52 protein-coding genes, 2 tRNA genes and 1 pseudogene (1 of these 55 only partly in view) are annotated in these 56,628 nt (G+C 53.0%); 28 read left to right on the top strand and 27 right to left on the bottom strand.

Annotation, left to right across the window (positions count from 1 at the left end; translation table 11 throughout):
• The 5 genes from BUA44_RS07875 to BUA44_RS07855 form a co-directional block, all read right to left on the bottom strand.
• A protein-coding gene (locus BUA44_RS07875; protein ID WP_072810575.1) for a CDP-alcohol phosphatidyltransferase family protein crosses the window boundary here: on the bottom strand, positions 1 to 732 show its 5' portion. Its footprint begins 423 nt before the window's first position; 732 of the gene's 1,155 nt are visible here — the first part of the coding sequence; the start codon lies at positions 730 to 732; its stop codon lies beyond the left edge, outside the window.
• On the bottom strand, positions 729 to 2,378 hold the full coding sequence (recN, locus tag BUA44_RS07870) for a DNA repair protein RecN (RefSeq protein ID WP_072810573.1): 1,650 nt from the start codon (positions 2,376 to 2,378) through the stop codon (positions 729 to 731). Before recN ends, BUA44_RS07875 begins: the two co-directional genes overlap by 4 nt.
• A 65-nt stretch (positions 2,379 to 2,443) precedes the next feature.
• Entirely contained in the window at positions 2,444 to 3,199 is a 756-nt protein-coding gene (locus BUA44_RS07865) for a tRNA (guanine(46)-N(7))-methyltransferase TrmB (protein WP_072810570.1), read from the bottom strand.
• 76 nt (positions 3,200 to 3,275) lie between these two features.
• The gene (locus BUA44_RS07860; RefSeq protein ID WP_072810568.1) at positions 3,276 to 4,166 is read right to left on the bottom strand and encodes an MBL fold metallo-hydrolase; all 891 of its coding nucleotides are present in this window, start codon (positions 4,164 to 4,166) and stop codon (positions 3,276 to 3,278) included.
• Between the two features lie 75 nt (positions 4,167 to 4,241).
• Positions 4,242 to 4,844, bottom strand: a complete 603-nt coding sequence (locus BUA44_RS07855; RefSeq protein WP_072810565.1) for a hypothetical protein — start codon at positions 4,842 to 4,844, stop codon at positions 4,242 to 4,244.
• Between the two features lie 223 nt (positions 4,845 to 5,067).
• On the opposite strand from BUA44_RS07855, the gene BUA44_RS07850 reads away from it, so the two are divergent.
• The gene (locus tag BUA44_RS07850; RefSeq protein ID WP_072810563.1) at positions 5,068 to 5,886 is read left to right on the top strand and encodes an exodeoxyribonuclease III; all 819 of its coding nucleotides are present in this window, start codon (positions 5,068 to 5,070) and stop codon (positions 5,884 to 5,886) included.
• A gap of 49 nt (positions 5,887 to 5,935) precedes the next feature.
• Here BUA44_RS07850 and BUA44_RS07845 read toward each other — a convergent pair whose 3' ends face one another.
• The 4 genes from BUA44_RS07845 to BUA44_RS07835 all read right to left on the bottom strand — a co-directional run bounded on the left by BUA44_RS07845 (position 5,936) and on the right by BUA44_RS07835 (position 9,985).
• The gene (locus BUA44_RS07845; RefSeq protein WP_072810561.1) at positions 5,936 to 7,237 is read right to left on the bottom strand and encodes a pyridoxal phosphate-dependent aminotransferase; all 1,302 of its coding nucleotides are present in this window, start codon (positions 7,235 to 7,237) and stop codon (positions 5,936 to 5,938) included.
• A 183-nt stretch (positions 7,238 to 7,420) separates the two neighbouring features.
• Entirely contained in the window at positions 7,421 to 7,558 is a 138-nt protein-coding gene (locus tag BUA44_RS15675) for a hypothetical protein (RefSeq protein ID WP_175547226.1), read from the bottom strand.
• A 53-nt stretch (positions 7,559 to 7,611) separates the two neighbouring features.
• A complete protein-coding gene (gene argH / locus BUA44_RS07840) occupies positions 7,612 to 9,045 on the bottom strand; it encodes an argininosuccinate lyase (protein ID WP_072810559.1) in 1,434 nt (477 codons plus the stop codon).
• Between the two features lie 55 nt (positions 9,046 to 9,100).
• Complete coding sequence (locus tag BUA44_RS07835) at positions 9,101 to 9,985, bottom strand: tRNA modification radical SAM protein MnmL/YtqA (RefSeq protein ID WP_072810557.1); 885 nt, start codon at positions 9,983 to 9,985, stop codon at positions 9,101 to 9,103.
• Between the two features lie 229 nt (positions 9,986 to 10,214).
• Here BUA44_RS07835 and BUA44_RS07830 point away from each other — a divergent pair, with 229 nt between their 5' ends.
• The 8 genes from BUA44_RS07830 (at position 10,215) to BUA44_RS07795 (ending at position 17,689) form a co-directional block, all read left to right on the top strand.
• Positions 10,215 to 11,864 carry an endo-1,4-beta-xylanase gene (locus tag BUA44_RS07830; protein WP_072810555.1) on the top strand — a complete coding sequence of 550 codons (1,650 nt, stop codon included), beginning with the start codon at positions 10,215 to 10,217 and terminating at the stop codon, positions 11,862 to 11,864.
• 16 nt (positions 11,865 to 11,880) lie between these two features.
• Positions 11,881 to 12,120 (top strand): hypothetical protein, encoded by a 240-nt coding sequence (locus BUA44_RS07825; RefSeq protein WP_083535353.1) that lies wholly within the window; start codon positions 11,881 to 11,883, stop codon positions 12,118 to 12,120.
• Positions 12,120 to 12,446, top strand: coding sequence for an SUI1 family translation initiation factor (locus BUA44_RS07820; RefSeq protein WP_072810550.1), 327 nt, complete (start codon positions 12,120 to 12,122; stop codon positions 12,444 to 12,446). Before BUA44_RS07825 ends, BUA44_RS07820 begins: the two co-directional genes overlap by 1 nt.
• A 74-nt stretch (positions 12,447 to 12,520) precedes the next feature.
• Positions 12,521 to 14,065, top strand: coding sequence for a hypothetical protein (locus tag BUA44_RS07815; RefSeq protein ID WP_073113935.1), 1,545 nt, complete (start codon positions 12,521 to 12,523; stop codon positions 14,063 to 14,065).
• An 85-nt stretch (positions 14,066 to 14,150) separates the two neighbouring features.
• Positions 14,151 to 14,223: transfer RNA gene (locus tag BUA44_RS07810), tRNA-Arg, on the top strand.
• Positions 14,224 to 14,317: 94 nt separating this feature from the next.
• On the top strand, positions 14,318 to 16,099 hold the full coding sequence (locus BUA44_RS07805; RefSeq protein WP_072810546.1) for an alginate O-acetyltransferase AlgX-related protein: 1,782 nt from the start codon (positions 14,318 to 14,320) through the stop codon (positions 16,097 to 16,099).
• On the top strand, positions 16,099 to 16,344 hold the full coding sequence (locus tag BUA44_RS07800) for a helix-turn-helix transcriptional regulator (protein ID WP_072810544.1): 246 nt from the start codon (positions 16,099 to 16,101) through the stop codon (positions 16,342 to 16,344). The genes BUA44_RS07805 and BUA44_RS07800 overlap by 1 nt, the downstream gene beginning before the upstream one ends.
• Positions 16,345 to 16,360: 16 nt before the next feature.
• Positions 16,361 to 17,689, top strand: a complete 1,329-nt coding sequence (locus BUA44_RS07795; RefSeq protein WP_072810541.1) for a TldD/PmbA family protein — start codon at positions 16,361 to 16,363, stop codon at positions 17,687 to 17,689.
• 30 nt (positions 17,690 to 17,719) lie between these two features.
• Here BUA44_RS07795 and lgt read toward each other — a convergent pair whose 3' ends face one another.
• The 3 genes from lgt to orn are packed head-to-tail and all read right to left on the bottom strand — an operon-like array spanning position 17,720 to position 20,613.
• The gene (gene lgt, locus BUA44_RS07790; RefSeq protein WP_072810539.1) at positions 17,720 to 18,595 is read right to left on the bottom strand and encodes a prolipoprotein diacylglyceryl transferase; all 876 of its coding nucleotides are present in this window, start codon (positions 18,593 to 18,595) and stop codon (positions 17,720 to 17,722) included.
• Between the two features lie 13 nt (positions 18,596 to 18,608).
• Entirely contained in the window at positions 18,609 to 20,063 is a 1,455-nt protein-coding gene (locus tag BUA44_RS07785; protein ID WP_072810537.1) for a penicillin-binding transpeptidase domain-containing protein, read from the bottom strand.
• Between the two features lie 4 nt (positions 20,064 to 20,067).
• Entirely contained in the window at positions 20,068 to 20,613 is a 546-nt protein-coding gene (orn, locus tag BUA44_RS07780) for an oligoribonuclease (RefSeq protein WP_072810534.1), read from the bottom strand.
• Positions 20,614 to 20,793: 180 nt separating this feature from the next.
• Here orn and fabF point away from each other — a divergent pair, with 180 nt between their 5' ends.
• From fabF to BUA44_RS07765, 3 genes are all read left to right on the top strand, one after another.
• Positions 20,794 to 22,023, top strand: a complete 1,230-nt coding sequence (fabF, locus tag BUA44_RS07775) for a beta-ketoacyl-ACP synthase II (protein ID WP_072810532.1) — start codon at positions 20,794 to 20,796, stop codon at positions 22,021 to 22,023.
• A gap of 136 nt (positions 22,024 to 22,159) precedes the next feature.
• Positions 22,160 to 23,110 carry a YfiM family protein gene (locus BUA44_RS07770; RefSeq protein ID WP_255370490.1) on the top strand — a complete coding sequence of 317 codons (951 nt, stop codon included), beginning with the start codon at positions 22,160 to 22,162 and terminating at the stop codon, positions 23,108 to 23,110.
• Between the two features lie 9 nt (positions 23,111 to 23,119).
• The gene (locus tag BUA44_RS07765) at positions 23,120 to 23,698 is read left to right on the top strand and encodes a fibrobacter succinogenes major paralogous domain-containing protein (RefSeq protein ID WP_083579537.1); all 579 of its coding nucleotides are present in this window, start codon (positions 23,120 to 23,122) and stop codon (positions 23,696 to 23,698) included.
• A 52-nt stretch (positions 23,699 to 23,750) separates the two neighbouring features.
• Here the strand turns inward: BUA44_RS07765 and BUA44_RS07760 are convergent, their stop codons facing one another.
• From BUA44_RS07760 to BUA44_RS07750, 3 genes are all read right to left on the bottom strand, one after another.
• On the bottom strand, positions 23,751 to 24,365 hold the full coding sequence (locus BUA44_RS07760; protein WP_072810526.1) for a phosphatidylglycerophosphatase A family protein: 615 nt from the start codon (positions 24,363 to 24,365) through the stop codon (positions 23,751 to 23,753).
• Positions 24,366 to 24,429: 64 nt separating this feature from the next.
• Positions 24,430 to 25,602 (bottom strand): GTPase HflX, encoded by a 1,173-nt coding sequence (gene hflX, locus BUA44_RS07755; RefSeq protein ID WP_072810523.1) that lies wholly within the window; start codon positions 25,600 to 25,602, stop codon positions 24,430 to 24,432.
• A gap of 8 nt (positions 25,603 to 25,610) precedes the next feature.
• A complete protein-coding gene (locus BUA44_RS07750; protein WP_143151909.1) occupies positions 25,611 to 25,802 on the bottom strand; it encodes a hypothetical protein in 192 nt (63 codons plus the stop codon).
• Between the two features lie 79 nt (positions 25,803 to 25,881).
• Here BUA44_RS07750 and BUA44_RS07745 point away from each other — a divergent pair, with 79 nt between their 5' ends.
• On the top strand, positions 25,882 to 26,583 hold the full coding sequence (locus tag BUA44_RS07745) for a beta/alpha barrel domain-containing protein (protein WP_072810518.1): 702 nt from the start codon (positions 25,882 to 25,884) through the stop codon (positions 26,581 to 26,583).
• Here BUA44_RS07745 and BUA44_RS07740 read toward each other — a convergent pair.
• On the bottom strand, positions 26,491 to 27,525 hold the full coding sequence (locus BUA44_RS07740) for a hypothetical protein (protein ID WP_072810516.1): 1,035 nt from the start codon (positions 27,523 to 27,525) through the stop codon (positions 26,491 to 26,493). The two genes, BUA44_RS07745 and BUA44_RS07740, sit on opposite strands and share 93 nt — an antisense overlap.
• Before the next feature lie 9 nt (positions 27,526 to 27,534).
• Entirely contained in the window at positions 27,535 to 29,418 is a 1,884-nt protein-coding gene (locus tag BUA44_RS07735) for a glycoside hydrolase family 43 protein (protein WP_255370489.1), read from the bottom strand.
• A 219-nt stretch (positions 29,419 to 29,637) separates the two neighbouring features.
• On the opposite strand from BUA44_RS07735, the gene BUA44_RS07730 reads away from it, so the two are divergent.
• Together BUA44_RS07730 and BUA44_RS07725 are read left to right on the top strand one after the other, a co-directional pair.
• Positions 29,638 to 30,708: an HD domain-containing phosphohydrolase gene (locus BUA44_RS07730; protein ID WP_072811029.1), complete on the top strand. Its 1,071-nt coding sequence runs from the start codon at positions 29,638 to 29,640 to the stop codon at positions 30,706 to 30,708.
• A complete protein-coding gene (locus tag BUA44_RS07725) occupies positions 30,705 to 34,688 on the top strand; it encodes a response regulator (RefSeq protein WP_072810514.1) in 3,984 nt (1,327 codons plus the stop codon). Before BUA44_RS07730 ends, BUA44_RS07725 begins: the two co-directional genes overlap by 4 nt.
• A 3-nt stretch (positions 34,689 to 34,691) precedes the next feature.
• On the opposite strand, the gene BUA44_RS07720 is transcribed toward BUA44_RS07725, so the two are convergent.
• The 3 genes from BUA44_RS07720 to BUA44_RS07710 form a co-directional block, all read right to left on the bottom strand.
• On the bottom strand, positions 34,692 to 34,949 hold the full coding sequence (locus BUA44_RS07720; RefSeq protein ID WP_255370488.1) for a zinc ribbon domain-containing protein: 258 nt from the start codon (positions 34,947 to 34,949) through the stop codon (positions 34,692 to 34,694).
• 89 nt (positions 34,950 to 35,038) lie between these two features.
• Positions 35,039 to 35,851, bottom strand: a complete 813-nt coding sequence (locus BUA44_RS07715) for a hypothetical protein (protein WP_072810510.1) — start codon at positions 35,849 to 35,851, stop codon at positions 35,039 to 35,041.
• 331 nt (positions 35,852 to 36,182) lie between these two features.
• Positions 36,183 to 37,184 (bottom strand): class II fructose-bisphosphate aldolase, encoded by a 1,002-nt coding sequence (locus BUA44_RS07710; RefSeq protein WP_072810508.1) that lies wholly within the window; start codon positions 37,182 to 37,184, stop codon positions 36,183 to 36,185.
• Between the two features lie 196 nt (positions 37,185 to 37,380).
• Between BUA44_RS07710 and BUA44_RS07705 the strand changes: the two genes are divergently transcribed.
• Positions 37,381 to 38,559: an RICIN domain-containing protein gene (locus tag BUA44_RS07705; protein WP_072810506.1), complete on the top strand. Its 1,179-nt coding sequence runs from the start codon at positions 37,381 to 37,383 to the stop codon at positions 38,557 to 38,559.
• Positions 38,560 to 38,717: 158 nt separating this feature from the next.
• Here the strand turns inward: BUA44_RS07705 and BUA44_RS07700 are convergent, their stop codons facing one another.
• The 4 genes from BUA44_RS07700 to BUA44_RS07685 form a co-directional block, all read right to left on the bottom strand.
• Entirely contained in the window at positions 38,718 to 39,044 is a 327-nt protein-coding gene (locus BUA44_RS07700; RefSeq protein ID WP_072810504.1) for a hypothetical protein, read from the bottom strand.
• Between the two features lie 24 nt (positions 39,045 to 39,068).
• Positions 39,069 to 39,153 (bottom strand) — tRNA-Ser (locus tag BUA44_RS07695).
• A gap of 138 nt (positions 39,154 to 39,291) precedes the next feature.
• A complete protein-coding gene (locus BUA44_RS07690; protein ID WP_072810502.1) occupies positions 39,292 to 40,977 on the bottom strand; it encodes a M3 family oligoendopeptidase in 1,686 nt (561 codons plus the stop codon).
• 11 nt (positions 40,978 to 40,988) lie between these two features.
• On the bottom strand, positions 40,989 to 41,642 hold the full coding sequence (locus BUA44_RS07685) for a hypothetical protein (RefSeq protein ID WP_072810499.1): 654 nt from the start codon (positions 41,640 to 41,642) through the stop codon (positions 40,989 to 40,991).
• A gap of 1,319 nt (positions 41,643 to 42,961) precedes the next feature.
• Here BUA44_RS07685 and grpE point away from each other — a divergent pair.
• The 3 genes from grpE to BUA44_RS07670 all read left to right on the top strand — a co-directional run bounded on the left by grpE (position 42,962) and on the right by BUA44_RS07670 (position 44,737).
• Complete coding sequence (gene grpE / locus BUA44_RS07680) at positions 42,962 to 43,660, top strand: nucleotide exchange factor GrpE (RefSeq protein WP_072810496.1); 699 nt, start codon at positions 42,962 to 42,964, stop codon at positions 43,658 to 43,660.
• Between the two features lie 231 nt (positions 43,661 to 43,891).
• Positions 43,892 to 44,281 (top strand): PD-(D/E)XK nuclease family transposase, encoded by a 390-nt coding sequence (locus tag BUA44_RS07675; protein ID WP_072810494.1) that lies wholly within the window; start codon positions 43,892 to 43,894, stop codon positions 44,279 to 44,281.
• 72 nt (positions 44,282 to 44,353) lie between these two features.
• A complete protein-coding gene (locus tag BUA44_RS07670; RefSeq protein ID WP_143151908.1) occupies positions 44,354 to 44,737 on the top strand; it encodes a hypothetical protein in 384 nt (127 codons plus the stop codon).
• A gap of 76 nt (positions 44,738 to 44,813) precedes the next feature.
• Here the strand turns inward: BUA44_RS07670 and BUA44_RS16135 are convergent.
• Positions 44,814 to 45,156: pseudogene (locus BUA44_RS16135) on the bottom strand (cell filamentation protein Fic); the annotation flags it as partial.
• 184 nt (positions 45,157 to 45,340) lie between these two features.
• On the opposite strand from BUA44_RS16135, the gene BUA44_RS15055 reads away from it, so the two are divergent.
• The 6 genes from BUA44_RS15055 (at position 45,341) to BUA44_RS15670 (ending at position 50,569) form a co-directional block, all read left to right on the top strand.
• The gene (locus BUA44_RS15055; RefSeq protein ID WP_178348770.1) at positions 45,341 to 46,516 is read left to right on the top strand and encodes an FISUMP domain-containing protein; all 1,176 of its coding nucleotides are present in this window, start codon (positions 45,341 to 45,343) and stop codon (positions 46,514 to 46,516) included.
• 114 nt (positions 46,517 to 46,630) lie between these two features.
• Positions 46,631 to 46,987, top strand: a complete 357-nt coding sequence (locus tag BUA44_RS07650) for an LEPR-XLL domain-containing protein (RefSeq protein ID WP_072810485.1) — start codon at positions 46,631 to 46,633, stop codon at positions 46,985 to 46,987.
• Between the two features lie 408 nt (positions 46,988 to 47,395).
• Positions 47,396 to 49,504, top strand: a complete 2,109-nt coding sequence (locus tag BUA44_RS07645) for a family 43 glycosylhydrolase (RefSeq protein ID WP_072810483.1) — start codon at positions 47,396 to 47,398, stop codon at positions 49,502 to 49,504.
• Between the two features lie 208 nt (positions 49,505 to 49,712).
• Positions 49,713 to 49,976 (top strand): type II toxin-antitoxin system RelB/DinJ family antitoxin, encoded by a 264-nt coding sequence (locus tag BUA44_RS07640; RefSeq protein WP_072810481.1) that lies wholly within the window; start codon positions 49,713 to 49,715, stop codon positions 49,974 to 49,976.
• Complete coding sequence (locus tag BUA44_RS07635) at positions 49,976 to 50,239, top strand: Txe/YoeB family addiction module toxin (protein WP_072810479.1); 264 nt, start codon at positions 49,976 to 49,978, stop codon at positions 50,237 to 50,239. The genes BUA44_RS07640 and BUA44_RS07635 overlap by 1 nt, the downstream gene beginning before the upstream one ends.
• Positions 50,240 to 50,416: 177 nt before the next feature.
• Positions 50,417 to 50,569, top strand: a complete 153-nt coding sequence (locus BUA44_RS15670; protein ID WP_178348769.1) for a hypothetical protein — start codon at positions 50,417 to 50,419, stop codon at positions 50,567 to 50,569.
• Positions 50,570 to 50,718: 149 nt separating this feature from the next.
• Here BUA44_RS15670 and BUA44_RS07625 read toward each other — a convergent pair whose 3' ends face one another.
• A complete protein-coding gene (locus BUA44_RS07625) occupies positions 50,719 to 51,027 on the bottom strand; it encodes an LEPR-XLL domain-containing protein (protein ID WP_072810475.1) in 309 nt (102 codons plus the stop codon).
• 115 nt (positions 51,028 to 51,142) lie between these two features.
• Positions 51,143 to 52,276, bottom strand: coding sequence for an FISUMP domain-containing protein (locus BUA44_RS15050; protein WP_178348768.1), 1,134 nt, complete (start codon positions 52,274 to 52,276; stop codon positions 51,143 to 51,145).
• A gap of 421 nt (positions 52,277 to 52,697) precedes the next feature.
• On the opposite strand from BUA44_RS15050, the gene dnaK reads away from it, so the two are divergent.
• The 3 genes from dnaK to BUA44_RS07600 all read left to right on the top strand — a co-directional run bounded on the left by dnaK (position 52,698) and on the right by BUA44_RS07600 (position 56,544).
• Positions 52,698 to 54,599, top strand: coding sequence for a molecular chaperone DnaK (dnaK, locus tag BUA44_RS07610; RefSeq protein WP_072810468.1), 1,902 nt, complete (start codon positions 52,698 to 52,700; stop codon positions 54,597 to 54,599).
• 110 nt (positions 54,600 to 54,709) lie between these two features.
• The gene (gene dnaJ / locus BUA44_RS07605) at positions 54,710 to 55,855 is read left to right on the top strand and encodes a molecular chaperone DnaJ (RefSeq protein WP_072810466.1); all 1,146 of its coding nucleotides are present in this window, start codon (positions 54,710 to 54,712) and stop codon (positions 55,853 to 55,855) included.
• 86 nt (positions 55,856 to 55,941) lie between these two features.
• Positions 55,942 to 56,544: a hypothetical protein gene (locus BUA44_RS07600; protein WP_072810463.1), complete on the top strand. Its 603-nt coding sequence runs from the start codon at positions 55,942 to 55,944 to the stop codon at positions 56,542 to 56,544.
• Positions 56,545 to 56,628: the final 84 nt, after the last annotated feature.

The raw sequence follows: 56,628 nt of genomic DNA, 5'->3' as shown, positions 1-56,628 counted from the left end.
CCCGTCCAAAAAGTCGGTAAGCATGAACCCTAGAACCATCGCGAGCGCAAGCACCTTGAATACGATGCTGTTGTTGCTGTAGTTCAGGTCGTTGTCGTAGAAGAATACCCAGAGGAAGAACGGCGTGAGCACGATACGGCTCATCGTAAGCTGGCTTGCGATGGAGAGCGGCTTGCGGTGTGCCGGGTCGCGATAGTACCAATAGGCGTAGGCGACTGTGGAGGCTACAATCAGCAGGATGGTCGCCACCATGCAAATTTGCTGATAGTCCTCGAGGTTCAACAGGTAGACGCCCATCGTGACCGTGGTCGCAAGGTTTGCAAGCTTGGACCAACGGCGTTTTTGCGGCAGTTTCTTGCCTTCGCGCAGCACACCGAGAGAAAACAGGGAATGCGCGATGAGTCGCCCGAGAATAAAGGCGCAACCGATGCCGAGGAGTTTTTCTGCGCTTTCGGAATAGTAGAGGTCGCGCACGAAAATGCTTGTCATGACGCTGAACTGCAACAGACCGTCGACAACGTTCAGCCAGAGCCTGTAGTAGGGCTTCTCGATTTCCTGGCTACGCAACTGGTAGAGGTTCACCCATCCCATGATGAGGGCTATAAGCACGAAGGCGCAGGCGGTCTTCGCCATGCCGAGCCAGATGAAGATGATGACGCAGACAAAAACGAGCGCCCGTAGTAGGCTCCAGATGCGGCTGCGTAACCGCACGTCTGTTGTGTTTTCGCTCATTCGCAATTCTCCAAAAGTTGTTTCGCGTGCTCGCGTACCGTGGCAGATTCACCGCCCAGCATCCGCACGAGTTCGTTGACACGTCCGTCCGCATCGAGGTTCGTTACGGAGGTGTACGTGCGCCCATCGACTTCCTGCTTGCTTACGGCCAGCTGGTTGTCGGCACGGCTTGCGACCTGGTGCAGGTGGGTGATGGTGAGTACCTGATGGTGCTTGCCCAGGTTTCTGAGCGCAATCCCGATGTTGTTGCCCACTTCACCGCTGATGCCGGAATCTACCTCGTCAAAAATTAGCAAAGGAACGGCGTCGAGTTCTGCCATCACGGTCTTGATGGCGAGCAAAACGCGGCTCAGTTCACCGCCCGATACCGCCTTCTGGAGCGATTTAGCCCCTTCGCCCGGGTTCGGTGCCAACATAAATTCAATCTTGTCGGCCCCGTTCGCGGCAAAGTCCTGCTTTTCGATGCTCGTATGGAAGGTCGCCTTGGGCATACCGAGCGTGTGGAGATTTCCCTCCACGTCGGCATCGAATTTCTGTGCGGCCGCCTTGCGGATTTCTGTCAGCCTTGTTGCGGCTTCTTGCATTTCGGCCTGGTGCTTTTGGGCCTTGCGGGCGAGTTCCTCGAGGTCTGCATCCAGGTTCTCGAGGCTTTCGAGTTCTTCCTTGCGCTGTGCGGTAAGCGCGATGAGGCCGGCGACATCGGTGCGGTACTTGCGCTTGAGTTTCTGGATGGCAGCAATGCGCGAATTTGCACGGTCGATTTCGGCGGGTGAAAGCGAACGCGCGGGGGAAAGCCGGAGCAGGTCCTTGCAGACGCTTTCGAACGGGTCGGCGACCTCTGCGAGCGAGTTCACGTATTCCTCGTAATGCGGGATTTTCGATGCCAGCGCGCGCATCTTGGATTGCAGAATCTGTACCTGGTCCAGGAGGCCGCTATCGCCGCCGAGAAGCGCCTGGATATCGTTGATGTAGTTGCGTTCCGCTTCGCCCTTGCTCGCGATATTTACCTTGTCTTCGAGTTCTTCCTCTTCGCCCTCGCGGAGGGCCGCCTTCGAGAGCTCGTCGTACTGGAACTTGAGGAAATCCTTCTGGGCGGCGAGGTTCTTCGCCTTGTTCTCGGTTTCCTCGATTTGCGCGAGTGTCTGGTTCCAGGCATTCCAGGCGGCAGTGTATTGCGAAAGCACCTGCGAGTCGTTCGCGAAGTCGTCGAGCATCTGGGCGTGCGTGCGCGTATCGCGGAGCAGGAGTTGCTCGCTCTGGCCATGCATCTGGATGAGGTGCTCTCCGATTTCCTGCAGGTCGGCGAGATTTACCATATTGCCGTTGACGCGCGTGCGGCCCTTGCCGTTCTCGAGAATCTCGCGCCGGATAACGAGCTCGTCGTCACAGTCTATTCCGAGATTTTCGACAATCTTCTTGACTTTCGGTTCGTTGCTGATGTCAAAAATGCCTTCGATGACGGCCTTGCTCTCGCCGGTACGTACCATCGATGCCTGCGCCTTGTCACCACAGACCATGCGGAGCGCCTTGAGAAGTACGGACTTGCCTGCGCCGGTTTCGCCGGTAATGGCCGTGAACCCTTCGCGGAAAGGGACTTCTGCCTTGGCAATCAGGGTAAAATCGTTTATCGAAAGAGTCTTTAACATAGTGACGATAAATTAGAAAATTCCAAATCGCGCGACCAGACAAATTTTGACATCCGAAAAAAAACTTATTTTTCGAACTCGATTACGCTCCGGTAGATGGGCCTGCCTTCTTTCCTGTACTTGCGTTCAAAACCGGTGGTGATGCCCTCGGTCGGTTCTGCGGTATTGCGCACGACGACCTTGCATCCGGGGAAGTTGTCGAACGTTTCAAGCGCAATCTCGTTGTATTCCTTGTGGTCTGTACCCCAGTAGAACAGGCGCTTGCCGGGCTTGAGCACGCGGGCGACCTCGGTCAGGAAGTCGGGGCGCAACAGGCGGTTCTTGTGGTGGCGCTCCTTGGGCCACGGGTCCGGGAAGTACATGTGGAATGCGTCTACGGTGTTGCTCTTTACTGCATCGCGCAAGAAGTAGAACACATCGCCGCGCAGCATGGACGCGTTGTCGAGCACCCCGCGCTTTTCCATGCGATCATGCGCGAATACGGCCCACGTGTAGTCCCACTCGCTACCCATGATAAAGTAGTCGGGGTGCTTCTGGGCGTAGTCCGCAATAAAGTTGCCCTTGCCGCTCCCGATTTCGACCTCGATGTGGCCGTTCTCGTTTTCGAACATGTCTTTCCAGTTGAAATCCAGCTTGTGGGGGAGGCCGTCGGTTGTCTTGATGGGCTTGCGGTCACCGTTCGTGCGGAACACGTAGTGCCAGAGGCTCCTGTGCTCGCTGTCCCGGTTCAAATCGCGGTAGAATTCCGGAATTACGACCTGCTTTTCGCCGGCATCTTCAGTAGCTTCTTCTACGTTCTTGTTGATTACATCTTCACTCATACTTTTCCTATTCCTCCCGCAATAAACATCTCGCAACCCAACAACTAATCATCCATTATACATCATCAATCATCAATTAAATAAACGCTACGACCTTCTCTCTAAATTTCTCCGGTATTTCCTTCGCGATAGTCTCGCGGATATACTTTTCCGAATACTTCATCGAGAAGTGCGTGAGGATAATCTGTTCGCACTTGACTTCGTCCCCAAGTTCGTTCAGCGCATGTACGATATGGTCGAGATGCGTGTGCCCCTTCTTGCGGCTCATGGGCTCGTCTTCGGGGGCGATAAACGTGCATTCGGTAACGAGGACTTTCGAGTCAAAAACGGAGCGGTTCTCGAGCAGGCTCTCGCCGAGGCAGTCTCCCATGAAACTCATCTGCGGTTCGAATACCTCGCGCGTAATCTCGACACCTGCCTGCCGAAGTGCGATGATTTCGCTTGCGTCCTTCCCGAGGAACTCGTCCTTGAGCTTTCTCTTGTGCAGGTAGAGCGTGCCGCCCATCGCGGGGACGGAGTGTTTCACCTCAAAGGGTTCCAGGACCATGTCCTTCCTGTAGCGTAGCGGAATGCGTTCTCCTGCCCTGACGGCAACGATTTCCGGGTAACGGAACTTGGCTTCGCTCACTCCTTCGAACATCGCTTCGGCGCGGATCCAGTCCTTTGCCCCTTCAAAGATGCTTTCGGGAATGTAGTACACGCTGTCGCGTTCTACGCCCATCATCTTGCGGAGGCTGTGGTGACGCATGAGGCAGCGTGCGTGGTCGCCGTGTGCGTGCGTGAGGAACACGTGGTCGATGGGGGTGGCCGAAAGCGGGCATTCTCCCATGTCGATGCAGAAGTTCATTTCGGGAAACTGCATATACGTTGCAAGTCCCGAAATGGAAAAACCGTAAACGCTCGAGCACGGGGCCTTGTGGTGGACCTGCTTGAGTGCGTTGTGGATGTACTTGCTTTCTGTTGTCACGTTTGTACCGTGGCCTAATTTAGAAAAAAAAGGAACCGCAGGTCATGCGGCTCCGTTTAAAAGGTGTAGCGGGGTCTAGAGTCCCTTTGCCGCTTTTTCCGCCTTCACGATGGTTTCGAAGTCTTCGCAATCTATGCGCTCGATGTTGTTACCCATGGCCTTGCTACGTGTTCTTGCGTTACCCTTTGCTTCGGGGATGCGGAAGCAGAATTCGCGCGTACTGCCGAAGTCGGTCGGGATGCCCATCTTGAATATGCGTGTACGTTCCTTGGAAACCTTGTTGTAGATTTCGTGGTAGTCGTAGGTGTTCTTGATTCTTTCGAGGCGCTTTTCCTGGTTGAAGAGGATCTCGTTCACGATAGGGCCTTCCAGGTAGAGCGGTAGGGAATTCTGGAAACGAAGTTCAAGCTTGTTGCCCGTCTTCACGATGGAAGTCTCGCTGGGCTTAATGAGGTAGCGCTGCTGCGGAATGTTTTTGTAAGCCTTGTTGTGAGCCTTGCGGACGCCGCACATCTCGCGCATGTCGGGGTTCGCGACGAAGTCGATGTCACGGCAGATGGGGGGGAGGTTCGTGGGAACTTCAAGGTCGTCCCCGTTGGACGAACCGGCACAGCCGGAAAAGAATGTCAGGGATGCGAGAAACGCGGTAAGCTTGATGGCGAGGATTTTAGAATTCATGATTCAAATATAAATTTTCTAAAGAAAAAAACATTTCTTTTCTCAAATCTAGTGAAAAAAATTAGCAACTTTGCTCAAAATTGAGATTTTATCCTAAATCTTATGTAAAAATATTATTACAAACGTTCGCGATGCGGGAGTTTTTTCTTTTTTCGCTTTGGTCTATACACTTTTGGATTTAAAAACCTATCTTTAACCTCGAGAGATTGGGTTACGGTATAAGATGAATATATACAGTTGGAACGTGAACGGTATACGTTCGGCACTCAAGAAAGGATTCGAGGAATGGTTCGCCAGTACGGCACCCGATATCCTCTGCCTTCAGGAGGTTCGAGCCGAAGAAGACCAGGTACCCGACACGCTTCGGAATCCGGAAGGCTACTTTACTTACTGGAATGCGTGCAAGCGCAAGAAGGGTTACAGCGGTGTTGCCGTGTATTCCCGCATCGAGCCCGACATGGTGAACTACGGGTTCGATATCGACGAGTTCGACGAGGAAGGCCGCGTGCTTCAGCTCGTGTTTCCGGACTGGGTCCTCAACTCCATCTATTTCCCGAACGGAGGCTCGGGCGACGACCGCCTGGACTACAAGTTGCGCTTCTACGATGCGTTCCTCGAGAATTCGCTCCGCTGGCTTGCGAACGGCAAGCACGTGCTTACGGTGGGGGACTACAATACCTGCCATAAGGAAATCGACATCGCGCGCCCCAAGGAAAACGAGAATGTCAGCGGGTTCCTGCCGATTGAACGCGCCTGGATGGACAAGTACGTAGAAAACGGTTTCGTGGATACGTTCCGTAACCTGCACCCCGATACGCGAGAAGCCTATACCTGGTGGAGCAACCGCTTTGGTGCGCGTGCCCGTAACGTGGGGTGGCGTCTGGACTATGCGTTTGTCGATGAAGCGCTCATGCCGAATGTACTGAATTCTGAGATTCATTCCTCCGTGCAGGGTTCGGACCATTGCCCCATCAGCATAGAACTGGAACCGCCGTTCGCGCCGATCCCAATCAAGCCCGCATCCGTAGACGCCGAAATCTAAAAGAAAAAGTCGCCCTTTTGAGCGACTTTTCTTAACTTGTCTGTACCGACTACGAGTGCAGGTATTCCACGATGGCATCGTGGATGGTCGTGAACACTTCGCGCAGTTCCTCTTCGTCTTCTTCCAGGAGCGTCACGCGGAAGCCCTTCAAGTCCGTGCAGAAGCTCGTGCTCGGCACCACGCAGATGCCCTTCGCACCCAGCAGATAGTACACGAAGCGGTAGTCGAGGTTCGTCGTCTTGCTGCACCATTCTTCCACCTTCTTCTTGATAATCGGGTTGTCGATCTTGAGCGTCTGGTGGCTGTTGAGCGTCCCTTCGCGGAAGATGATGGTGTTGTAGAACGCGCCGTAGGTCGGGTTGAAGTACAGTTCCGGAATGTCGGAAAGGATTTCGTTGATGATGGCACTGCGGCGGCCAATCTTCTCGTTCAGCGCGGTGCGGTGCTCGATAAAGCGCGGGTCGCCCAGCACACGCGGAATGGTCATCTGCGGGAGCGTGGTCGAGCAGACTTCCACCATCTTCGCGTTGTCGATGGCGCGGCAGAAGGCGTCGAACTGTTCGTCCTTGTCGCGGTTGTAGTATTCGGCCCAGCCGCAACGAGCGCCCGGCCACGGGTATTCCTTCGAGATTCCCTTGAGCGCGATGCCCGGAACGTCTCCGATGTATTCGGCGAGCGCGTAGGCGTGGGCTCCATTGTACGTAATCTTGTTGTAGATTTCGTCGCAGATGATGAACAGGTTGTAGCGCTTCGCGATGTCCACAATCTTCTTGAGGATGTCGAGCGGGTAGACCATGCCGGTCGGGTTGTCCGGGTTCAAAATGAGGATGCCCGCAATGCTCGGGTTGTACTTCACCTTGTTTTCAAGTTCTTCCAGGTCCGGATACCAGTGGTTCTCGGGCTGGAGGCTGTAGGTGATGGGGGCCGTGTGGGCGTGGGCCGCTTCGGCGGAACTGTGGGTGCTGTAAGCCGGCGCAGGTCCGATAATGCGGGTGTTCATCGAGAGCAGGCCGTAGATGGTGGCGATGGCGTCACCGAGGCCGTTGAAGAACAGAATGTCGTCGACGTTGATCTGTGCACCGCCGAGCTTGTTGTTCTCTTTGACCAGGAATTCGCGGGTCTCGAGCATGCCCTTGGAGGGGCAGTAGCCGTAGCTGCGGTTCGTCTTGACGAGGTCGACCACGATGTCCTTGATCCAGTCGGGCAACTGGCATTTCTTTTCAATCGGGTCGCCGATGTTTTCCCAGTGGATGGGGAGGCCGAGTGCCTTGAGCTGGTTTGCCTTCTTCACGATCTCGCGGATTTCGTAAGAGAGTTCCTTGGCACCTTCGCTCAAAAGTCTTCTGCGCATTTTATGCTCCTGTATAGGTATCGAAAATTCTTTTTGCGCTGTAATTATAGCATAAAATTGTTCAAGAATTTCCGTTGTTCCTTGTGGTTAGTGGTTAAAAAGGGGGTAAATAAGAACGAGCGGTCGCAAAAAGAGCAGCCTTTTGCGGGGCTGCCCTTGAAACTTGCTATCTGGATTTTGGCGTTATGCCTTGCAGACTTTGGTTTCTCTGGACAGCCCCACAATAGCTCGGGCTGCTGCCGGGCTTGCTGCTTTCGCCATTGCGGCGTTAGCTGCAATTCTTGCATCTGCTGCGATGTTCTGTCCAAAGATTTTGTTCATGGCCTTAAATATAGTTTCGATTTTCGCGAAAGTCAAGAAATTTTTTTGTGAGTTTATTTCTTGAACTTCTTCAGAATCGCGGCGGCCTTGCCGAACTGCTGCTTCACGGACTTGGGACCGGTGCCGCCTTCGATATTACGGCGGGAAACACTGTATTCGAAGGTGAGCGTCTTCTTCATCTGCTTCACGTTCGGGACGCCGGCGCTGGCCCAGGCCTCGTCGCTAAGGTCCGTGAATTCGAGGCCCTGGCGGGCGGCTTCGCCGACCAGGCTACCGACCACGTGGTGGGCATCGCGGAACGGTACGCCGGATTCGACCAGCAAGTCAGCGAGGTCGGTAGCCAGCAGCGCCGGCAGCATCTTCGCATGCATCTTGTCGAAATTGAAACGTGCGCTTTCCAGGGCTTCCTTCATCACGCGGAGAATCACCTTCACGTTATGGACGGAGTCGAATACCGGTTCCTTGTCTTCTTGCAGGTCGCGGCTGTAGCTGAGCGGTGCACCCTTCACCAGAGTGTAGAGGGCGCTGAAGTTACCGAGCATGCGGCCGGACTTTCCGCGGATGAGTTCCATGGAGTCGGGGTTCTTCTTCTGCGGCATCATCGAGGATCCGCTAGAGAAGGCGTCGTGCAGGGTGAGGTAGCCGAATTCGCTGGTGCTCCAGTTCACGAAGTCTTCGGCGTAGCGGCTCATGGTGTTCGCGATAATGGCGAGGTCGGCTTCGAATTCCAGCATCATATCGCGATGGCTCACGGCGTCGATGCTGTTCGGGGAGACTCCGTTAAATCCGAGTTCCTTTGCGACGAGGGCGCGGTGATACGGAAACGCGGAACCGGCCATGGCGCCGCTACCGAGCGGGAGTTCGCTGTGCAGTTCCAAAAAGTTGTCGAGGCGTTTCACGTCGCGGCTCACGGCAAAGAACATGCTCATCAGGTAATGGCTGAAGTAGATGGGCTGAGCCTGCTGCAGGTGGGTGTAGCCCGGCATCATCTTGCCGAAGTACTTTTTCGCGAGGTCGAGCACCGTTTCCATCAAAGAAACTTCGAGGGCGCGGATTTCGGTGGCGCGGTGACGCATGTAGAGTTTGAAGTCCGTGCAGACCTGGTCGTTACGGCTACGGCCCGTGTGAATCTTCTTGCCGAGTGCACCGATGCGTTCGGTGAGCACGCGTTCCACGGCCATATGGATGTCCTCGTCGGATTCCTTCCACAGGTTCTTGCCGGCCTTGTAGTCCTTGAGGATGCTCTCTAGGCCATCGCAAATCTTCTTGTAGTCGGCTTTGCTTAACACACCGGATTCCACCAGGCCCTTGCCGTGCCCGATGCTTCCTTCGATGTCTTCTTCGATGAGTTCGGCGTCAAATTGCAGGCTGAAGCTCAGGTCCACCATGCTCTGCGCCATGCCGCTAGCGAAACGGCCGGTCCACATGTTGGTCTGGGTGCCCTTCTTGGCTGAATTTTCCGATTTCTTTGCGCTAGTCTTTGCCATTATCAAATCCTTTTGTTTTACGGATGCCGAATTTAGTAAAATGCGAGTGTCTCGGCTATTGTTTATTGAGTAACTTTTCGACTTCCGCGATAATCTTGTCGCGCTCGCCGCACCAGTTGGGGGCAAGGAGCATGTCGCTCGGGCTTTCGCCGCTGAAACGCTCGATGGCGGTATCTGGCCCGATAATTTTAATCATCTCGGCGACGGCGGCGCAATATTCCTCGAATTCCAACAGCTTGATTTCGCCTGCGGAAAAATCTTGTGCCATCACGGTGCCCGCGACGATGTGCAGCGGGTGGATTTTCACGGCGGCGAGGTGCAGGTCGCGGACGACGGTGGCCGTCTTCTTGAAGTCTTCCAGCGTTTCACCGGGCAGCCCGACAATCACGTGCGTGGTGACGGTGAGACCCGCCGCCTGGCAGCGCTTTACCGCATCCTCGAATTCTGCGAGTGTATGCCTGCGGTTTATTGCCGCAAGCGTCAGGTCGTTTGCCGTCTGGAGCCCGATTTCCACGATAATCGGCTTCTTGCGGTTCAGTTCCGCGAGGTATTCGATCTTCTCGTCTTCAAGGCAGTCCGGGCGCGTCCCTATCGCGAGCCCCGCAATTTCCTTGTGCTTGATAATCGGGTCGATTATCCCTTTCAGGTGCTCGAGCGGGGCGTGCGTGTTCGTGTACGGCTGCAGGTAGGCGAGGATGCCCGCATTCGGGTACTTTTCGCGGAGCCTCGGCACGAACTTATCGAGCTGCTCTTGGATGCTGACCTTCGCCTGGTCGAACACCGGGCTAAAGCTGCGGTTGTTGCAGTAGCTGCATCCCGAGAAACCCTTGGTGCCGTCGAGGTTCGGGCAACTCATGCCGCCGTTCAGCGGGAGCTTGCGCACCTTGAGGTAGTTCGGGAATAGTTTGAGGAGCAAATCGCGGTAGGGTGTGTAGTGCATATAGGGAAAGATAGATTAAAGACGAAAGACGATAGACGAAAGGCGAAAGAAAAAATGCCTAGATACGGAAAGGGAATCCATTTGTAGATTAAATACACTTGATACACTTTGGCATTTCTGTGGACAATATTGTTCCTTACTGTAACCGAAAAAAGGCATTTTATAGGGGAGATGATGCCTAGCCATTATTATATTCTAGGCGAAACATTTTGGTGAATATGAGGTCCTTATGAATTTTTTGAATGCGAAATCCACGCTTGCCCTTACCGCTGCCCTGCTTGCCGCTCCGGCGCTTGCGCAGAACGTGCTCACGAACGGCGACATGTCGTATGGCGACGGCGGCTGGTACCTGTGGAACAATCCGGATGGCCCGGCGAAGGTGGACCTGCAGCTCGGTCAGATGGGCCTCGGTGTGGATGGCTCCGAGGGCGTGAAGGTTACGGTGAAAGAACTTCCGAACCCCAGTTGGGGCCTGCAGCTGCAGCCCCCCAAGTGGCTCGCCGATTCCGCATACTATACGCTTACGTTCAAGGCGAAGGGCAACATGCCTATCAACGCCATCGTGCAGGGAGGCGCTCCCGACTGGCGCCAGAAGGAAAGCGCGTCCTTCATGCTCACCAATGAATGGAAAACCTATTCCATGACCTTCCTTGCCGATCAGAAGGGCTACGGCCTCAACAACGTCACGTTCCATGTGGGCCTCGCGAAGGGCTGGATGCAGATGGACGACGTGGAAATCGAGAAGGTGGAAGGCCTTGACGACATGACCTGGTACAACAATTCCGCCGCCCGCATCGACAGCCTCCGCAAAAAGGAACTGACCGTGAAGGCGGCCCCCGGTGCGCAGGTGAAGGTGGAACTCATGCGCCACGCTTTCCCCTTCGGTACGGCTCTCGCGCTATACCCGAGCAAGGACAGCGTGGAGACCTGGTATAGGAAGACCGCCAACAAGTACTTCTGGTACGGCGTGCCCGAGAACCAGTTCAAGTGGCCGGAATACGAACCCAAGAAGGGCAAGATCCGTCGCGACGAGTTCAAGCAGTACCTGGACTACGTGAACGACTACAAGTGGGGCTTCCGCGCCCATACGCTCGTGTGGGGTCACCAGGGCTACGGCTTCGACAAGCATTTCAGCAACCAGGGCAGTTGCAAGGACATCTCGAACAAGATCAAGGACCGCATCACCCGCGACGTGAAGGAATACAAGGGCCGCATCAAGGAATACGACGTGTGGAACGAAGCCTTCCACGAGCCGTTTATCTTCAACAAGTGCGGTTGGGACCTGCTGGATAGCGCCCATGTGTGGGCTCACCGTGCCGACCCGGATGCACGCCTGTTTATCAATGAGTACAACGTGGTGGCCGCTGGTGAAACCGAGCGCCTCTACGACATCGTGAAGGGAATGCTCGACCGCAAGGTGCCCGTACACGGCATCGGCGTGCAGTGCCACTTCGGTGACCGCCAGCTGAACCCGAACTTCATCAAGAAGCGCCTCGACAGGCTCGGCTCCCTCGGGCTCCCCATCAAGATTACCGAACTAGACTTTGGCGACTGGCAGAAGGGCATGTACTTCGGCGAAGACGAACAGGCCCGCCGCTACGAGATGGTCCTGCGCATCGCCTTCAGCCACCCAGCCGTGGAAGGTATTGTGCTGTGGGGATTCTGGGATGGCCGCCACTGGGTCAAGAACGGCGGTATCGTAGCCATGGACGGCCGCGAGAAGCCTGCCGCCAAGCTCATCTACGACCTGTGGCACAAGGTGTGGACCACCAACGGCACGTTCAAGGCAGACGAGAACGGCGTCGTGAAGTTCCGCGGTTACCCCGGCAAGTACAAGGTAACCGTCGACGGCAAGAGCGAGATGGTCGATCTCAGATAAAACTATATTTCCCGGTATGAAAAAATCTCTACCGGGTATTTTGTGTTTGCTCGCCATGCCCTGTAGCATCCTCATTTTCGTGAAGGTGCAGGCCTTGTCGGGCGATTTGCTTGCGCTCCTTGCCGCAGTGCTTTTCTACATCGCAGTCATTGTCGTTTGCGCGCTCGTGTTCAATAAGCCGGACCCGCGCAACGTGCCTATGGAGCACCCGATTATAAAGGATGGCAAGGATGATGAGCCGAAGGAGGGCGAGTAATGTTTATCGAAGATCGTTCTACGCTTGTTTTTGCGACCGGGGTTGGCCGTGTCAAGGAAGAAAAGCCCAAGGCGGAACGCCCCCAGGGTGACGGAGTCGTGCGCATCCAGTTGAAGCGCCTCGGTGGCGGCAAGATGGCGAGCGTCGTTACGGGAATCCCGCTCGACGAGGATGAACTGAAGGACTTGGCCCGCACGCTCAAGCAGAAGTGCGGGGTGGGTGGCTCCGTAAAGGATTTCAATATCGAAATCCAGGGCGACAAACGTAATATTTTGAAAACAGAACTCGAAAAGAAGGGCTATACCGTCAAACTCTCGGGCGGTTAATTCGTTCGAATCGGCCATTCGCACTCTTTTTTTTGAAAAGTTGTCTATATTTAAGGCGTATAGGGAAATGAAAAATGAGAATACGCCTGTTTAAAACTGTTTTTGCTACTGTTTCGGTGTTATCCGTTCTTGCTTCTGCGCAGGAACTCTCGCCGAAGTATTTCGATTGCTGGATGGAAAACGTTGCCCACGTAGATGCCTCCGAAATCTCGCGCCTGGGTATCAAGACCTACGGTGACGGCTGGATTTGCGGATGCTTCAATGTGGAAGAAACTGAAGGCGTGGACTGGCAGGAAGGCGAAATCCTCACGAAGGTGAACAAGGTCTGGGATTTGCCGCAGTACGAGATTCTCCCGTGCCGTGCCAAGGACTGCAGTGACACAAGCGAAACCTACCAGAAGAGCCTTGACCTGTGCGTCGACCACCTGAACAATAGCGGGTTTACGCTTTCCGCCTTTGCGGATTCCGGCAAGGTACATGACGCCATCGCGCAGACTTTCCCCGATTCCAAGAAAAAGCCTTCCAAGAAGGACGACGATTCCAACCTGACCGATTTCGGCAAGTATTTCCAGGACCACAAGGCAAAAGCCGACAGCGTTCTCTGCTTCTTCCAGTATCATGAACGTCCGGGTACGGAACGCTTTCTCGACTGGGACAAGAAGGGCGTGTTCAGCATTTCCGGCTTGCCCGAGAAGCTTTTGCCCGAGTCCATCGGTAGTTTCCCCGACTACAGCGACGTGCGTTGCAAGGACGGCAATACGTGGACGGGCTTTCTCGTGAACGGCTATGTCGAGAATATCATGAATGTCGATGGGGAAGGTAAGTTCCACGGCCGAGAAACCGGCTTCGGCAACGACCTTACGCTTCCGGTTCGCCAGGGCAAGGACTTTGGCAAGGTGCTCTACACAGTCGATTACGTGCACGGCGTAAAGAACGGCACGGCCAAGTTCTACCGTTATAGCGCGATGGACAACATTGCGGTAACCGACAAGAAACTGAAGAAGAAACTCGAGAAGTACTACTTCTTGCACCTGGAAGTGCCTTACAGGAAGGGCGCTGTCCACGGCATGGTGAACATGTTCTCGCACAAGGGATTCCTTATGGCCGAAATCCCGTACTGGAACAACGAGATTCACGGACGCGTGGTGGTGCACTACCCGTTTGTCGAAGACGTGAAGGCGATTGAGGCTGCCGACAAGAAGGAAATGAAGCGCATCTCCAAGATCAAGAAGAAGAAGGACAAGGAAGAGGCCCTGGAAGCTTTCCAGAAGATGAAGGAAGAGCGCGAGAAGAACAAGCCGAAGGACAAGGTCACGATTGACTACAAGAAGGGCAAACTCAATGGCCCGAACGACCTCGGGTATTCCTTCGGTAACTACCGCGACGGCAAGCTCGACGGCAAGTACATGACGTTTACCGTGAAGGAAACCTGCTACGACTGGATTCCGGTGAACGGGCAGGAAGGTATTGATTCCACGACCACGAACAAGGTCTGCTTGACTGAGAAGCAGGACAAGAAGAGCTGGGGTACGTTCCGTAACGGCGAACTCCAGGGCCTGATTGAATGCGCGAACGGCATCAAGGGCAAGGAGAACGTGGACTGCGACCACGCTTACTAGGCGGACTTTCGCCCCGATGACAAAACGGGCGCTTTTAGTTATATTTGTCGCGAACTTGAAAGACCGCAAGGCCTGAAGGTTGCATGCCTGGTTAGTTTAACAGGATAAAACGCGTCCCTCCTAAGGATGAGCTCCGCGTTCGAGTCGCGGACCGGGTATTACGCTGGCGGATTACTCCGCCAGCGTTTCTTTTTTGCTACGTCATCCCCGACTTGGTCGGGGATCTCCTTTGCATTTTTGTAACTTTACATCGTGAATAAAAAGTACGTTGCAATTGTTGTCCTGTTCGGGATCTTGCTCCTGCTTCCGTTTACGGTGCAGGCCGTCGTGGACCTGCGTGGCGATAAACGGTTTGTTTCCTTCGACATCTTTAAGGACATTGTCTATACCCCATTCGTGCGGGAATCAAAAATGACTGCGGGGGCGATGCGCCTGGATAGCGCTTGGCGCAGTGCGCGCGAAGCCATTGCGGGTGGCGCGGAGACTGTGGATGCGCTGGAACCTGTAATTGGGGCCCTTTCCGACTTGGAGGCGGTCGCGCTGACCGTCAATGCGTATGCGTCGCTCGATACTGCGGAGGCGTGCTACAAGCTGCTCAAGCAGGCGGACACGTTGCTTGCGAGTCTCGAGGACGAGCCCGAAAGTTTCAAGGTCGTCGATTCAACACTCAAGGCGGTGGTGGGCGAGTTCGGGCATTTCTCGGTTGTGCGGGCAATTTCGGGCATCAAGCATTACGGCGTATGGACGAGCCGCTACCTGCGGGCTTTCGAGAAGAAGGTGGAAGACGAGAATGCGCTGGTGCTTGCAGTGCGCCCGCGTTACCAGCTCGCGGTATGGAACATCTTCAATGACCCGGGCGAGAAGGTGGTTCTCGGTGCGGGCGAGGGCCGCTGGCTCTTCTACCGGCAGGATGTGGAATTCCTGGTGCAACCGTCCCCGCTGGATGAGCGCAGTGCGAAACTCGATAACCCGGTGCAGGCGATTCTCCGGTTCCGCGACCAGCTGAAGGCGAAGGGCGTGGAACTCCTGGTGGTGGTTACTCCGGGCAAGCCGAGCATCTATCCCGAAAGGCTGACTGGCGCATCTCCGGTCGCAGGCATTAACGGCGCGGACATATCTCGGGGCGTGACTGCCGCAGGTCACGGCAAGGCGATTCTCGATTCGCTTGCTCGCCTCGGGCTCCATACGGTGGATTTGTACACGCCACTCTTTGCCGCGAAGGCTGACGATGCAAAACTTGGACCGCTCTACCTGAACGACGATACGCACTGGACTCCGCGCGGGGCAGAACTTGCTGCGGGGGAAATCGCGAAGAAGGTTCGTGAAATGGCTGATGCAGGCATCGTGGATATCGGTGAGCCATCTATGGAATATGTTGCATCTGATTCTGTGGCCGACCGCATGGGCGACATCGGCGAGATGAGCGGACTCAACAAGTTCAACGTGTTCAAGGTGCAGCAGGTGGTGGGGCATGTTGTGTCGCAACAGAATATCATAGAAAGAATTGGTATAGCCCAGAGCTATGCTAACTGCCGGGATTCTCTGATGAAAGAATGTCCAGGAGCCTTCGAATTTGACGATCCTTGCTTTTTGGCAAAGGAGCATCCCTGTGATGAAGATGATGCAGCCTGTGTGCGTGCTTTGACAAAAAGTTGTCCTAAGGGAAGTGCGTTTGATTCATGCTATCATGTTAGGATGCATCCATGCGAGGGAGACGATACGCTTTATTACGACACAACGCGTACTCCCTTCAAAGACGATTTCCGTAAGTCTCAAATTTTGATTCTCGGAGATAGTTTCAGCCGCATCTACCAGACCGACTCGCCTGTGAACGCCGGATGGATTGCGCACTTCGCGAAGGAAATGGGAAGGCCTGTCGCAAGCATCGTGAGCGACGGCGGTGCATCCACATTGGTTCGTGAAAAGCTCGCCCGCAAGGCAGGCGTGCTCAAGGGCAAGAAACTTTTAATCTGGGAATTCGTGGAACGCGACCTCCGCTTTGGTGCGGAAGGCTGGAAGGAGGTTGATTTCTAATGGCTAGGCATGGAACCCCCACTCCGGGGCAGGCAATTCTGGAAGGTATCGAGTGGCTCAAGATGGACAAGGCCGAATTCGCGCGCCGTATCGGGGTGCCGATGGAAACGCTCGAGGGCTTGATTGCAGGGACCGTCGAGATTACCCGAGAACTCGCTGAATCGCTCGAGTCCGTGACGGGGAGCCCCGCCGCCTACTGGCGAATGCTTGCCAGTAAAGCAAAAAAAATATTGACCAATAACTAATGACCATTGGCAAACTATGAATATTACTGACGCAGTTTCTTGTATGTGTGACCTCGCGAAGGGCGAGGCGGAACAGTTCGACATTATCGCCTCGAATTCCCATTCCGAGGGTATCTCCGTTTTCCAGGGGCAGGTGCAGAATACTGAGATTTCCGATTCTGTAGGGCTTGGTATCCGCGTCATCAAGGACGGACATCCAGGGTATGCGCACACCGAGCGCCTTACCAGGGATGCGATTGCACAGACCATCAAGGATGCTGTTTGCCACACGCAGTGGACGGAGCCTGTAAATATCGAGCTTCCGAAGCCCGCGCAGATTCCTGATGATAGCCCGAATTACAATCCCGCTCTTGACTCGCTTTCACTTGCGGAGCTCAAGGATTTCTGCATAGAACTCGAAAAGGAAACATTCGCACGTTCCGCCGACATCAAGAACATTCCGTACCTCGGTGCCGACCTGAACCGTGAAATCTCTATCGTGGCGAACAGTAACGGGCTTTTTTACACCGACAAGGACAATTCCGTTTCTGTCGGTGCGGGTGCGGTCGCAGTACGCGATGGAGTCAGTAAGTTAGGTAATTGCGTAAAGAGCCGTCGCGACTGGAATGAAATTTCAATGAAAGAAATCGCGGACAAGGCTGCTACATACGCCACTGAACTTTTTGGCGCGAAGAGAATTGAAGGCGGAAAAATTCCTGTGGTTTTCTCGGAACGCATTGCCGGCCGATTTGTTGGAATGTACGGGTCGCCGTTTATCGCAGAATCCATGCAGAAGGGCATGTCCCGCCTTGCGGGTAAGCTGGGCGAAAAGATTGCGTCCGAAAAGTTCTCTCTCTGGAGCGACCCGAATTCCAAGAATTTCTGCAACAAGGTCTATTTCGATTCCGAAGGCTCTCTCACGCGTCGCGTTGAGGTTATAAAGGACGGTGTCTTTAACGAGGCTCTCTACAATCTGGAAACAGCCGCGAAAGATGGCTGCAGTACAACAGGTAGCGCTGCCCGCGGTTTCGGTTCGAAGATGGGTACAGCGTTCTGGAACATGTACGTGCCTGCGGGTGACAAGACCACGGCGGATCTCCTGAAGTTATTCCCGAAATGCCTGCTGGTTGTTCGCCTGGAGGGCAATTCCGGCTGCAATGCTGTTTCGGGCGAACTGAGCATCGGGGCACACGGGTTCTGGTGCGAAAACGGGGTAATCCAGCATCCGGTTGATGGCGTGACGCTTTCCGGAAATTTCTTCGATATAATCCAGAACGTTGTCGCCGTCGGGAGCGAATACTACGACAAGTTTTCAGGTATAAAGGTGCCCGCGCTCGCGGTTTCAAACCTTGCGGTGAGTTGCTAGGTTTACTGATGTGGTCCGTTGCATCCAGGACTAGCCGTTTTTAACGGCCTTTTTCTGGCGGTAAATCAGCACAATCAGCCACACAAGGCCTGTGATAATCATGAGGCTGCAGAGCGTCTGCCCGCGGCTCATGCCGAACAGGTCGATGCGCCCCAGGTGGGCATCGGGCCTGCGGAAGAATTCGATAAAGAAGCGGAATATGCCGTAGCCCATCAGGTAGAGGCAGGGCATTTTGTCACGCAATAGCGGAATGCGTCTCAGGTTATAGAGAACCGCAAACAGGATGATTCCCTCGAAGCACATTTCGTAGAGCTGGCTCGGATGGTGCAGAATCGGGTTCGTGATGGGGCTGTCGTGGGCAAGCGGGAAGAACATGCCGATGGGGCTTGTGGTCACCTCGCCAAAAAGTTCTCCGTTGATGAAGTTGCCCCATCGTCCCCAGGTATAGGCGAGCGGGGCAGCAAGGAAACTCAGGTTGAGCGTTTTCCACACGTCCATCTTGTTGCGTTTCATTCCGATAATCGCAAAGATGGTGCCGAGAATCATGCCGCCATGGTAGCTCATGCCTGCAATGCCCGTAAAGTGCCACCCGAGTGCGTCGTGGGTGAGGGGAATGATTATTTCGAGCGGGTTTGCGAGGTAATAGCCCGGTTTGTAGAAGAAAACGTACCCGAGTCGCGCACCGATGAGGATGCCCGCGATGGCCCACATGAACAGGTTGTCGAACTGCTCCTTGGTGTACCCGAGATTTTCCTTCGAGTTGATTTTCCACATGGTGAAGTATGCGGTGACGAACGCGAAAATGTACATCACGCCGTACCAGTGGACCGGGAAGTTCATGAGGGGAATTGTAAATGCGATTCCGTCAAAGTAGGTCGGTATAAGGTTCCACCAGGAAGGTTCCATTTTGTCCTCGCTTTTAGTTTGTCTGCCATAATTTCTGGTGAGCCCAGTAGTTCATTATCATCGCCGCCACCTGGCATGCAGGCTGCGAGCGGTAGCCCTGCAAGTCGTGCACCTGCATGATGACTACAATAATCGCCTTCTTGGGGTCATCCTTCGACTGTGCAAATCCCATAAACCATTCGTATCGTCCGTTCGGGTCGTTCCCGTCGAGCGAACCAGTCTTGCCGCCGATGTTCAGGGCGTTGAAATTCTTGCGGGCCATATTCTTGGTCGATAAGTGCTTCCTTGCGGTTCCGTTCGTGACGGAACGTAGCATGGCGGCCCGTAGCCCGTAGTAGGTGTTCTCGCTGAACTTACCCACGTCGAGAGCGATGCGCTGCTTGGGGGCGATGCCTTCGAGGTCTTTCGCCCACGGGATTTCGAGAGGTTTCTTGGCGAGTATGGAACGCACCTGCGCTGCCGCTAGGAGGGGAGAGAGGGTTGTCGACTGGATAAACCCGCAGCTCACTTCGGCAAGCCCGTATCCGGAATCGGGAGGTGCATAGTTCGAGCGCCCGGGGAGGCCGCCGGGGAAGTTCGTGTTGTAGCCGAGCATCTTTGCCGCGTCGCGCAGGCGCTTTGCCCCGACGTTCAGGCCGATGATGCCGAGCGGCGGGTTTGCGGATTTCGCATAGGCGTCCTGCAGTTCAATGGTCGGGCCCGCATAGTTCTCGGGCACGCGCAACTGGTTCTTGTACAGCGTGTGGTGAGCGCCCCTGTCGGGTATCGGGGAATTGAGCGAATAGCGGTTGCTTTCCATCGCGGCTGCAATCGTGACGGTCTTTGCAAGCGATGCGGCGGGGAAGGTGTTGCGCGAGATGTAGTCCGGCGCATTCTGCACCTTGTAATCCTTGGTTTCGCCCCAGGCAATGATTTCGTTGCTGTTCGGTTCCACCACAAGAATCGCGCTGTGCATGGGCTTGAAACGCCTGAGCATGTTGTCGATTTTCTCGGCGAGGAACACGTCCTTCTGGTTCTTGATATGCACGGAATCAACAATTTCTACCTCGGGGGGATTTTCCGGGGTGACCGCAGCGGTTACGGCTGCCTGCGTGTTCTCGAGGTTTTCATTTCTCTCGGATTCTTTCGTGGCGGCTTCCGTTGATGCCTTGGCTTCGCCGAAAAAAAGGTTCTTTGCTGCGGACTCGGTTAATGGATCCTTCACCTTGATTGCTCGGTGCGCTTCCTTGAGCGAATCGATGATGGAAGAATCCACACGGAGTGTATCCTTGATCCATTCTTTGGATGTTGCCGTAGGATCATTGCCGTTTACGACGAATCCTTTCGGTTGCGCCGCCCGTTCGCCGCTCTTGAATATGCACGAGCCAATCAGGGCGCAGGCTGCAACAAAAATGGCAATAGCGATGCAACGGTTACGTAATCTCTTCTTGTAGGGGAGTCGATTCTGGGGGTCGTAGTAATATTTCATCGATTTACTTAAAAATGGTCTTACGGTAGTAGGCGAGTTCGGCGATGCTCTCGCGGATGTCGTTCAGGGCCTCGTGGCGCTTTTCCTTCTGGAATTCATCAAGTTTTGGATACCAGCGGAATGAGAGTTCTTTGATGGAACTTACGTCTATATTCCTGTAGCAAAGCCAGTTCGATATTTCGGGCATGTACTTGTACAAGAAACGCCTGTCCTGCGTGATGGAATTGCCACACAGTACGTTTTTTGCCTTTTCGGTAAAAGGCTTGATAAAGTCGAGCGTCACCTTTTCGGCGTCGGCGGTGGAGTATTGCGAATGCCTGCAGCGTTCTACAAGACCGCTCGCCGTATGGTGCTTGGTATTCCATTCGTCCATAGATTCAAAGACGTTCTCGTTCTGGTGAATGGCAATGACGGGCCCTTCGGCTAGGATGTTGAGTTCCGCATCGGTAACGATGGTGGCAATCTCCAGGATAACGTCCTTTTCGGGGTCGAGCCCGGACATTTCCAAATCCATCCAGACCAGGTTTCTAGAACTTTTCTTTTTTGCCATATCGTTGTAAATTTAGTTTTTTGTACCGAAGTGTAAAATTGTCAAAATAATTTTAGACCTTTTGTCTGCCTATTTTTACGCTTCGTCAAACAACGATGCCAATGAGAAATAAAACACTTTATTGTAAGAAAAATATTTGCTATATTCGGCTCGTTAATTTGTTACACACAGGAATACACTATGGAAGAAGTAGTAATTACCGGTATGGGCTGTGTTTCGGCCCTTGGAAATTCCCCCGACATCCTCTGGGACAACCTTTTGCAGGGCAAGTCCGGCGTCGCCAAGATTGATAGGTTCGACGTTTCTGCACTGCCGGTCCAGATTGCGGCTGCGGTCAAGGAATTTGACGGTTCCGAGTTCTTTAGCACCAGAGACCAGTCCAGGTTCTCGAAGTGCATCCAGTACGCAGTCTATTCTGCCTTCCAGGCATTGAAGAATGCCGGTGTTGACCCGAAGGCCGAAGACCCGTCTCGTTCCGGCGTGATTATCGGTGCAGGTATTGGCGGTATGAACACTTACACTGACAACGCGGTTACCTGGGGTACCCGTGGTCCGACCCGCGTTTCTCCGTTCTTTATCCCGATGTCCATTACGAACATGCCTGCGGGCGAAGTTTCCAACCGCACCGGCTGGATGGGCCCCTGCTTTGCGGTGGTTTCCGCCTGCGCGACATCGAACCATTCTATCGCAGCGGCCTTTGACGCTATCCGCCTGGGTCGCGCCGACATCATGCTTGCTGGCGGTACCGACGAGACGGTGAACCCGCTCGCCCTCGCTGGCTTTACCAACATGCACGCCCTCTCCAAGCGCAACGATGACCCGGCCACTGCTTCCCGCCCGTTCGACAAGGACCGCGACGGCTTCGTGATGGGCGAAGGTTCCGGCATTCTCGTGCTCGAAAGCCTTTCTCACGCCAAGAAGCGCGGCGCGAACATCCTTGCCCGCGTTGCTGCTGTCGGCATGAGCGCCGATGCGCACCACATGTCCGCCCCGCGCGAAGACGGCGAAGGCGTGCGTCTCGCTATCGAGATGGCGCTCCGCGATGCCGGCATTTCCCCGAAGGAAGTGGGCTACGTGAATACTCATGGTACGTCGACCCCGCTCGGCGATGTGGCTGAATGCTCCGCCCTCGAGAAGGTGTTCGGTGCATCGGACTCCCTGAAGATCAACTCCTCCAAGTGCATGATCGGACACGCTCTCGGCGCTGCCGGTGCCCTTGAGGCCATCATCACGGTGAAGTCTCTGCAGAACCAGATGATTCACGCTACGACGAACGTGTTCAACAAGGATGAACGCATCCATCTCGATGTTTGCGCGAACAAGAACACGAGTCACAACTTCAAGTACGCCCTGTCCGACGGATTCGGCTTCGGTGGCCAGAACAGCGTGCTTCTGTTGGCCCGCGACTAATTGGTTGTTAGTCATTGGTTATTAGTCATTAGTCGTTGATTGGTGGCTAACGTGACCTGCCTTGAACCCCCGTCATCCTGTAGTTACGCAGTAGCGATAGGATTTGACGGGGTTTTCTTTTTCTATCTTTAGATGCGTGAGATTATCGTTTCCGAAATACTTTGCTGTTTTCGTTTTTGCGCTGGTTTGCCTTGTGCAGTCCACGCAGGCGGCCCCTTATGATCCGCCTACTTGGCGCGATTCCACATGGGATTATCGCAGCGAGGATTCCGTCGATATCAAGTCCGAAATTTCCTGGTGGAAGGTCGGTGGACTTGGCGCGTTGACGCTTTCTTCTTTTGGGGCTGCGTACATATTTGTGTTTTCCAAGGGATGGTGGGACGATGAAAGAAGCCATTTTCATTTCGAAAATGATTTCGAATATTCGTTAAACTTGGACAAACTTGGACATTTTGCTGCAGGTGTGATTCTTGGTGAAACATTCTACGAAGGTTATCGTTGGGCAGGGCTTTCTGAGTTCCAGTCTTACTTGTTTGCGGGGCTCTCCGCGATGACTACGCATATTGCGATTGATGTCAAGGATGGTTATTCGCCTAGATGGGGATTCAGTGTTTTTGACGTACTTTCTGGAACTTTGGGTGGTTTTTTGCCTATGGCAGAGCGTTATGTGCCGGTGTTTAAGTACGTGGACCTTAAGTGGAGTTATTGGATAAACTCTGATGCCTATTATGATAAGAATGATGGTCATGTGGGTGATGCCGTATTTACCGACGATTACGTGAACCAGACTTTTTGGGCATCATTTAAACCCTACCGAATGCTGCCTGCTGGCGCTCGCAAGTATTACCCAAGCTGGCTTGCTTTTGCGGCAGGTATAAGTGTCAATGAAGAAACCATGGATTACCATGCGAAAAATCGGCACCGTGAAGTCTACCTTGCTTTAGACTACGACTTGGAAGCATTCCGCCCGCAGAGCCGCTTGGCCCGCACGCTTATCAAGTACTTGAATTACTTCAAGTTGCCGGCCCCTACCATACAAGTTTACCCGGAATTCCACTGGTACTTGCTTTACCCGATAAAGTTCTAGGAGGTTCGTGTGAAAAGCTTCACTAAAATAGCCAGCGTTTCGCTTTTGCTTGGAGCGACATTCGCACTAGCCCTGCCGCAGACGGGCACGTTCCGCGATAATCGCGACGGCAAGACGTACAGGACGGTTGTTATCGGGAGCCGCGTATGGATGGCGGAAAACCTCGCGTACAACGTGAAGGGGAGCGCCTGCTACGACAACAAGAACGAGAACTGCGCGAAGTACGGGCGTTTATACAATTTCGAGATGGCAAATAAAGCATGCCCTTCGGGATGGCACCTGCCCGAGAACGACGAATGGAAACGCTTCCGCACGTTTATCGAGGATAGCGACGGCAAGGAAGCTGCCTGGATGAGTTTAAAGTCCCGCGACAAGTGGGATGGCAGCGACCGTTACGGGTTCGACGTGGTACCTGCGGGCAAGGCGACCGACGAATTTGTGGAACTGGGAACTTCAGCGCATTTCTGGAGTTCCACGACCGAAGATGGCGATGCTTACGGCTGGCATCTTGAGCCTCCCGGAGATTTCAGGATGGAATTCGACGTGAGCAGCAACATGTATTCCGTGCGCTGCCTCAAGGATTACTAGCCGAGAGTGCCGTTGTCGGCTGAGAATCCATTTCTTTGCCATGCAGGCATCGCTATTTTATAGCGATGATAAACCCAATGGCTATAACGATCCCTGCATAAAGTCCGCCGAGCAAATCATCGGCCATGACTCCCCAAGCGCCGGGGAGTTTTTCCATTTTATGGATGCCGAGCGGTTTTAAAATGTCGAAGAATCGGAACAGTCCGAATGCGACTGCAAGAATCCAAGGTTGCGCGATAATGAATTCTAATGGGACAAAGGCGAGCGCCATAAAAATCCCGCAGACTTCGTCGATGACAATCCAGCCGGGGTCTTCGGTGCCGGTATCTTTCATCGCTTTCTTCACGAATGGGATTGCCGCAAAAAAGACGAATAGGGCGGCGTTGATAAAAAATGGTTCTATAAAAAATCCATCCCAATAAAAGCTAAAACAAGGAATTGACCATTCGGTAGTCCTTGACCAGGACGGATCGCTTAGGAGCAAAATGACAAGGGCCATGGGGTAGGCCACAACCGCTGCGGCAAGGCTGCCCATGGTGCCGGGAGCCTTCGGGCTCATTCCCGAGCCGAAAAATGTCACGACGAGCGTGGTAAACCAGTCCGTCTTGCGCCATTCGTGCGGTACGCGCTTCTTCCCGTATTTCTCTTTCAGTTCTTCCTTGTTCATGGATTATTAGTTCTTGGTCAATAGTCAATGGTCATTAGTTGTTCGTCATTCTGAACGGAGTGAATCATCCCTCCGGTGGCCACGGCATTTCTGCCCTTTTCTTTTCGGCTGCTTCATGTGCTTCGCGCTTCTTTTTCCAGGCGGCAAGCTGCGTCTTGAATGCGTCGCGCAGACGCTCCATGCCGATGTTTTCGCGGGCGCTTACCTGGATGGCATCGGGGTAGTTCTGCAAGAGCTCGGTGCGGCGGGCCTCGTCGCAGATTTCGGCCTTGTTGAACACGCGGATGCGCGGAGTGTCTTTGCTGATGATGCCTTCGAGCGTCTTGTGCGTCACTTCCAGGTGTTCTAGGTAATCCGGCGCACTCCCGTCTACGACTTCCAGAATGCAGTCGGCATGCGCTGCCACCCCGAGGGTGCTCTTGAAGGTCTCGATGAGGTTGTGGGGGAGCTTGCGGATAAACCCGACAGTATCGCTGAGGATGATGTTCTCGCCATCCAGGTAAAGTTTGCGCGTGGTGCTGTCGAGGGTCGCGAACAGCTTGTCTTCTACATAGACGTCAGCGCCGGTGAGGCGGTTCGTGAGGGTCGATTTTCCGGCGTTCGTGTAGCCGACGATACCCACGTGAAAAATGTCGTTCCTGTTTTCGGCCTGGCTCTCGCGGGCATCCTCGATTTTTTCGAGTTTCTTCTTGAGTTCCTGGATGCGCTTGCGGATCATGCGGCGGTCTGTTTCCAGCTGCGTCTCACCCGGCCCCTTGGTGCCGATGCCGCCGTTGTGCTGGCGGCATAGGTGCGTCCACGCACCGGTGAGCCGCGGCATCATGTACTGCAACTGCGCGACTTCCACCATCAGGCGGCTTTCTGCGGTTATGGCATGCTTTGCAAAAATATCAAGAATGAGCCCCGTACGGTCGAGCACTTTTATTCCGGGCAGGCGCTGTTCCAGGTTACGGACCTGCGAGCCGGAGAGGTCGTCGTCAAATACGACCATCTTCGCGTTGTCTTCTTCGAGGGCGCGCTTGACCTCGTTCACCTTGCCTTCGCCAATGAGGGTGGCCGGGCTAAAATTCTGCACGCGCTGGATAAAATTGCGGGTAACGACTGCGCCCGCAGTTTCCGCGAGGCGCCCGAGTTCCGCTACCTGTTCAGATACAAGCCACGGGCGTGTCTTCGGGGTGCATATCCCTACGAGAACGCAGCGTTCTTTTTCCTGTTTATGTTCTGCGGGCTGTTTCATCTATGCGGTCAGCAATTCCCGTTCAGTTTCAGGAACCAGTAATCCTCGCTGTTGATGCTGCTCCCTTCGGGCGAGGCGGCATCGGCGAGTTTCGCGAAATCCGGCGCGTTGTTGCCCGGCGCATTACTGTCCTGCGGACATGCGCTGGCTGCGTCTGGCGCATTCTTGTCCTGAATATTTTTGTCGTTCATATCGGCCATGCGCAGAATATAATAAATCTCAATGCTCGCGCGCATCTCCGGTGCGTTTCCGTTGCGGGCAAAAAACTATATTCGTGTCATGCGGCTTTGGCTTTCGACATGCCTCGACGATTTTAGCTCCGAGTTCGACGACATCGAGGAGATGTTCAAGCGCGGGCTCACGAGGCTCATTCTCCAGAAGCGCGTGCCGGGGTCCGCACAGGACTTGGCTGGCGGTGCAATACGGTATGCGACCGAAGCGCAGTATGAACGCTGGCTCATGGCCCTCCCGATGGAATTCCGCGACCGCATCTGGGTGCGCGGTACACCCGATATGGCGGAGCGCCTGGAAGTGCGCGGATGCGTGTGCGATGCCGCCCTCCTTGCGCAAGATGTCCCGGAACGATGGAAGCGCGTGAACTGCATTGCGGTCTGTCGCAATCTGGAGCAACTCAATTCTCTGCCGGAATGGGTGGCGGGAGCGCTTGTCGGGCCCGTTTTCCAACCGCAGTCCATCTACGAGCCGGTCGAAATACTCGGCATCGCGTGCATTGCGGATAAACTCGCCGCGCACGACACGGCCTGCGATGAACGTCAAGGTTCCGCGCAAGATACGACCCGCAAAATGCCCGAAATAAACATACCCCCGCAGGTCATCGCCTTCGGGGGCATCGATCACGAGAACCTGGACGATATCAAGAAACTCCCTTTACAGGGAATCTCCGTGCTGGGTGGTATCTGGAACTACGCCGACCCCGTCAACGCCTTTATCAAGCTCGGGCGTGCTTGCGGCGGGCTCTGATTCCTTGGGCACGTTGCTCAGGGATTCCTTGAGGCTCACGAGTTGGTGCGCAAATTCGTTGCACCGGCTGTCTTCGGGGAGTGTAATTTCCCAATCGAGGGCGCCATTGTGGAGGACAGGGTGAATCCGCCATTCGGTTTTGTACGGGCAATGGTAACTTGTCATGTATTTGACTCTAAGACCATTCCCGTCCATTCTGTATAGGAATTGTCCGTTCCATTTGACGGATCCGCTCATGTAGCGGATCTCCTTTACGTCGCCGATTTTGCCGGTCTGCTCAAAATAGTTCTTTTGGGCCAGCATGTAGTCTTCGACAGCCAGTTCCATCTTGGCGGTAACCCGTTCACCACTGTTCCATACAATCTCGTAGGTAGAATATCCGTCGAAATTCAGCATTACAGCGTGGATAATTGTGAAAATGAGGGCCAATGCGTGCATCCACGATTTCGACTCGTATTTTTTGCCGGTCTTTCTGTTCCTGTACTTGCCGAGCGAGATTTTCCACACATCCTTCAGGAAAAGGAATACAATGAATGCGTAGCCGACAAAAGCGATTGCACATACCGCGGCTGGGATCGTGAGTCCATTATTCCGAAGGATGAGGTAAATGATTCTGTATGTCAGTCCACCGAAAATCAGGTAAAGTGCACCGCGAAGGTTTCGGCCGCTGCTAGAACAGTGAGCACCGGTAAAACCGATGAGGAGTGCTAACCAGAATATTTTAAGGCCGGGCTCCTTTGACTTGTGATGGGAATGCGGTCTTGACGGCTTTTCAACTTGTTTTTCGGTTGCCTTTTTGATTGGCGCTGCGGATGTTGCCACTACGGGGGCAGTATCCTGTTCCGGGATTTCTTCTTTCCCGTAGTTCGGGTTCGGTGCATCGCACCAGAGGCACTTGGGCATGTCGTCTTCGTATTTTCGCTTGCATTTGGGGCAAATCATTATGCTTTTTTACCTTATGCTAATCTTTGAAATTCTCGACATCCCATTATCCAGAATTTCCTTTCGGATATATACACCTTGTTCGCGCGGTCTGGCCTTGAGCATCTGGCCGTTTACGCTGAAGTATTCCGTGCGGACGACCTTGCCTGCAAAATTGAGGTCGCGCGCGATACTGCCTGCAATATCTGTCTTGCCAGTGTCAATCGTAGTGGTGTCCGGCTCCACATAGGGCTTGTCCGGGTCGTCTACCACAAGCTTGATTCTCGCCCGGCTCTTGCATCCGGTCTCGTTCGTATAAACGACGGTGTAGTAACCGCTAAAGTCGCCGTCCACGTTCTTGAGCGAGTTCTCGCGGGTGGTGGACTTGAATCCGTTCGGGCCTTCCCAGCTCCAGAGCTTGCCGTCCCACGGGTGCGGGCCGAACTGCACCGTGGCGCCCTTTGCGACCTTCAGGTCGAGCGTTTCGTTCCAACCGCCATCATCGACCTTCACATAGGGAATAATCTTCGTGCCGCTGCACGGGCCAACCACCTTCTTGCCGTCGCACACGCCTATTGAATCCGGAATGTCAATCACTCGCGGTTCAAAGTCCGGGGTGGGGAAGGCCTTCATGAGTTTTGCGGTCTCTTCGGCGGTAACCGGGAGAATTGTCCCGTGGCGGGGTGTGAATGCGCCGCTCGTCTTGGTATCCTGCACGAACTTGAAGTTTTCGAGGTCGGAACTGCTCGTGAACTGGTAATGCCCGTTTATGTAGCAGTCATACATGAGCACCCAGGAATTCTGGTTGATGAGCTTGAAGACTCCTGCACCTTCCACGGCTTCGGTCGTCTGTTGCAGGGCCTTGCTCGGCTTGCTCCACTGCGAACCGCTGGCGGCTCCACTTTTCGGCATGAGAGAACTTGCGGTCACCTTGCAGATGCCGCCGTCGCCCTCGTTCTTATAGAAGGCGTGGTAGAATTTGTCGACCGGGTTGTAGACGATGTCCATGTCGATGGTCGATTTTCCGCGGTCAAAGAAATGCTGCGGGTCGCCTTCCAAATCGGTAAAGTCCTTGTTCGAGTAGGCGAAGAATACCTTGTCGTAGGGGATGGTGCCATCGTTGGTCAACAGCGAAAAGTACACGAGCGGACGGCCCTTGGTGCCGTCTCCGTTGTCGTAGGTGTCGTCCCAGAACGTTTCGGGGGCCCAGACACGGGTCACGTTCGCGAAGTTCTTGCCCTTGTACTTGTCGGGGAAATGTACGGTGGCGTGCTTCCAGTTGATGAGGTCGCGGGAGCGCATGAGTACCATGCCGCGGTTGCTGGCCCAACCTTCGGCGCTCTTCATGTCGGTATTCACCATGTAGAACCAGCCGTCGGGAGCGCGCAGCACGTGCGGGTCGCGGAGCCCCTTCTTGATGCTTACCGTGTCGGCGCTCACCACGCGCTTTCCGTTGTTCATGGCGGTAAAGCTGTAGCCGTCGTTACTCAGTGCGTAGTAGATATTCTCGTTGTCGTTGGCCGGGAAATATGCGAAAAGGTAGTTGGAATAGGGCTCGTACCCGTGGATGGAAACTTTGAACGAAACGTCCTGCGTCTTTGTGCTCAGGCCGTCGTGAACGGTCGCCGTGAGGGTCACTTCTTTGTTTTCACCCACAAACCTGCCGTTGATATGGCCGTCGTGGGTGAGGAACAGCGTGTCGCTGCTTTTCCACGTAATGGGGAAGGTTTCCCCGCCAATCTTTATGGTATCGAGGAGGGTGAGGTCGGTATACAGGTCGTTGGCCGAGTTGCCCAGGCTCCGGCTAACGCTATCGACAGAGCGCCAGAAGGGGGTAACATCGACTTGTGCAGAAATAGCGCCCGCACAAAAAAGAAGCGCTATAATTTCCCTTTTTACCCAAACCTTGGCCATCTTGGACTCCTTTTTTCGCTCTTTAATATAATTTAATTCAATTTGGCGTAATCCCCGTCGCAGTTTTTTGTATTTACAAATTATCAACGTAAAACGCGATAATAAAGTAAGTTTTTGGTAATAAAACTAGGACTGTCAAGGCATTACGTTTTTTCCCTTATTCCACTTTGGAATAAAACAGGCTGTCTTATTTTGTTTTTTGAACATATATTTGGGCATATGGAACAGGCTAGAGCCAAGATACTTGTAGTTGACGATACCAAGACCAACATTGAGGTCCTGGAAGGCGTTTTATCTGTACATTACGATGTTTTTGTTGCGAAAAACGGGCGCAAGGCAATCGAAATTGCCGAAAAAGTACACCCGGACCTTATTTTGCTCGACGTGATGATGCCCGAAATGAACGGTTACGAGACCATGAGGGTAATGCGTACGCACGAGGATCTGAAGAATATTCCCGTATTTTTCCTGACGGCAAAGTCGGATAGCGAGAGCGAGCAGATTGGGCTTGACCTGGGTGCTGTCGACTACATCGGCAAACCGTTTAGCCCGCATCTGGTGCTTTTGCGCGTCAAGAACCAGCTCGAATACAAGCGGCAGCGCGACCACCTGCACGACCTTGTGGAAGAACGTACCGCAGACCTGCGTAAGACCCTCAAGGTGATGCTGACGAGCCTCGGTTCGCTTGCGGAATTCCGCGACCCCGAAACGGGCGAGCACATCAAGCGCACGCAGATTATTGTGCAGAGGCTTGCAGAAGTCCTGATGAACAACCCGAAGTACGCGCAGGCTATTCCGAATAGCCAGTACGTGGATTTCTATGCGACGGCGGCCCCCTTGCACGATATCGGCAAGGTGGGTATCGAGGATGAAATCCTGCGCAAGCCCGCAAGGCTTAACGAGCAGGAGCGCGAAATTATGCGCAAGCACCCGAAGATGGGTTACGACGTGCTCATGGATGCCACCAAGGAACTGCACGATAACCCGATGGTGAAGATTGCGGCGGATATTGCTCTTGCGCACCACGAACGCTGGGACGGTCTCGGTTACCCGAACAAGCTCAAGGGCGAAGAAATACCCGTGGGAGCGCGCCTCATGGCGGTAGCCGACGTGTACGATGCCCTCGTGTCGAAACGCCCGTATAAGGACCCTTACCCGCACAAGGTTGCCGTCGATGAAATTGTACGCGAAAAGGGGACGCAGTTCGACCCGGAAGTGGTTGATGCCTTCCTTTCTATCGCCGATGAATTGCCCAAGCTTTACGAACAGTTCAAGGAAAATGCGAATTGACAAGAAACCTGGCAAATACAAAGCGCCGTAAGCTCAGCTGGCGTATTTCTTTTGTCTACACGATACCGCTCGTAGTCGCGACGGTAATGCTTGTCTTTGCGTTCCTTTTCTATCTCGAGAATACGCTCGTTTCTACGGCCTACAGCAGTTCCGAAATGATGCTCCACAAGACCGTGGAATCGTGTGAATCCATCATAAACAAGCGTCAGGGGGAATTTGCCAAGTACATTTCCAATGTGGGCACGGTAACCAAGCAGAACGCTAAATCGCTGCTCACGAAGCGCGTCCTGAAAAAGGACGACATGGTCGATATGTTCTTCGGTTCCTCCGATGGCGAATACATCAGTGCGCGTGGCATTGCGCTCGACAAGGGTGTATCTGAATTCCGCACCAAGGACTGGTACCTGGAGGCGTCCCGCAACAAGGGGATTGCCATAACGGGGCCGTCGTACCGCAAGTCAATAAACAAGAAGGTCATTACGATTTCTCAGGCGGTCCGCGACAAGAACAACAACGTGAAGGGCGTTGTCGCCGAGGATGTTGACCTGGAAATTATCGAGAATTCCTTGAGCGAGGGTGTAGACAGGACGGAGGGTGGAGTTATCCTCCTGCTCGACAACAACAGCAACTTTATTGCGCATTACCCGGAACAGTCGAACCTCGGCAAGATTGACCTTGACAGCATCGCGACGCTGCTCGATATGATTTCGAGCCAGTTCGACGTTGATTCGCTTCTGATGTACGGGAACGGCAACGTGCTCCGTTTCGAAAAGACGAACAACCATCGCCAGAGTTTTGTGTTCATGGTTTCTGCCATGAAGAAGAATCCGTACTACGTTGTTCGTATTCTGCACCAGAACTCCGTCGTGGCGAAGTTTAGCGAGCGCTTCAAGGGAATTAGGCTCGCGCTGATCCTTGCGGTCATCGTGCTCATGTCTCTTGCGGGGCTATTGGCACGAATCCTCTTCAAGCGGTTTATCGAAAAAGACCTTAAGGATAGCGTGAGCTCGAGTACCCTTTTCGATACGTTGCTTTCGAGCCCGAACATGACGCTTATCCTCACGAACGAAACCTTCGATATTCTGCAGGCGAGCAGCAACGTGGTGGAGTTCTTCACCGGCGGAATGGAAGACATCAAGGGCGAAGTCCTCTGGAAATACATATCTTCGGAGCAGTTCAAGAAATTTGCGCATCACGTTGCCCTGGGCGGTGAACTTCACCCGAGCGAACGCAAGACGGTCGTGATGGTCAAGAATTCGAAGGGGGAGGAATACTGGTGGAGCATCTTCTTCCAGTTCCTTTCCGAAGACGACGGCAGTATCCGCTACCTGTTCATGATTGACGATGCCACGAGCGGCATCCAGAAGGATACCATCCTCGATACCATCATGCTATCGGCGGACCGTTCGCTCCTCATGATTTTTGACCGTACGCTCCATATTAAGTACATGTCGAAGCAGCTGGGCGATATTTTCCAGAAGGATTGGCGCGAACTTCTCGGGCTCTCGCTTACCGAACTTTCGACTTGCGGCATTCCCGACAACGTAATGAAGGAACTGGTGAAGGCCTTCCGCGACCGAGAAACCTGGAAGGATTCCTTCATGATGCCTTCGAACGAAGGGCGTGGTGAAATCTGGTTCCGCGGCGAGGCGGTAACGCTCAAGGCCGAAGAGGCCGTTGTGGGCTACATGTTCTCCATGACGGATATTTCCGAGATTATCGAGGCCCGCGAGATTGCGGAACAGGCAACCCAGGCGAAGAGCGAGTTCCTTGCCAACATGAGCCACGAAATCCGTACCCCGATGAACGCGATTATCGGCATGGCTCACCTCATTGCCGAAACCGACCTTTCCGAACGCCAGCGCGGGTTCGTGGAACGTATCAGCCATGCGGCAAAGTCCCTGCTCGGCATCATCAACAATATTCTCGACTTCTCGAAGATCGAGGCGAAGAAGCAGGAACTCGAGGTTACGCAGTTCGTGCTGCAGGACGTCATCAGCGAGGTGGCTGCCCTTGCCGAAGTGCGCATTGCAGGCCGCCCGATAGAACTGATTGTCGATGTCGACCCGGATATCCCAGAAATCCTGATGGGCGACCCGCTCAGGCTTTCGCAGATCTTTACGAACCTCGTGAACAATGCCACAAAGTTCACCGAGAAGGGCGATATCACCCTCAAGGTGGAACTCGAGAACATCACCGAGAAGAACGTGCGCCTTGCCTTCAGCGTGAAGGACACGGGTATCGGCATGACACCCGAACAGCTCGGCAGGCTATTCAACGCGTTCACGCAGGCGGACGGCTCGACCACCCGCAAGTACGGCGGTACCGGCCTCGGGCTTGTTATTTCCAAGTCGCTCGTGGAACTTATGGGCGGCAAGATGCAGGTGGAAAGTACCTCCGGAGTGGGCTCGCGATTCTTCTTCAGCATATCGCTCCCGATTGCCCCGAATGCGGGCGAACCCAAGTGGAAATCCGTCCATTCCTTCGATGGGAAGAACGTGCTGCTCGTAGACGACTGCGCGAACATGCGTGCGGTACTCCGGCATATCCTTACCAAGCTCCACTGCGTCGTGGAAGAGGCATGCTCTGCCGCAGAGGCGTTCGACTTAATCCAGGCACACGAAGAAGCGGGTGAGGCCCCGTACGACTACTTCCTTGTGGATTACAAGATGGGGCTCGAAACCGGGTTTGATTTTGCGAAGGGCATTCCCGAAAAGATGCAGATTATCCCGAAGATTCTCATGCATCCGCTTCACTTTGAGGAAAGCGAGCACGAAATGGCGCTCATGCTGGGCTACAACAGCTGCCTGCCCAAGCCCCCGCAGATAAGTTCCGTGCTTACCGCGCTCCAGGAATCCATCGGGCTCAAACTCACTTACCAGCAGGTGGCAAAGAAGGAAAAACGCAAGGTTTACTTCAAGCCCGCAAAGATTCTCCTGGTCGAAGACAACCTCATGAACCAGGAACTTGCCGTATCGCTCCTTAACAGCGTGGGCCTTACCACGATGATTGCGAACAACGGTAAGGAGGCTCTGGAACTGCTCAAGCCGGATTCGTTCGACCTCGTGCTCATGGACCTGCAGATGCCTGTAATGGATGGCCTTACCGCCACGAAGGAAATCCGCGCGAAGGAAGAGGAATATTTCAAGAAGGTCCCGATTCTTGCGATGAGCGCGCGCGCCTTCCAGAAGGACAAGGAAGAATGCTACGACGCCGGCATGAACTCGTATATCGTAAAGCCTATCGACCCGACGCTCCTCTACGAGGATTTGGCCAAGTATCTGCCGATTGCTGCTGAGGGTTCCGGAGCGCCTGCAAAGACCGTCATTGCTGAGAACAACCAGCTGAGCGAAGATGAATCGAATTTTGTTGCGCAGTTCTCGAAGGTCCGCAACTTCGATGCGGCGGCAGGCCTGTATCACGCGAACAGCAACAAGAATATCTACCTGAGAATCCTGCACGGGTTCGTGCGTGACTACAGCGGCAACAACTTTGAACTCCGCAAGCTTATCGAGACGGCAAAGTTCGAGGAAGCGACCCGCATTACGCATACCATCAAGGGGCTCTGCGGTACAATCGGTTCTAGCCATGTGCAGTCGCTCGGCGCCAAGGTGGAGGCGACGCTCTCGCAAAAGCAGCAGAATTTCGAGGAATACAATGTATTCGAGGCGGCGTTGCATGACCTCATCGAAGACCTGAATGTGGTGCTGAACGATCTTGATACAGAACAGACGCAGCCCGTGCAGAAGAAGGAAGACCCGCAGGCGTTAGAGAAACTCAAGAATGCGATTGCAGGCCTCAAGGGCGCTCTCGACTCCTGCTCTTCGACGCAGTGCAAGAGAATCCTGGATACGCTGGAAGGCATCGCCTTTGCGAAGGATGTGGATGCCCTACTGCAGAAGATTGTGAACCAGGTCGATGATTATGAATTCAGCGAGGCGGCTGAAACGCTTGCCGAACTTGAAAAAACAGTAGGGTAGATTCTAAAAAATCATTGCCGCGATAAACGCGAGTGCCACGATAACGGCGGCCGCTATGGCGAGCGGGTTCGCCTTTTTCTTTTTTGTGTAGGGACTGTCCGGGTCGTCGCCGAACTCGTTTTCCAAAATCTCATCATAATCCGGCGTTTCGAGGTCGGTAAATTCTGCGCCTTCCTTCCAGCCGGTATCGGCGTCGCTCCCGCAATGTGGGCAGAACGTGGCGTCGTCTTTTAATTCGGAGTGGCAGTGAGGGCAGTACATAATTGATGATTGATAATTGATAATGGATGATGGAGGATAGCATTGTCATGCCCGCGGCTTGTAGTGAGCATGTAGGCGGGCATCTTCGTTTATTTCGTGAATTTATAACGACCGAGCAGATCGAAATAGCGGGCCCTGGGGGTGATTTTGACGGGCTTGAGAGTCTTGCGGATAGAGGTTGTATTTTGTTTTACATTTATAAAATAGGTTTCAGTATAATTATCCCCTTTAGATTGTATTATAGAGAATCCATTTTCGCCGGGCTTGTATAAAAAAGTAGATAGAAGATTATTTTCTTCATCGTATAGTTCACATTTATAATTATCATCTAGATCCGCAACATAGAATCTTTCTTCTGTTCTTGAAGAATCAGTATTATAGTTTACAGTTCTTGAATCAATAAGAGAATCGTTTCTGAAAAACATTTCCAATAGTTCTGAATAAGAAGAATTTTTTAGTTCTTCACTTAAATAATTTGGAGCAATCCTAATTAATTGAGTATATTCAAATTTTCCCTTATAATACGTTTTAATATCATACAATAAGGTATCTTGTGTTTTTTCTCCAGATACGATGTATTCATACCCTTCGTTCTTCAATACGGTCTCGTTGGTATCATTGTAAAAAATCCAAAAGGCGGGTGCATGATTTTCATTCTTGAAATCCGCACGGACTTTTTCAATAATTCCATTGTTGTATATATATTTTTTCCCTTTCCAGGAGCTGCTGTCATCGTTTATATAAACTGAATCAACGCGAACGAAGCTTTCACGATTGAACATCATCGGCGATTGGTTCTGATAGACGGCATCCGTACACGTGTTTGCCGAAGCTGCATCATTCAAGGCAAAAATGGCGGCAGGAATCAAACAGAAAAAATTGCTGGCACGGAATGAAAACATGGTAACTCCTTAATTTGCCTTAAATATATCTTTTTTCAAATGAAAATCCAGCAGGAAAGACAACAAAAAACCGCGCGGTTTAACCCGTGCGGCTTCTAAGCTTTTTTGCTTTGGATCCTATCGGTCGCTGCGCGACCTCCAGGATGACAGGAAAACTGTGAGCAAAAAGCGACCGGTATTAACCGGTCGCGATTGACGCTTTCTGCGTCCGCGGCTTCACTCGGTCATGAAATTATGCAAGCATAATTTCGCGACGCTCGTTTTGCACGCTTTTGCGAGAGCGAGGGCCAGCCCTGTACTTGTTGTACAGATTCTAGCCCGAGCGGTCTCATTACAGCTTGTCGTTGGAACCAAGAACGTCAACGATCTTGTGCATGTACATCTTCTTCATGTTTTCACGAGCCGGCTTGAGGTACTGGCGCGGGTCGAAGTGTTCCGGATGTTCGTCGAAATACTTACGGATAGCGGCAGTCATGGCGAGACGGCTGTCAGAGTCGATGTTGATCTTGCAGACAGCAGAGCGAGAAGCTTCGCGGAGCTGTTCTTCCGGAATACCGACTGCATCCGGGAGCTTGCCACCGTGGGCGTTGATGGTGTCCACTTCGTCCTGCGGCACGGAAGAAGAACCGTGGAGCACGATCGGGAAGCCCGGGAGCTTTTTTTCGATGGCGTGGAGCACGTCGAATGCCAGGGGAGGCGGAACGAGCTTGCCAGTCTTCGGGTCGCGAGTGCACTGTTCCGGCTTGAACTTGTAAGCGCCGTGGCTGGTACCGATGGAGATAGCGAGGGAGTCGCAGCCCGTACGGGTAGCGAAGTCGATCACTTCTTCCGGCTTGGTGTAGTGAGAAACTTCAGAAGCAACTTCGTCTTCCACACCGGCGAGCACGCCGAGTTCAGCTTCGACGGTCACGTCGTGCTGGTGAGCGTATTCAACAACCTTCTTGGTGAGGGCGATGTTTTCTTCGTACGGAAGAGCAGAACCGTCGATCATCACGGAAGAGAAACCGTTGTCGATGCAGTCCTTGCAGAGTTCGAAAGAGTCACCGTGGTCGAGGTGGAGCACGATCTGCGGATTGGCGCAGCCGAGTTCCTTGGCGTATTCAACAGCACCCTGGGCCATGTAGCGGAGGATGGTGCCGTTGGCGTAGTTGCGGGCACCCTTAGAGACCTGCATGATCACCGGAGACTTGGTTTCAACGGCGGCCTGCACGATGGCCTGCATCTGTTCCATGGTGTTGAAGTTGAAAGCCGGGATGGCGTAGCCACCCTTAACAGCCTTTGCAAACATTTCCCTGGTGTTCACCAGGCCGAGTTCCTTGTAAGAAACTGCCATTTGTTTTACCTCTTGATTCTTTGGCGACTTGCATCGCCGGTTAAAAGTTACGGGGCTAAAGATAGCATTTTCACCCTGTTTTGTCCACCAATTTCGTCGCCGTTCTGCGCATGCCCGTCCGATTTTTCGGTTTTTACTTGCGGGACGAGCGGCAGGAATGTATATTAAAAGAGGTGTCTGGTTTTAAGGAGTATCTATGCTTTTCGAGAGAAGCCTGCTAGCGGTGTTGGCCATTGCCCTTATGGCTGTGTCTTCGCATGCCGAGGTCACCTACACGCTCCACAAGTCCGCAAACCCGACTGCCGACGAGCAGGACGCCTACAAGCGCATTACGACCGTGATGGATTCGGCGGTCAAGCTCTACAACACCTACTCGAACCTTTCGAAGTTCATCAACGTTTACTACGCGCCGGGCGTGCCCACGGCCGAGGCGAGCAGCAACGGCGACCTCCGGTTTGGAGAGAACCGCAGCTACATGGTGGTGCCCACGGCCATGCATGAGATGGCGCACACGCTTGGAGTCGGAACCACATCGGAATATGCTGCAACGTGCGTGGACGGGGTGTTCAGGGACGACAAGGTGCAGGCGAAACTCCGCGAAATGGACGGCCCGAATGCGGAACTTCATTGCGACCGTCAGCATATATGGCCGTATGGTCTGAACCAGGCGAGCGAGGCCAAGTCCGAAAAGGACCTGATCAACCACGTGATTCTCGTGGAGACCATTTACCAGCAGCTGTTCAAGGTGGCGTTCTACAAGGAGGGGAGGATCAAGTCCCTCGGCGAAACAAAGAAATGCATGGGAATTACGGCCAGCAATGCGCTCGAACTCATGGATTGTAGCGATGCGGCGACTTTCGTGAAGATTTTCTCAGTGGGCGATAACCCCGTTACATACTACATTCAGCTCGGGAGCCGCGTCGTGGATATCCCTAACGAATCTACGGCCGCTGGCATTGTTGCCTCGACCTACGGCTACAACGGTGGGGCGCACCAGCGTTATACCTTCGATGATGCCGGAATCAATACGCCGAATGCCTTCTTGCTCAAGAATTACAAGAGCGGGCTCTACCTGCAGGCGGTAGGCACGCAGGTACAGCAGAACCGCAAGGTAGACCGCGACGAATCCTTCATCTGGCAACTCGAGGAGGTGGGCATGAAGCCCGATACGTCTTCTGCAGGCGATACGAGCGTCGTCGCTCCCGATACTTCTGACACGAGCAAGACTGATACGTCGATAACGAGGATTGTCCGTATCCGCGACATTCAGCTGCAGGCTGCGCCGACCAGGACGTTCGACCTGAAGGGGAGGAGTGTCCGCGGGCAAACCCTCGGCCGCAACCGCAATACGCATAAGGTCCTTTTCCAGAAGTAGACTCGCATCCGCGAAACACGTAGTTTTTTTTCCAGAAGTAAAACGTCACACCGCAGTCGCGTAGCGACAAAAGTGTCCACTGGCACCTTCGGTGCTTACCCTCATACAAAAAAAACGGCTCGAGTGGAGCCGTTTTCTAAAAGTTTGTCGCGAGTTGATTACACGCCGAAGGCTGCATCTGCGGCAGCGGCATTTTCAGCGATGTTTTCCGGTGCGGCGGCTTCGGCCTGTGCAGCTTCCTGAGCGGCGGCAACGGCTTCTTCAGTCACGTCGTTGTTCTTCTTTTCCGTCATGGAGAGCTTGCCTTCCTTGAACTTGTACATGGCAATCGTGGTCGGCTTTTTGTTCAGGTGGATGTAACCCTGGCTGGCCTGGTTGTTCACGAAACGTGCTTCCTGGGCCATCATCACGACAGCGCGGAACACAGAACCTTCGCATTCCTTGCTTGCGTAGATATCGTCAAGATAGACTCTCTGATCGGACATCGGGGTACCTCCGAAAAATTTTAGAAGAGGGAGAGGGATTCGAACCCTCGTTACCGTAAAGTAAACACGCTTTCCAAGCGTGCGCCTTCAACCACTCGGCCATCCCTCCAGGATGTGAGGCCAAATATAGATTGATTTTTGGCTCTTGTCAACCGATTTTGGCCATTTTTTGCAAAAATTTGCGAAAAAAAAGATATTTCTTTCGTCTTTCGTCTAAAGTCCCACCTTCGGTGGGGCGTTCTTTCGTCTAGTTCAGTTCATCCCAGACGACCTGCATGAGCGGTTCAAGCGTCCTGGGGGAGAAGTCGAACTTGATATTTGCGGCCTCGAAGAGTTCCTTCACGGGGCGGCTACTACCGAGACTTTCGGCACGGAACAGGTCGTCGATTGCCTTTTTCGGGTCTTTCTTGAAATTCGCCCACACCTGCAGGGCCCCAATCTGGGCAATCCCGTACTCGATGTAGTAGAACGGGCACTCGAAAATGTGGAGCTGCTTCTGCCAGAGGTTGCGGCGCACGGCCTCGAGCCCGGTGTAGTCCACGCCCGCATCGTAACGGTCCATGATTTCGGTCCATATATCGCTGCGGTCGCTCGCCGAATGCTCGGGGAAGTTGTAGAGCCTGTGCTGGAAGCTGTCGACGCTCGCGACCCACGGGAAGAGCCATATAACGTCTTCGAGTTCGCCGATTGTGCTGCGCTCGATCGCCTCGCGGTCATTGCCATAGAAGGGCTTGAGGTTCGACATGCCGATGAGTTCCATGCTCATGCTCGCGACTTCGGCAAATTCTGCGGGTACGTCGCGGTACGGGAAAATCGGCTGGTCCGCAAGCGCGAACTGGTGGAACGAGTGCCCTGATTCGTGCAGCAGCGTGTAGATATCGCGGTCCGTGCAGGCCGAATTCATGAAGATGAAGGGGAGGCGGCTCTCGTCAAAACCAATCTGGTAGCCACCCGGAGCCTTGCCGAGCCTGGAATCCGGGTCGATGAGTTTTTTCGCCTGCATCTCGCGGGCCCACTTGCCAGCCTGCGGGTGGATGCTCTCGAAAATCTGGTCTACCTTCTCGATGAGTTCGTCGCCGGTGCTGTACGGCTTGAGCGGGGCGCGGTCCAGCGGGTCTACGTTCAAGTCCCACGGGCGCAGGCGTTCAAGGCCCATCTTCTGCGCGCGCTTCTTGTATATCTCCTTCTGGAGGGGGAGGACCAGTTTCTCGATGCTCTCGTGGAAGGCCTCGCAGTCGGCAGGGGAGTAGTCGAAGCGGTGCTTTGCGAGGAAAATGTAGTCGATGAAGTCCTTGCAATGTGCGTTTTTTGCCACCTGCTTGCGGATTGCAAACAGGTTGTCGAACGACTTGTCGAGCGCGTCTTTGTCTTGGAGGCGGCGTTCCCACATCGTGCGCCAGGCATGTTCACGCAGCTCGCGGTCCGTGCGTTCCATGTAGGCGGCCATCTGCTGCATTGTCTTGGTTTCGCCGTCAAATTCGACGCTCATGCCGCCGGTAATCTTCTGGTACGCCTGGATTTCCTTGTTCTCTTCGGTCTCGAGCGCGATATTGTCGGGGGAGAACAGGTCCAGAGAAACCTGCACGCCCTTGAACCACTCGCCAAATTCGCCCTGGAGCGCATCCTTTGCCGGGTGGGCGACGAGCTTCTTGTTCAGCTTGTCGTCGTACTCGTTCATGATGGGCTGGATGTTTTCGACAAAGTCCGTGTAGGCCTTGGCGGCTTTCTCGTCGGCGGTATTGCAGGTCATCGCCACGTAGCGGCGGCAGCTCACTTCGCCGAGCACCGATTCAAGTTCGCTCCAGTCCAGAATCCACTGGCGGAGTTTCGCGGAATCTACGGGAATCTCGCGCTGCAGCAGGTGCCTGTAAAGTTTAGAAACCTCGTGGGTGTCATCGACGTTCAAGTTTTCGGGAACATACGTGCGGTTCATTTTTCCTCCGGTTAAAGCCCGCCGACCCAGTCTTTCAATATACTGTTCAGGATGGTCTGCCTTACGTTGTCTTCAATGGCGACCATTTCTTCGTGCGAAATCGTGCGGGAATCGTTGAAGTCAAAAGGCACGGATTCGCCTTCCGGGCCGAGCGCCACAACAAGCTTGCCAGTGGCCTTGACTTCCTTGATTTCTTTGAATTTGAAAATTCTCTTGTCCAGCGGGAGGCGCGTGGAAAGCCGTACCTTGTTCTCGCCGGGGATAAGCGTGACGGAATCCTTCAGTTCGAGCGGCAGGTCCATGAGCGTGTCGAGCGATACGTGTGCGGTAAAGTCACGCAGCCAGAGTGTATCGACGTCGGAATTTTTCACGTCGAGGACGACGCCCAGGTATGCGTACCCGAGATCGATGTTGACGATGCCCTTCGCGAGGTTCTGCACGAACGCGACGACATTCGGGTTCGGCAGGATTCCTCCGACAATCGCTCCGCCGAGCTGCTCGACGATGTCGGGACGGATTTCCACCGAGTCGAGCGTAATCTGCCGGAAATCCACCTTCATGTTGCGCATGATGCTCGCCGCGTCGAGTTTGCGCGTCACGGCGCAGCCGTCCATCAGGGCGACGGCGATGAGCAAAAGGCAGGCGATTGTGGCGATTTTCTTCATTTTTCAACAATATAACAAAAAGGACATATACTTATCGTGTTGCAGGCTCGGAATGTACAGCGATTGGCGTTATTATGTTTCGTAGCACGCCCGAATTCCACCTAGTGGCAAACCGTAGTTCCACCGGTGAAAACGGCTCACCGGCGCCGAGAAACGTCCCCAAACCGAAGCAACCATGTACCGTTGGTTGACATGTTGGTGACCGGTATCCAGGTTGCGATATTTGCCGTTTTTAGCCGAAGTTCGGCAAATAAGGCACTGTACGCCGGTCTGTATTGTCTAGGAAAAACCCTCTGCAATGAGTCGTGACTGTCGGGGCAGTTATGGACATTCAATCGGAGTCCCGGAAGTTGGAAGTCAATCGTGCACCATGTGGAAACCGGATGTACATCGGAACAATATTAGTGTTTCGTAGCACGCCCGAGTTCCATCTAGTGGCAAACCGTAGTTCCACCCGTCTCAAACGCCTCACCGGCGCCGAGAAACGTGCCCAAAACGGAGCAACCATATACCATTGGTTGACATGTTGGTGACCGGTATCCAGGTTGCGATATTTGCCGATTTTAGCCGAATTTCGGCAAATAAGGCACTGTGCGCCGGTCTGTAAATGTCGCTGGATTCTATGAAACGTTCACGCTCGTTGGGACGTGTTTGACCGTTTCCGGCCAGTCCGTGGTCCAACTCGTCCGACAGTTCCTACGTGGAACTCAATTTTGCACCATGTGGAAGTCGGCAGTACGTCGTGACAATTAGTTAAATATCCTGTATTTTGACATTATGTTGTTGCCGATAATGCGGATTATGTAAACTAGATATTGAGAATTTAATCAGAGAACGGAGGCCAGCCGCTTCTTGCCACCATTCCCCAGTGAATGTTGAGGATCCAGGCTCAAGGGCGGCGTTTTATTTTGAAACCCTCATTTTTGCATACCAACCTTATCGTTTCGAGCTCTTTGGTATGTAATTACAAAAAATAAATTTGGGGCTTACATACCAAATGCTGTATTTTGGTTATCTGGTATGTAAAAATTGAGACATTTTGTCAATTTTTTGCCTTCAAAAAGATCTTTTTTCTGATTTTAGAGAAAAAAGAAGCAATTTTTTGTCTTTTAAGGCTGATTTTACATATCAAAATGTTTTTTTCCTTCATTTAGTATGTAAAGTCAAAAAAGCCTGCGTTTTCCCCAGGAATCCCCTGCTTTACCTTTGGCATGGAATTTGCTATCTTTGCATTCGAAAAGTGCATTTTGCGCAGAAAATGTAAAACAGATGTCCCGCGGGCAATATTCCGGCGGACAATTAAATAGGAATGTATTGAAATGGCAGAAGATTTGAATCAGCAGGAACCGACCGCAGAAGAAAAGGCAAAATTCGAGAATGACGTGCTCAAGGCCGCCGAAGACGCAATGAAGATGGATGGTTCGACAGGCTCACCAAGCGAGAACAAGGCCGACGCACAGGCCGAAGAAAAGGTCGCTGAGCCTTCCGACGCCCCCGCTGAAAATGCTGCAGACGCAGCCGAACAGCCTGCGGAACCCGCTGCCGATGCTTCGACGAGCTCAGCAACCGAGACTGCCGCCCTCAAGGCCGCCCTCGCCGATGCAAACGACCGCAACCTGCGCCTGATGGCCGAATTCGACAACTACCGCCGCCGCACCGCCAAGGAACAGCTTGAACTCATTGAGACCGCGAACGGCAAGCTCCTTGAAAAACTCTCCGAAGTGCAGGACAACTTCGAGCGCGCCTTCGCGAGCGAAAACAAGGCCCAGGATTTGGAAGCCTTCGAAAAAGGCATGCAGATGATTTACAACCAGTTCGCAAAGATTTTGACCGACGCGGGCCTCGAGCAAATCGACCCGACCGGCGCGGAATTCGACCCGAACATGCACGAAGCCCTGATGCAGCAGCCCAGCGAGACCGTGCCCGAAGGCCACGTGGTCACCGTGTTCCAGAAGGGCTACAAGCTCAAGAACAAGATCTTGAAGACAGCGAAAGTCATCGTCTCTTCCGGGAAATAAGCCCGCGCCGCCATCCGGAGCCGCGCGACACTCCCCCGCTATTTAGCAAACCCCGACACCTCGTAACGATGGACGGGGCTTTTTTATATTCAAAGGGGAAAACTCCACTACATTTGAAAAAAACGTATGTAAACAAAGTTTTTCGGCATATTTTGGGGTTAAATCCGTTTTATAGGTAGATAGGGACAACTCTATTTGCCTGCGCAGGGGCGTTCCTGCATTAAACGAACAATGGAAACAAAACGCACACCTTTTGAACAGCTCCCCATTACGGACCGGTTCATGTTTGCTATGGTATTTAGCCACAAGGAAATTGCCAAGCCCTTCCTCGAAGCGGTACTTGGCATCAAGATTCACGAACTTCGGGATCCCGAGCCCGAAAAGACCGTCGATGTAAGTCCGTTCTACAAGGGGATCCGCTACGACGTCTTTGTCAAGGAAACGGGGCCGAATGGAGAGACCCTCCGCAGTTTCGATAACGAAATGCAGATGGAGGACAACAAGGAAATCCCCAAGAGAACGCGCTACTATCAGGCGATGTGCGATAGCGAAGCGCTGAACAAGGGCGAGGTTTACTACAATCTGAAGGAACTCTACATCATGTTTCCCCATAGGGGATAACATCGACTAAGCAACAAGTTGCTAAGTCTTGTATACCTGTGTCCCGAGGACATTTTCGGGCAGGGGCGCGCCGTGTACAGGTTCAAGAATCTTGAAGTTGACAACCCTAAAATCGAACTGGGCGATCTCTGCTTCAAAAATTTTTATATATTCACTAAGTACCGCGACGTAGCCGAACAATCAATCAGACAATATATGGAGTATTTCGCCACAAGGCGACCCAATTCTCCTGAAACAGAAAAAGTCGATCGTTGGGTGAAGTGGTACCAGACGGACAACGAAACGAGGAAACGCTATATGACTTGGCAACAGGAAATCGATATCGCCGTGGACCTTGAACGTAAGCGTGCAAATGAAGCGGAAAAACTCCTTAGCGAAGCTAGGGAACAAGCCTGTGCAGAAAAGGCTCGCGCTGACAAGTACGAAAAAATGCTTCGCGATCTTGGCAAGTTGTAGTATAAAGGCGGCCGAAAGGCCGCCGATTCTGTACATGTCATGTCCGCCTAGCACCATCCGGAGCCGCGCGACTCCCCCGCTCGTTGTTGACCTTGAACCCCACGGCGATAATCATCTGGAGGTTGTAGTGGTTCGCCTGATAATTTTTCCCGTCGCCAGCAGTTATTAAGTATTTCTTAATAACTGAATCCTCAGTCAGCTCGCCGTCTTCGAGAATGTTCTTGATATGCTGATTTATTGCCGGAACGCTAACCCCGTACAGTTCCGCCATCATTTTTTTGCGTGAGCCATACGTTTTCGTCTTCGTAACGCATTTCGACGCTCTGTTCGGAACCGCCCACGGCAGCCACATAAGTCAAGTATTCTGCAGCGGAACTGCGGATAGACACGGGATTGATTTTTTGACTATTTTTGTTCATTTGAACACTAATATATATAAATTGAACTCCCCTGTCAATAGCCGGAGGGGACAATTTGTGTGAAAATAAACTAAATTTGGGGTGTAGGATTTAAGGAACGAAGAGTATGTCTATCGATAGAAAAGCACCATTTGGTCGTGTGGTAACCGCATTTTTGCAGTCATCCTCGCGCAGGCGAGGATCTGTGCGTCTTGTGTTTGCTCTTGCATTGACGCTTGCGCTTGCCGCCTGTGAAGACGACGAGAGCAGTTTCGTGCGGCCCGAGGAAGATTCCTCGTCGAGTGTCTGCGAGGACTGCGACGATGCAAGCAGCAGCTCTGTAAAGTCGAACTCTTCGTCCAGCGCGAAGTCCTCTTCGAGCAACAAAGAATCCAGCAGCAGTGTAAAATCCAGCAGTAGCGCGAAATCCTCTTCTTCTGTCATCCCCGCCTCGAGCGGGGATCTCCAGTCCTCTTCGAGCAATAAAGAATCCAGCAGCAGTGCAAAATCCAGCAGCAGCGCGAAGTCTTCCTCGTCTGTCATCCCCGCCTCGAGCGGGGATCTCCGGTCCTCTTCAAGCAACAAAGAATCCAGCAGTAGCGCAAAGTCTAGCAGCAGTTCTGCAAAGTCTTCGTCGAGCGCAAAGTCTAGCAGCAGTTCGGCAAAGTCTTCCTCTTCTTTGTCGAGTAGTAGCTCTTCTTATAGTCATTTGAGGCCTTTGAATGTGGAACTTTTGGATCAGTACAAGACCTTTGTCGATGAACGCAATGGCCGCAGCTACTACTACATTACGATAAGGGGCAAGAACTCTAAGGGAGAAGAAGACTCCGTGATCGTAATGGCCGAGAACCTCAATATCGGCAAAATGATTACATATGTAAAGGATCAGGCTGACGATACGACGATTGAACGTTACTGTTACGATAGGGACACCACAAATTGCGACCGCTACGGAGGTCTCTACCAGTGGGCAGAGATGATGCAGTTGCCGAGCCGTTGCAATACTGAAAGTTGTGCTGACCTTATTCAGGAAAATCATCAAGGAATCTGTCCGGATGGCTGGCGGCTCTTGACCCAGGAAGATTTTTACATTGTGCTTCACGCGGACAACAATAAATATGGGATAAAAGGGGTTCGTTCCGAAGTGTTTGGTGGACAGAATTCCACCGGCTATTCCCTGACTGGCGCCGGATATGTCTGGAATCGTCGGCTAGAGAATATAGGAACAGCGACGCATTGGTTTTATGCTGAAGAAGGGACTTCTTTAGCAAATGAAAGAGCTTTCGCTTCGACTACAACTAATTCGGGTGATATCTTCACTACTTATGAAGTTTTAAAAACGAACGGTCTTTCTGTCCGCTGTGTTAAGCTAGAAGAATAACCACAAATTTTCAAAATAACTACAACGCACCTTGAAGTGCGCTGTAGTCATTTTAACCTGGTTGGAATTTTTGTCAAATTCCACACGAAAATTTTTAACTAAAAAGGCAAAAACATGTCCAAGAACGTCAAGTCCAACAACAAGACCGCCAAGAAGTCCTCCTCTAAATCAAGGAAGTCCTCCCGCAACAACTACAAAATTGAGGCCCTCGAACCGCGCCTGATGATGGATGCTGAACCGCTGGACCCGGCGCTCGAATCGAACCTTGACATACAGCAGTTTGACTCATATGCAGAACAGATTGGCAATCTTTCGGATTCCATCGGTGAGAAGGCTGCCGAATCTCTTGGACAGTTCAATAAAATCGATTTTACCCAGTTCCATCTAGCGGACAAGGCCAATGCTGCCGTTTTAAACATTTTCCCGCAGTTTAATTCTGTACCCGCAATTCGTGAAGGCCGATGGGACTAACTAGTCACGAGGCTTTCGCAGTACCTGCTTCGGAACGTTCCCGCGATAAACAGCCTTAATCCGGAGCCACATTCGTGTTTCTTTGCGGAGAGGGGGGGATTTACAAAGCGAACACTCGAACGAAGTGAATGTGTGAGTGTGTAAATCCGTCCTCGAAGCAAACTCTTTAATGAAAAGCAGGTCTGGACCTGCTTGAAAAGATCCCCGCCTGCGCGGGGATGACATTCGGGTCTAGATCCTTCGACTCCACTGCGTTCCGCTCAGGATGACACAAGGGCAAGGCTGCAAGCAGGGGGATTCCTCCCCCACCTTTGTAAAATTGTCAATGATAAGTTAATCCCGGGGCGTTCCGCGGGGCTTTTCGCGATATATCTTTATCTCTGGTGTAAAAAATGTTTGGAGATTAAGATGAAAAATATCTTATTCGTTTCTTCCGTATTGGCCTTGGCCTGTACGGGTTTCGCTCAGAAAATTGTAATCACGACGAATTATACGGCGGACCCGGCGCCTTACGTTCATGGGGATACGGTTTACCTGTACACGACCCACGACGAGGACAATGCCGACGGGTTCATGATGTACGACTGGTTGCTGCACACTTCCACGGACATGGTCAACTGGACCAGCCACGGTGCCGTAGCAAGCCTTGGGGACATCAAGTGGAGCACAAAGACTAACGGGGCCTGGGCGGAACAGGTCATCGAGCGCGACGGCAAGTGGTTCATGTACGTCCCCATTCACGGCAACGGCATTTCCGTCTTGGTGGCGGACAACCCTTACGGCCCCTTCAAGGAACCTTTGAACAAGGCCCTGGTCTGGCAGCGCGAGCACTGGAACGATATCGACCCTACCGTCTGGATTGACGACGACGGCCAGGCTTACATGTACTGGGGCAACCCCGATTTGTACATGATCAAGTTGAATAAGGACATGACCAGTACTCAGGGCTCCATTGTCACCTACCCCAAGATCAAGGATTATCAGGAAGGCCCATGGGTCTATAAGCACGGCAGCAATTACTACATGACTTTCGCATCCACCTGCTGCGCGGAAGGTATCGGGTATGCCATGAGCGACAAGATTACGGGCCCCTGGACCTACAAGGGCGACATCATGCCGCATTCTTCGCGCAGTAACGGAAACCACCCGGGTATCATCGATTTCAAGGGGAAATCCTACGTTTTCGGCCTGAATTACGAACTTTGGCGTTACAAGTCCGAGAAAATGGGCCAGAAATACCAACACAAGGAGCGTCGTTCTGTCGGCCTTTCCGAAATGAAGTACAACGCCGACGGCACGATTCAAAAAATTGACTATTGGCCGGACAATGGCGTGGCTCAGCTGGAAGATTTCGACCCGTACAAGCGCGTGGAAGCGGAAACCATGTCGTGGGGCGAAGACGTGAGGGTCCGTAAGAGCGGTAGCGCCGGCAATACGGTCATCACCAACCTTTCCGAAGGAAAATACACCAAGATTAGCGGCGTGGAATTCGGCGACGCGGGCGCGGAAAGCTTCTCGGCGTCGGTGCTGAGCGTCAAGAAGGCATCGAGCATCACCGTGCGCTTGGACAAGGTGGATGGCGAAATCGTCGGCAAGGCGGAATTTAGCGCTGACGGCCTGGTGACGGTGTCGCTGACCGGTGCGGTCGGCAAGCACGACGTGTTCTTCGTGTTCGCGGGCGATTTCGAGGCGGACTACTGGGAATTCGAGGACAGCAAGACCTCCATTCCGCAGGGCCCGTTCTGCAAGGCGAAACTCAGCGACCCCGAGGCAAAATGTGATTTGCCGGTTGTGGGCGCGAAGGTCGAGGGCACGGCCAACTTCATCGACTTCGAGAACTACGACGTGGGCGGTGCCGGCAAGGCCTACTACGACGTGGATACCAAGAACCAGGGCGGCGAATACCGCGAAGACCGCGTGGACATCGTGAAGAACGGCGACGGATTTGCCGTGGGCTACACGCAGAAGGGCGAATGGCTGGAATACACCGTGAACGTGCAGGCCGGCGGGAAGCTCCCCTTCGAGCTCAGCTATGCAAGCGGCATGGACAACACGGGCGTGCGCCTGTTCATGGACGACGAGCCGATTACCGATACGCTCGCGCTCACGGGCACCGGGGATTTCGACTCCTACGGCACCTTCAAGGGAACGACCACCAAGGAACTCACCGAGGGCGAGCACGTGCTCAAGGTGATGGTGACAAGCGACTACGTGAACCTCGACTGGATTGCCTTTGGTGAAAGCGAAGGAAGCGCTGAAGACATCCGCAACGGGACCACGGGCATCGTGCCGAAAATCGCCGCCGGAGCCGCGGGCATGGCAAATGCTTTCGCGAGGGCCGCGGGCAGCTACAGGGTATTCGACCTGATGGGCTCCGAACTCGGGAACATCCGCCTGAACGCCGGAGCATCGCTGATGGACATCAAGGCCGGACTCAAGACCGCCGGCTTCGGGAGCGGCGTCTACGTCGTCCGCAACCCCGCTGGAAAGACCCTGAAACTGCAAGTCGGGGAATAAGTTCCCGCGGATCTTAAACCGCGCGCAGCCTCCCCCGCATTTAAAAGCCCCGACCTCTCGTAAAGAAGGCCGGGGTTTTTAGCGTCAATGTTTAATGCAGTTTTACGCAAATTGCAGAATATTGAATAAAATTGCAGTATTTTTATTAAAAATTATTGCTTTTTGCAGTCAATAAATGTATATTTGTAAGGTAACAAAGGAGCATTAAATGGCACAGGCAACGATATCCGCACGCATCGACAGCAAGGACAAAGAAAGCTTCGACAAGTTCTGCAGCAATGTGGGGCTGTCCACTTCTGCCGCCATTTACATGTTCGTGAAAAATGTCATCAACGAGCGCCGCATCCCCTTTGAAGTCCGCGAGCCCTCCCCCCGCTACAACGCAAGCGACATCGAAGCCCTCAAGAAAGGCATCGAACAGCTCAACGCCGGGAAGGGGGTTGAACACGAACTTATTGAGGTAGATGACTGATGAAGAAAATTTGGTCAGACAAAGCTTGGGACGACTACCTCTACTGGCAAACACAAGACAAAAAGACTCTAAAAAGAGTTAACCAGCTTGTTAAAGACATTGAACGCAACAATTTTGAAGGCATCGGAAAACCCGAAGCATTGAAGGGCAACCTCAGCGGATTCTGGAGCCGCAGAATCGACGACGCAAATCGGCTAATTTATCGTATCAACGGCGAGTTCATCGATATCCTTTCGTGCAAAGGACATTACGAAGACGTTTGACGATTACATCAATCTTTTGATGAATTCTTCTGCATCGGCTACGGGTGCTCCGTTTTTGAGTTCGGAGATAGCTTCAATGCAAGATTTTTTTCATGATAAAACCAATCTCTTGACAATAGGATAATCTGAAAATAGATTTGAAACATGATAAAACAAACATCGACCTTTGATAGGATTATGGCGGACCCTAAGCAGAAAGGGACTTTCGAAAAGGAATATGCCAACTTTCTTCAGTCAGAAATGCAACTCCAGAAGGCTCTTGCCGAGGGTGAACGATCTGCCGAGCAGGGCGGCTGGCTTTCTGCTGCTGACGTTCGGAAGAAATTCTAGCCCCTCCCCCCAAAAAATTAGTTGGTCACTAAGGTTGCCAATTAAGACAATTTGTTTTGTAAAATTGTCAAGTTTTGTTTTGTATTTTTGTTTAATTCTGTTTTGTATTTTTGGAAGAAAAATGCCGAATTCTTTGTAAAAGCGCCTTTTTACGGCATTTCAACAGCGGCATTGGCCTTGTCCGCCAGATGGAACTGGGTAAAATCAATCTTGTTGAACTGTCCAAGGGATTCGGCAGCCTTCTCACCGATGGAATCCGAAAGATTGCCAATCTGCTCCACGTACGAGTCGAACTGCTCTATGTCAAGGTTGGGTTCGAGGGCCGAATCGAGCGGCTCGGCGTCCATCATCAGGCGCGGTTCGAGAGACTCGATTTTATAGATATTGCGGGTGGACTTCTTGGACTTGGAAGCGGATTTCTTGGTGTTCTTGTTGTTGGACTTGACGTTCTTGGACATGTTTTTTGCCTTTTTAGTTAAAACTTTTCGTGTGGAATTTGTGAAAAATTCCGTTTAGGATAAAACAACTACAGCGCACCTCGGGGTGCGTTGTAATTATTTTCAAAATTTTTGATTATTCCTCTAACTTAGTACAGCGGACGGAGAAACCGTGATGCTTCTGCACTTTATATTCATTTAAACCAGTTGAAGAATATGAGGTTGCTGCGGAAAGAACTTTTTCATCAGGATTTGTCGGAGATTCTTCAGGATAATACCAATAGGTAGTTTGTTGAATACTTTCACATCTACGATCCCAAACAACACCGGCGCCGACGAGGGAATAACCTGTAGAATTGAACCCGTTAAATCCATACGAAGAACGGACCCCCGCAATTCCATGCGTGTTGCCATCAGCATTAATCACTATATAAAAATCTTCCTGAGTCAAAAGGCGCCAGCCATCCGGGCAAATTCCCTGGTGGTTCGGCTGGATTAAATCGGCGCAGCTCTTGGTGTTGCATTCACTCGGCAGTTGCATCATCTCGGCCCACTGGTAGAGGCCACCATAACGATCGCAATTTGTAGTATCCCTATCATAGCAGTAACGTTCAATTGTCGCGTCGTCCGCCTGATCTTTTGTAATACCAACCATCTTGCCAATATTCAAGTTTTCTGCCATCACAGTCACAGAATCCTGCTCTCCCTTCGAGTTCTTGCCCCTTATGGTGAGGTAATAATAGGTGCGGCCATTGCGCTCGTCTGTAAACTTCTTATATTCGTCTCTCATTTCACCCAAAGTTACCGTATGATCGAATGGCACATATTCACTACTGCTCAACGGCACCGACGAGGAAGACTTCGCACTGCTACTGGACTGCTGTGTAACGCTGGAAGAGGACTTCACGGAACTGCTAGACGCAACGCTCGAGGAAGACTTCGTACTGCTGCTGGATTTTGCATTGCTACTGGACACACTTGTCTCGCTCACGCTCGACTTCGGTGTGACGCTACTGGAAGAAGACTTCGCTGATTCGCTCGACTTCGCGTTGACTGAAGAAGAAGACTTGGCAGAGCTACTGGACACACTTGTCTCGTCTTCGCTCGACTGCGGTGTGACGTCTTCGATACTGCTGGACGACTCGTCGTCGCGCGGGGCAAAACTGCTCTCATCATCACAGGCGGCCAAGAGAAAGATACTTGCGATAAAGAACACCATACCGATGTGCCCAACGCATTTTAACGATGACAAAAGTCCAAACTTCTTCATATGTCCTCCAACTTCCATTTTGCGGAAATATACATTATTCGAAAAGATAGGAGGAGCCGCATCTAGTGCGGCATGACGTTTAGGCTGGATAGATTGAGGAAAACGGGGGTATTAGGGGGCGGAGCCACCTAGGCGAGGGGGTGACGGAAGATGCGAGGAGATGGCGGCTCTAGGCCGCCATGACGATGCAGCTGAAGGCAGGGGGATGCCTCCCCCTCCCCTCCTACACAGAGTGTTTTAATATGAAACACGCCTTTTTTGCCCCGATTTAGAGGCTTTCGTTGTTTCAGAACGAAACGAAATGGCCGTTTTTTGCCAGTTATTAGCATTTGGCACGGGTTTTGCTTGTGTATGGGCGTAAAAAATCGCCCCGTTCAGATTGATTCGCGGGCGGCAAGAATTTAAAAATAGGAGACTCATTATGAGCAAGATTATCGGTATTGACCTTGGTACGACCAACAGCTGCGTGTCCGTGATGGAAGGCGGCAAGCCGGTCGTCATCGCTAACGCGGAAGGTTTCCGCACCACCCCGTCCATTGTCGCTTTCGGCAAGAACGGCGAACGTCTGGTGGGTCACGTGGCAAAGCGCCAGGCCATCACCAACCCCGAAAAGACAATATATTCCATCAAGCGTTTCATGGGCCGTACGGCCGGCGAATGCTCCGCAGCCGAAAAGAACATGCCCTACAAGCTGGTGGGCACGGGTTCTGACCCGGTGCGCGTGCAGGTGGACGACAAGCAGTTCGCTCCTCCCGAGATCTCGGCCATGGTTCTCCAGACCATGAAGAAGATTGCCGAGGACTACCTGGGCCAGCCGGTGACGCAGGCCGTGATTACGGTCCCTGCCTACTTTAACGACTCCCAGCGTCAGGCTACGAAGGACGCCGGCAAGATTGCAGGCCTCGAAGTGCTGCGTATCGTGAACGAACCGACGGCTGCTGCACTTGCCTACGGTCTTGACTCCAAGAAGAGCGAAAAGGTCGCCGTGTATGACCTCGGTGGCGGTACGTTCGATATCTCTATCCTGGAAATCGACGACGGCATGTTCAGCGTGAAGGCCACCAACGGCGATACGATGCTCGGCGGTGACAACTTCGACGAAGTGATTATCGACTGGATCAACGACGAATTCAAGAAGGACAATCCGGGCATCGACCTGAAGAAGGACAAGATGGCCCTGCAGCGTTTGAAGGACGCCGCCGAAAAGGCCAAGATCGACCTTTCTGCCACGACTTCCACGAACATCAACCTCCCCTTCATCACTGCCGACGCTTCGGGCCCGAAACACTTGGACCTCACGCTCAGCCGTGCAAAGTTTGACCAGCTCACCGCTCACCTCGTGGAACGCTCCATGGAACCGTGCCGCAAGGCTATCGCCGACTCCGGCCTCTCCATGAGCGAAATCGACGAAGTGATTCTCGTCGGTGGTTCTACCCGTATTCCGGCCGTTCAGGAAGCCGTGAAGAAGTTCTTCGGCAAGGAACCGAACAAGACTGTGAACCCGGACGAAGTGGTGGCTATCGGTGCCGCCGTCCAGGGTGCCGTGCTTAGCGGCGACTCCTCCGTGAAGGACGTGTTGCTCCTCGACGTGACCCCGCTTTCTCTGGGTATCGAGACCCTCGGTGGCGTGATGACCAAGCTCATCGACCGTAACACCACGATTCCGACCAAGAAGAGCCAGGTGTTCTCTACCGCCGAAGACAACCAGCCGGCCGTGACGATTCACGTGCTGCAGGGCGAACGCGAATTTGCCCGCGACAACCGTACGCTCGGCAAGTTCGACTTGACCGACCTCCCGAAGAAGCCGCGTGGCGTGCCGCAGATCGAAGTGACCTTCGATATCGACGCGAACGGCATTGTGCACGTGTCCGCCAAGGACAAGGAAACCGGCAAGGAACAGTCCATCAAGATTACTTCTTCCAGCGGCCTTTCCGAAGACGAAATCAACAAGATGGTGAAGGATGCCGAAGCCAACGCTGCCAAGGACAAGGAACAGCGCGAACTGGTGGACATCAGGAACCAGGCCGAACAGATGGCTTACCAGGCCGAAGGTCAGCTCAAGGAATTTGGCGACAAGTTGCCGGCTGACACCAAGAGCCAGCTGCAGGCTGCCATCGACGATATCAAGGCCAAGAAGGACAACGGCACCAAGGAAGAGATCAAGGCCGCTATGGACAAGCTCCAGGGCATGATCAGCTCCATGGCCCAGGCCGCCGGTGCAAACCAGGCTCAGCCGGGTCCGCAGCCGGGCGCTTCTGAACAGCCGAAGAACGACAAGAAGGGCGACGGTCCGGAAGTCGTCGACGCGGAAGTGGTTGACTAATTAAGCGTACGGCAGGTAATCGGTGTGTCGCCGGTTATCGGCCTCATACAGAAAGGATTGGCTCTCTTTTAGGGAGCAATCCTTTTTGCGTAAAAAGAGCGAGCGCAAAAATGGCTGAAAAAAGAGATTATTACGAAGTTCTAGGCGTCGGCAAGGACGCGAGTGCTGACGAGATCAAGCACGCCTACAAGAAACTTGCCATCAAGTACCACCCGGACAAGAACCCGGGCGACAAGGAAGCCGAAGAGAAGTTCAAGGAGGCTGCCGAGGCCTACGACGTGCTCAGCAACCCCGAGAAGCGTAAGCAGTATGACCAGTTCGGCTTCAACGCCCCCGGTGGCGGTTTTGGTGGCGGCGGATTCGGCGGCCAGGGATTCAGTTTCGAGGATATCTTCGCGAACTTTGGCGATATTTTCGGTGGCGGATTCGGTGGCTTTGGCGGCGGTGGCCGCAGGAGCTCACGAAAGGCCGGGCCTCCGCGCGGAAACGATTTGCAGATCAAGGTGGCGCTCAGCTACAAGGAAATCTTCGAGGGTTGCACCAAGAAGGTTCGCCTGAAACGCTACACGCCGTGTACGGAATGTAACGGCAAGGGCGGCCAGGACATCAAGGAATGCAGCACTTGTCATGGAACGGGTCGTGTGCGCCGCTCTACAGGCGGATTCTTCCAGATGATTACCGAGAGCGCCTGCCCCACCTGTAACGGTACGGGTGAAGTTATCGCGAAACCGTGTAGCAACTGCCATGGCGAAGGCCGTGTGCAGGAAACGGAAGAGATTTCCATCAAGATTCCGGCGGGCGTTGCCGAAGGACAGTACCTGAACCTGCGTGGCGAAGGCAACTGCGGGCCCCGTGGCGGTGCCTGCGGCGACTTGCTGGCTGTGATTGCCGAAAAACCCGACGACTTCTACAGCCGCGAAGGTGACGATTTGCACTGCGAAATCAAGGTGCCGGTCCACAAGCTGGTCCTTGGCGGAACGCAGCGTATCCCGACGCTGGATGGTGGCGAAGTGCAGATCAAGATTGCTGCCGGCACCCAGGCCGGAAGCATTTTGCGCCTGCGTGAACAGGGCCTGTACCCGCTGAACAAGCGCGGCGACCGTGGAAGCCTCTACGTGAACATCGGCGTGGAAATCCCGAAGGACTTGAGCCGCGAAGAGAAGGAACTCTACCAGAAACTCGCGGAACTCAGGCACGACAAGGAATCCGCGCAGGAAGAGAGCTTCCTTGAAAAGATGAAGAATCTGTTCAAGTGACGCGCAATTTCATCGTAAAAAATTATCCCGGGCTGCGACGCCCGGGATTTTTTATATTATTTTTAAAATGACATTTTAAGTTTTATATGAAAAAAGTCCTTATTATAGCCCTACTCTTTTTGACGACATCCGCTTTTTGCAATGAACATGGGGTTTATTTATCAGGTGGTTATTCGCAGGCATTGACAGGGACCACTCCCGTTGGCGATTTAAGTTACGGATGGCATTTCCAACCATTTGAAAAATATGGGATGGAAGTGGGGATAGATATCTTTCGTTTTCAAATTGGGTTCACAGATCGCTTTCAAGCTATCTCAGACGAATCCATATTCCAATTACCGTTTTTAGTCCTTGCACTCCCTTTTGCAACTTCAGCAAGAGACTCCTCCTGTACTTCGAAGTGTGGGCTCACTGCGATTGATCTGTACCTACGAATTATAGAAGTGATTGGATTTATATTACATGGATCACTCTATTTCCCGGTAGTGCCCAACAATTATTTTGGCTTTGTAAACAAGCATCGTCTTATAACCGAAATGATTACCAAGGGAATCCACAAGGAAAGCTTTACATTCCAAGACGACATTGGCGTCCGTCTTCAAATTCACCCCGAAGGCCATTATGGATTTTTCATTGACGGCGGATTACGATTCGAGAAAAACTTCGACCGTGATTTTGGGCCTATATGACATTTGGGTACCTAAATTTCTCGTAACCCTTTGATTTATAAGGCGTTGTAGCAAATTTTTCTTTTATGGGAAAAATTTGCTTTT

The sequence above is a fragment of the Fibrobacter sp. UWR3 genome (assembly GCF_900143055.1).
Classification (GTDB): domain Bacteria; phylum Fibrobacterota; class Fibrobacteria; order Fibrobacterales; family Fibrobacteraceae; genus Fibrobacter.
Note: the sequence above shows the minus strand (reverse complement) of the source record. Positions and strands in the feature narration are given on the sequence as shown.

What these genes read in the sequence shown, in the direction of transcription:
- recN (WP_072810573.1), bottom strand. Translation starts at nt 2,378, where the DNA reads ATGTTAAAGACTCTTTCGATAAACGATTTTACCCTGATTGCCAAGGCA.
- BUA44_RS07865 (WP_072810570.1), bottom strand. Translation starts at nt 3,199, where the DNA reads ATGAGTGAAGATGTAATCAACAAGAACGTAGAAGAAGCTACTGAAGAT.
- BUA44_RS07855 (WP_072810565.1), bottom strand. Translation starts at nt 4,844, where the DNA reads ATGAATTCTAAAATCCTCGCCATCAAGCTTACCGCGTTTCTCGCATCC.
- BUA44_RS07850 (WP_072810563.1), top strand. Translation starts at nt 5,068, where the DNA reads ATGAATATATACAGTTGGAACGTGAACGGTATACGTTCGGCACTCAAG.
- BUA44_RS07845 (WP_072810561.1), bottom strand. Translation starts at nt 7,237, where the DNA reads ATGCGCAGAAGACTTTTGAGCGAAGGTGCCAAGGAACTCTCTTACGAA.
- BUA44_RS15675 (WP_175547226.1), bottom strand. Translation starts at nt 7,558, where the DNA reads ATGAACAAAATCTTTGGACAGAACATCGCAGCAGATGCAAGAATTGCA.
- argH (WP_072810559.1), bottom strand. Translation starts at nt 9,045, where the DNA reads ATGGCAAAGACTAGCGCAAAGAAATCGGAAAATTCAGCCAAGAAGGGC.
- BUA44_RS07835 (WP_072810557.1), bottom strand. Translation starts at nt 9,985, where the DNA reads ATGCACTACACACCCTACCGCGATTTGCTCCTCAAACTATTCCCGAAC.
- BUA44_RS07830 (WP_072810555.1), top strand. Translation starts at nt 10,215, where the DNA reads ATGAATTTTTTGAATGCGAAATCCACGCTTGCCCTTACCGCTGCCCTG.
- BUA44_RS07825 (WP_083535353.1), top strand. Translation starts at nt 11,881, where the DNA reads ATGAAAAAATCTCTACCGGGTATTTTGTGTTTGCTCGCCATGCCCTGT.
- BUA44_RS07820 (WP_072810550.1), top strand. Translation starts at nt 12,120, where the DNA reads ATGTTTATCGAAGATCGTTCTACGCTTGTTTTTGCGACCGGGGTTGGC.
- BUA44_RS07815 (WP_073113935.1), top strand. Translation starts at nt 12,521, where the DNA reads ATGAGAATACGCCTGTTTAAAACTGTTTTTGCTACTGTTTCGGTGTTA.
- BUA44_RS07800 (WP_072810544.1), top strand. Translation starts at nt 16,099, where the DNA reads ATGGCTAGGCATGGAACCCCCACTCCGGGGCAGGCAATTCTGGAAGGT.
- BUA44_RS07795 (WP_072810541.1), top strand. Translation starts at nt 16,361, where the DNA reads ATGAATATTACTGACGCAGTTTCTTGTATGTGTGACCTCGCGAAGGGC.
- lgt (WP_072810539.1), bottom strand. Translation starts at nt 18,595, where the DNA reads ATGGAACCTTCCTGGTGGAACCTTATACCGACCTACTTTGACGGAATC.
- BUA44_RS07785 (WP_072810537.1), bottom strand. Translation starts at nt 20,063, where the DNA reads ATGAAATATTACTACGACCCCCAGAATCGACTCCCCTACAAGAAGAGA.
- orn (WP_072810534.1), bottom strand. Translation starts at nt 20,613, where the DNA reads ATGGCAAAAAAGAAAAGTTCTAGAAACCTGGTCTGGATGGATTTGGAA.
- fabF (WP_072810532.1), top strand. Translation starts at nt 20,794, where the DNA reads ATGGAAGAAGTAGTAATTACCGGTATGGGCTGTGTTTCGGCCCTTGGA.
- BUA44_RS07760 (WP_072810526.1), bottom strand. Translation starts at nt 24,365, where the DNA reads ATGAACAAGGAAGAACTGAAAGAGAAATACGGGAAGAAGCGCGTACCG.
- hflX (WP_072810523.1), bottom strand. Translation starts at nt 25,602, where the DNA reads ATGAAACAGCCCGCAGAACATAAACAGGAAAAAGAACGCTGCGTTCTC.
- BUA44_RS07750 (WP_143151909.1), bottom strand. Translation starts at nt 25,802, where the DNA reads ATGGCCGATATGAACGACAAAAATATTCAGGACAAGAATGCGCCAGAC.
- BUA44_RS07745 (WP_072810518.1), top strand. Translation starts at nt 25,882, where the DNA reads ATGCGGCTTTGGCTTTCGACATGCCTCGACGATTTTAGCTCCGAGTTC.
- BUA44_RS07740 (WP_072810516.1), bottom strand. Translation starts at nt 27,525, where the DNA reads ATGATTTGCCCCAAATGCAAGCGAAAATACGAAGACGACATGCCCAAG.
- BUA44_RS07735 (WP_255370489.1), bottom strand. Translation starts at nt 29,418, where the DNA reads ATGGCCAAGGTTTGGGTAAAAAGGGAAATTATAGCGCTTCTTTTTTGT.
- BUA44_RS07730 (WP_072811029.1), top strand. Translation starts at nt 29,638, where the DNA reads ATGGAACAGGCTAGAGCCAAGATACTTGTAGTTGACGATACCAAGACC.
- BUA44_RS07720 (WP_255370488.1), bottom strand. Translation starts at nt 34,949, where the DNA reads ATGTACTGCCCTCACTGCCACTCCGAATTAAAAGACGACGCCACGTTC.
- BUA44_RS07715 (WP_072810510.1), bottom strand. Translation starts at nt 35,851, where the DNA reads ATGTTTTCATTCCGTGCCAGCAATTTTTTCTGTTTGATTCCTGCCGCC.
- BUA44_RS07710 (WP_072810508.1), bottom strand. Translation starts at nt 37,184, where the DNA reads ATGGCAGTTTCTTACAAGGAACTCGGCCTGGTGAACACCAGGGAAATG.
- BUA44_RS07705 (WP_072810506.1), top strand. Translation starts at nt 37,381, where the DNA reads ATGCTTTTCGAGAGAAGCCTGCTAGCGGTGTTGGCCATTGCCCTTATG.
- BUA44_RS07700 (WP_072810504.1), bottom strand. Translation starts at nt 39,044, where the DNA reads ATGTCCGATCAGAGAGTCTATCTTGACGATATCTACGCAAGCAAGGAA.
- BUA44_RS07690 (WP_072810502.1), bottom strand. Translation starts at nt 40,977, where the DNA reads ATGAACCGCACGTATGTTCCCGAAAACTTGAACGTCGATGACACCCAC.
- BUA44_RS07685 (WP_072810499.1), bottom strand. Translation starts at nt 41,642, where the DNA reads ATGAAGAAAATCGCCACAATCGCCTGCCTTTTGCTCATCGCCGTCGCC.
- grpE (WP_072810496.1), top strand. Translation starts at nt 42,962, where the DNA reads ATGGCAGAAGATTTGAATCAGCAGGAACCGACCGCAGAAGAAAAGGCA.
- BUA44_RS07675 (WP_072810494.1), top strand. Translation starts at nt 43,892, where the DNA reads ATGGAAACAAAACGCACACCTTTTGAACAGCTCCCCATTACGGACCGG.
- BUA44_RS07650 (WP_072810485.1), top strand. Translation starts at nt 46,631, where the DNA reads ATGTCCAAGAACGTCAAGTCCAACAACAAGACCGCCAAGAAGTCCTCC.
- BUA44_RS07645 (WP_072810483.1), top strand. Translation starts at nt 47,396, where the DNA reads ATGAAAAATATCTTATTCGTTTCTTCCGTATTGGCCTTGGCCTGTACG.
- BUA44_RS07640 (WP_072810481.1), top strand. Translation starts at nt 49,713, where the DNA reads ATGGCACAGGCAACGATATCCGCACGCATCGACAGCAAGGACAAAGAA.
- BUA44_RS07635 (WP_072810479.1), top strand. Translation starts at nt 49,976, where the DNA reads ATGAAGAAAATTTGGTCAGACAAAGCTTGGGACGACTACCTCTACTGG.
- BUA44_RS15670 (WP_178348769.1), top strand. Translation starts at nt 50,417, where the DNA reads ATGGCGGACCCTAAGCAGAAAGGGACTTTCGAAAAGGAATATGCCAAC.
- BUA44_RS07625 (WP_072810475.1), bottom strand. Translation starts at nt 51,027, where the DNA reads ATGTCCAAGAACGTCAAGTCCAACAACAAGAACACCAAGAAATCCGCT.
- BUA44_RS15050 (WP_178348768.1), bottom strand. Translation starts at nt 52,276, where the DNA reads ATGAAGAAGTTTGGACTTTTGTCATCGTTAAAATGCGTTGGGCACATC.
- dnaK (WP_072810468.1), top strand. Translation starts at nt 52,698, where the DNA reads ATGAGCAAGATTATCGGTATTGACCTTGGTACGACCAACAGCTGCGTG.
- dnaJ (WP_072810466.1), top strand. Translation starts at nt 54,710, where the DNA reads ATGGCTGAAAAAAGAGATTATTACGAAGTTCTAGGCGTCGGCAAGGAC.
- BUA44_RS07600 (WP_072810463.1), top strand. Translation starts at nt 55,942, where the DNA reads ATGAAAAAAGTCCTTATTATAGCCCTACTCTTTTTGACGACATCCGCT.